The 55913-nt window shown below is 54.0% G+C and carries 59 protein-coding genes and 1 tRNA gene (1 of these 60 running past the window's edge); 42 read left to right on the top strand and 18 right to left on the bottom strand.

Annotated features, from left to right (window positions below; genetic code table 11):
- Window positions 1-1192, top strand: partial view of a glutamine--fructose-6-phosphate transaminase (isomerizing) gene (glmS, locus tag ACTG3Z_RS01145; RefSeq protein ID WP_439140822.1) — the 3' portion only. It extends 629 nt beyond the left edge of the window; only the last 1192 of its 1821 coding nucleotides appear in the window; its start codon lies off the left edge, out of view; its stop codon occupies window positions 1190-1192.
- The gene (locus tag ACTG3Z_RS01140; RefSeq protein WP_439140821.1) at window positions 1189-1878 is read left to right on the top strand and encodes a DNA alkylation repair protein; all 690 of its coding nucleotides are present in this window, start codon (window positions 1189-1191) and stop codon (window positions 1876-1878) included. Before glmS ends, ACTG3Z_RS01140 begins: the two co-directional genes overlap by 4 nt.
- Before the next feature lie 6 nt (window positions 1879-1884).
- On the opposite strand, the gene ACTG3Z_RS01135 is transcribed toward ACTG3Z_RS01140, so the two are convergent.
- Window positions 1885-2382 (bottom strand): hypothetical protein, encoded by a 498-nt coding sequence (locus ACTG3Z_RS01135; protein WP_439140820.1) that lies wholly within the window; start codon window positions 2380-2382, stop codon window positions 1885-1887.
- Window positions 2383-2482: 100 nt separating this feature from the next.
- Between ACTG3Z_RS01135 and moaA the strand changes: the two genes are divergently transcribed.
- Window positions 2483-3490, top strand: coding sequence for a GTP 3',8-cyclase MoaA (gene moaA / locus ACTG3Z_RS01130; protein WP_439140819.1), 1008 nt, complete (start codon window positions 2483-2485; stop codon window positions 3488-3490).
- 143 nt (window positions 3491-3633) lie between these two features.
- Window positions 3634-4545: a pirin family protein gene (locus ACTG3Z_RS01125; protein ID WP_439140818.1), complete on the top strand. Its 912-nt coding sequence runs from the start codon at window positions 3634-3636 to the stop codon at window positions 4543-4545.
- A gap of 5 nt (window positions 4546-4550) precedes the next feature.
- On the opposite strand, the gene ACTG3Z_RS01120 is transcribed toward ACTG3Z_RS01125, so the two are convergent.
- Window positions 4551-5147, bottom strand: a complete 597-nt coding sequence (locus ACTG3Z_RS01120; RefSeq protein WP_439140817.1) for a TetR/AcrR family transcriptional regulator — start codon at window positions 5145-5147, stop codon at window positions 4551-4553.
- A gap of 113 nt (window positions 5148-5260) precedes the next feature.
- Here ACTG3Z_RS01120 and ACTG3Z_RS01115 point away from each other — a divergent pair, with 113 nt between their 5' ends.
- The 5 genes from ACTG3Z_RS01115 (at window position 5261) to ACTG3Z_RS01095 (ending at window position 10120) form a co-directional block, all read left to right on the top strand.
- Window positions 5261-5683, top strand: a complete 423-nt coding sequence (locus ACTG3Z_RS01115; RefSeq protein ID WP_439140816.1) for a hypothetical protein — start codon at window positions 5261-5263, stop codon at window positions 5681-5683.
- Between the two features lie 99 nt (window positions 5684-5782).
- Window positions 5783-7075, top strand: a complete 1293-nt coding sequence (locus ACTG3Z_RS01110) for a homoserine dehydrogenase (RefSeq protein WP_439140815.1) — start codon at window positions 5783-5785, stop codon at window positions 7073-7075.
- Window positions 7076-7239: 164 nt separating this feature from the next.
- Window positions 7240-8208 carry a class II fructose-bisphosphatase gene (gene glpX, locus ACTG3Z_RS01105; RefSeq protein ID WP_439140814.1) on the top strand — a complete coding sequence of 323 codons (969 nt, stop codon included), beginning with the start codon at window positions 7240-7242 and terminating at the stop codon, window positions 8206-8208.
- A 3-nt stretch (window positions 8209-8211) separates the two neighbouring features.
- Window positions 8212-9954, top strand: coding sequence for a single-stranded-DNA-specific exonuclease RecJ (gene recJ, locus ACTG3Z_RS01100; RefSeq protein WP_439140813.1), 1743 nt, complete (start codon window positions 8212-8214; stop codon window positions 9952-9954).
- 91 nt (window positions 9955-10045) lie between these two features.
- Window positions 10046-10120: transfer RNA gene (locus tag ACTG3Z_RS01095), tRNA-Glu, on the top strand.
- A gap of 21 nt (window positions 10121-10141) precedes the next feature.
- On the opposite strand, the gene ACTG3Z_RS01090 is transcribed toward ACTG3Z_RS01095, so the two are convergent.
- The gene (locus ACTG3Z_RS01090) at window positions 10142-11260 is read right to left on the bottom strand and encodes an acyltransferase family protein (RefSeq protein ID WP_439140812.1); all 1119 of its coding nucleotides are present in this window, start codon (window positions 11258-11260) and stop codon (window positions 10142-10144) included.
- Window positions 11257-12255 (bottom strand): sterol desaturase family protein, encoded by a 999-nt coding sequence (locus ACTG3Z_RS01085; RefSeq protein WP_439140811.1) that lies wholly within the window; start codon window positions 12253-12255, stop codon window positions 11257-11259. Before ACTG3Z_RS01085 ends, ACTG3Z_RS01090 begins: the two co-directional genes overlap by 4 nt.
- 282 nt (window positions 12256-12537) lie before the next feature.
- Here ACTG3Z_RS01085 and ACTG3Z_RS01080 point away from each other — a divergent pair, with 282 nt between their 5' ends.
- Both ACTG3Z_RS01080 and ACTG3Z_RS01075 read left to right on the top strand, forming a co-directional pair.
- Window positions 12538-13722 carry a cytochrome P450 gene (locus ACTG3Z_RS01080; RefSeq protein WP_439140810.1) on the top strand — a complete coding sequence of 395 codons (1185 nt, stop codon included), beginning with the start codon at window positions 12538-12540 and terminating at the stop codon, window positions 13720-13722.
- A gap of 67 nt (window positions 13723-13789) precedes the next feature.
- Window positions 13790-14290 (top strand): hypothetical protein, encoded by a 501-nt coding sequence (locus ACTG3Z_RS01075; protein ID WP_439140809.1) that lies wholly within the window; start codon window positions 13790-13792, stop codon window positions 14288-14290.
- Between the two features lie 83 nt (window positions 14291-14373).
- On the opposite strand, the gene ACTG3Z_RS01070 is transcribed toward ACTG3Z_RS01075, so the two are convergent.
- The gene (locus ACTG3Z_RS01070; RefSeq protein WP_375267166.1) at window positions 14374-14835 is read right to left on the bottom strand and encodes an Lrp/AsnC family transcriptional regulator; all 462 of its coding nucleotides are present in this window, start codon (window positions 14833-14835) and stop codon (window positions 14374-14376) included.
- Window positions 14836-14978: 143 nt separating this feature from the next.
- On the opposite strand from ACTG3Z_RS01070, the gene cysG reads away from it, so the two are divergent.
- The 6 genes from cysG (at window position 14979) to ACTG3Z_RS01040 (ending at window position 20341) form a co-directional block, all read left to right on the top strand.
- Complete coding sequence (gene cysG / locus ACTG3Z_RS01065; protein ID WP_439140808.1) at window positions 14979-16358, top strand: siroheme synthase CysG; 1380 nt, start codon at window positions 14979-14981, stop codon at window positions 16356-16358.
- Window positions 16358-16657 (top strand): DUF2849 domain-containing protein, encoded by a 300-nt coding sequence (locus tag ACTG3Z_RS01060; RefSeq protein ID WP_439140807.1) that lies wholly within the window; start codon window positions 16358-16360, stop codon window positions 16655-16657. Before cysG ends, ACTG3Z_RS01060 begins: the two co-directional genes overlap by 1 nt.
- Window positions 16657-18327: a nitrite/sulfite reductase gene (locus ACTG3Z_RS01055; RefSeq protein ID WP_439140806.1), complete on the top strand. Its 1671-nt coding sequence runs from the start codon at window positions 16657-16659 to the stop codon at window positions 18325-18327. Before ACTG3Z_RS01060 ends, ACTG3Z_RS01055 begins: the two co-directional genes overlap by 1 nt.
- A complete protein-coding gene (locus ACTG3Z_RS01050) occupies window positions 18317-19042 on the top strand; it encodes a phosphoadenylyl-sulfate reductase (RefSeq protein WP_439140805.1) in 726 nt (241 codons plus the stop codon). The genes ACTG3Z_RS01055 and ACTG3Z_RS01050 overlap by 11 nt, the downstream gene beginning before the upstream one ends.
- Window positions 19039-19419 (top strand): DUF934 domain-containing protein, encoded by a 381-nt coding sequence (locus ACTG3Z_RS01045; RefSeq protein WP_439140804.1) that lies wholly within the window; start codon window positions 19039-19041, stop codon window positions 19417-19419. The genes ACTG3Z_RS01050 and ACTG3Z_RS01045 overlap by 4 nt, the downstream gene beginning before the upstream one ends.
- Before the next feature lie 73 nt (window positions 19420-19492).
- Window positions 19493-20341 (top strand): ferredoxin--NADP reductase, encoded by an 849-nt coding sequence (locus ACTG3Z_RS01040; protein WP_439140803.1) that lies wholly within the window; start codon window positions 19493-19495, stop codon window positions 20339-20341.
- Window positions 20342-20418: 77 nt separating this feature from the next.
- On the opposite strand, the gene ACTG3Z_RS01035 is transcribed toward ACTG3Z_RS01040, so the two are convergent.
- Entirely contained in the window at window positions 20419-21240 is an 822-nt protein-coding gene (locus ACTG3Z_RS01035) for a TauD/TfdA dioxygenase family protein (protein ID WP_439140802.1), read from the bottom strand.
- Between the two features lie 108 nt (window positions 21241-21348).
- Window positions 21349-22254: a hypothetical protein gene (locus ACTG3Z_RS01030; RefSeq protein ID WP_439140801.1), complete on the bottom strand. Its 906-nt coding sequence runs from the start codon at window positions 22252-22254 to the stop codon at window positions 21349-21351.
- Window positions 22255-22445: 191 nt separating this feature from the next.
- Between ACTG3Z_RS01030 and infC the strand changes: the two genes are divergently transcribed.
- Window positions 22446-23000, top strand: coding sequence for a translation initiation factor IF-3 (infC, locus tag ACTG3Z_RS01025; protein ID WP_439140872.1), 555 nt, complete (start codon window positions 22446-22448; stop codon window positions 22998-23000).
- A gap of 116 nt (window positions 23001-23116) precedes the next feature.
- Here the strand turns inward: infC and ACTG3Z_RS01020 are convergent, their stop codons facing one another.
- On the bottom strand, window positions 23117-24118 hold the full coding sequence (locus ACTG3Z_RS01020; protein ID WP_439140800.1) for a molybdopterin-binding protein: 1002 nt from the start codon (window positions 24116-24118) through the stop codon (window positions 23117-23119).
- Window positions 24115-25092 carry an XdhC family protein gene (locus ACTG3Z_RS01015; protein WP_439140799.1) on the bottom strand — a complete coding sequence of 326 codons (978 nt, stop codon included), beginning with the start codon at window positions 25090-25092 and terminating at the stop codon, window positions 24115-24117. Before ACTG3Z_RS01015 ends, ACTG3Z_RS01020 begins: the two co-directional genes overlap by 4 nt.
- Window positions 25093-25279: 187 nt before the next feature.
- Here ACTG3Z_RS01015 and ACTG3Z_RS01010 point away from each other — a divergent pair, with 187 nt between their 5' ends.
- Window positions 25280-26254, top strand: a complete 975-nt coding sequence (locus tag ACTG3Z_RS01010; protein WP_439140798.1) for a phosphoadenosine phosphosulfate reductase — start codon at window positions 25280-25282, stop codon at window positions 26252-26254.
- On the opposite strand, the gene ACTG3Z_RS01005 is transcribed toward ACTG3Z_RS01010, so the two are convergent.
- Entirely contained in the window at window positions 26224-26664 is a 441-nt protein-coding gene (locus ACTG3Z_RS01005; protein WP_439140797.1) for a hypothetical protein, read from the bottom strand. The two genes, ACTG3Z_RS01010 and ACTG3Z_RS01005, sit on opposite strands and share 31 nt — an antisense overlap.
- The gene (locus ACTG3Z_RS01000) at window positions 26665-26931 is read right to left on the bottom strand and encodes a hypothetical protein (protein ID WP_439140796.1); all 267 of its coding nucleotides are present in this window, start codon (window positions 26929-26931) and stop codon (window positions 26665-26667) included.
- A 97-nt stretch (window positions 26932-27028) separates the two neighbouring features.
- Between ACTG3Z_RS01000 and pyrC the strand changes: the two genes are divergently transcribed.
- From pyrC to ACTG3Z_RS00910, 18 genes are all read left to right on the top strand, one after another.
- The gene (pyrC, locus tag ACTG3Z_RS00995; RefSeq protein WP_439140795.1) at window positions 27029-28066 is read left to right on the top strand and encodes a dihydroorotase; all 1038 of its coding nucleotides are present in this window, start codon (window positions 27029-27031) and stop codon (window positions 28064-28066) included.
- A 72-nt stretch (window positions 28067-28138) separates the two neighbouring features.
- Window positions 28139-28819, top strand: a complete 681-nt coding sequence (locus ACTG3Z_RS00990) for an orotate phosphoribosyltransferase (protein ID WP_439140794.1) — start codon at window positions 28139-28141, stop codon at window positions 28817-28819.
- Between the two features lie 191 nt (window positions 28820-29010).
- Entirely contained in the window at window positions 29011-30501 is a 1491-nt protein-coding gene (locus ACTG3Z_RS00985; protein ID WP_375265018.1) for a replicative DNA helicase, read from the top strand.
- The gene (locus ACTG3Z_RS00980; RefSeq protein WP_439140793.1) at window positions 30485-30967 is read left to right on the top strand and encodes a hypothetical protein; all 483 of its coding nucleotides are present in this window, start codon (window positions 30485-30487) and stop codon (window positions 30965-30967) included. Before ACTG3Z_RS00985 ends, ACTG3Z_RS00980 begins: the two co-directional genes overlap by 17 nt.
- Window positions 30964-31878 carry an isopenicillin N synthase family dioxygenase gene (locus tag ACTG3Z_RS00975; protein WP_439140792.1) on the top strand — a complete coding sequence of 305 codons (915 nt, stop codon included), beginning with the start codon at window positions 30964-30966 and terminating at the stop codon, window positions 31876-31878. The genes ACTG3Z_RS00980 and ACTG3Z_RS00975 overlap by 4 nt, the downstream gene beginning before the upstream one ends.
- A gap of 72 nt (window positions 31879-31950) precedes the next feature.
- Window positions 31951-32985 (top strand): alanine racemase, encoded by a 1035-nt coding sequence (alr, locus tag ACTG3Z_RS00970; RefSeq protein ID WP_439140871.1) that lies wholly within the window; start codon window positions 31951-31953, stop codon window positions 32983-32985.
- A complete protein-coding gene (locus tag ACTG3Z_RS00965) occupies window positions 32982-33767 on the top strand; it encodes an MlaE family ABC transporter permease (protein ID WP_439140791.1) in 786 nt (261 codons plus the stop codon). The genes alr and ACTG3Z_RS00965 overlap by 4 nt, the downstream gene beginning before the upstream one ends.
- The gene (locus tag ACTG3Z_RS00960) at window positions 33764-34510 is read left to right on the top strand and encodes an ABC transporter ATP-binding protein (RefSeq protein ID WP_439140790.1); all 747 of its coding nucleotides are present in this window, start codon (window positions 33764-33766) and stop codon (window positions 34508-34510) included. Before ACTG3Z_RS00965 ends, ACTG3Z_RS00960 begins: the two co-directional genes overlap by 4 nt.
- Window positions 34511-34591: 81 nt before the next feature.
- Window positions 34592-35008 (top strand): hypothetical protein, encoded by a 417-nt coding sequence (locus ACTG3Z_RS00955; RefSeq protein WP_439140789.1) that lies wholly within the window; start codon window positions 34592-34594, stop codon window positions 35006-35008.
- Window positions 35005-35469 (top strand): paraquat-inducible protein A, encoded by a 465-nt coding sequence (locus ACTG3Z_RS00950; protein WP_439140788.1) that lies wholly within the window; start codon window positions 35005-35007, stop codon window positions 35467-35469. Before ACTG3Z_RS00955 ends, ACTG3Z_RS00950 begins: the two co-directional genes overlap by 4 nt.
- 84 nt (window positions 35470-35553) lie before the next feature.
- Window positions 35554-36315, top strand: coding sequence for a DNA repair protein (locus ACTG3Z_RS00945; RefSeq protein ID WP_439140787.1), 762 nt, complete (start codon window positions 35554-35556; stop codon window positions 36313-36315).
- 50 nt (window positions 36316-36365) lie between these two features.
- Window positions 36366-37733: a DNA repair protein RadA gene (gene radA, locus ACTG3Z_RS00940; protein WP_439140786.1), complete on the top strand. Its 1368-nt coding sequence runs from the start codon at window positions 36366-36368 to the stop codon at window positions 37731-37733.
- A 33-nt stretch (window positions 37734-37766) separates the two neighbouring features.
- The gene (locus ACTG3Z_RS00935) at window positions 37767-38327 is read left to right on the top strand and encodes a CvpA family protein (RefSeq protein ID WP_439140785.1); all 561 of its coding nucleotides are present in this window, start codon (window positions 37767-37769) and stop codon (window positions 38325-38327) included.
- Window positions 38328-38446: 119 nt separating this feature from the next.
- The gene (gene purF / locus ACTG3Z_RS00930) at window positions 38447-39904 is read left to right on the top strand and encodes an amidophosphoribosyltransferase (RefSeq protein WP_439140870.1); all 1458 of its coding nucleotides are present in this window, start codon (window positions 38447-38449) and stop codon (window positions 39902-39904) included.
- Window positions 39905-40004: 100 nt separating this feature from the next.
- On the top strand, window positions 40005-40649 hold the full coding sequence (locus tag ACTG3Z_RS00925; RefSeq protein WP_439140784.1) for an SDR family NAD(P)-dependent oxidoreductase: 645 nt from the start codon (window positions 40005-40007) through the stop codon (window positions 40647-40649).
- 60 nt (window positions 40650-40709) lie between these two features.
- The gene (gene surE, locus ACTG3Z_RS00920) at window positions 40710-41492 is read left to right on the top strand and encodes a 5'/3'-nucleotidase SurE (protein ID WP_439140783.1); all 783 of its coding nucleotides are present in this window, start codon (window positions 40710-40712) and stop codon (window positions 41490-41492) included.
- Entirely contained in the window at window positions 41489-42130 is a 642-nt protein-coding gene (locus tag ACTG3Z_RS00915; protein ID WP_375265007.1) for a protein-L-isoaspartate(D-aspartate) O-methyltransferase, read from the top strand. Before surE ends, ACTG3Z_RS00915 begins: the two co-directional genes overlap by 4 nt.
- Window positions 42131-42194: 64 nt before the next feature.
- Window positions 42195-43364 (top strand): peptidoglycan DD-metalloendopeptidase family protein, encoded by a 1170-nt coding sequence (locus tag ACTG3Z_RS00910; protein ID WP_439140782.1) that lies wholly within the window; start codon window positions 42195-42197, stop codon window positions 43362-43364.
- A 28-nt stretch (window positions 43365-43392) separates the two neighbouring features.
- On the opposite strand, the gene ACTG3Z_RS00905 is transcribed toward ACTG3Z_RS00910, so the two are convergent.
- The 6 genes from ACTG3Z_RS00905 to ACTG3Z_RS00880 form a co-directional block, all read right to left on the bottom strand.
- Window positions 43393-44229: an ATP-binding protein gene (locus tag ACTG3Z_RS00905; RefSeq protein ID WP_439140781.1), complete on the bottom strand. Its 837-nt coding sequence runs from the start codon at window positions 44227-44229 to the stop codon at window positions 43393-43395.
- Window positions 44226-45200 carry a twin-arginine translocase subunit TatC gene (gene tatC, locus ACTG3Z_RS00900; protein WP_439140780.1) on the bottom strand — a complete coding sequence of 325 codons (975 nt, stop codon included), beginning with the start codon at window positions 45198-45200 and terminating at the stop codon, window positions 44226-44228. The genes ACTG3Z_RS00905 and tatC overlap by 4 nt, the downstream gene beginning before the upstream one ends.
- On the bottom strand, window positions 45197-45781 hold the full coding sequence (gene tatB / locus ACTG3Z_RS00895) for a Sec-independent protein translocase protein TatB (protein ID WP_439140779.1): 585 nt from the start codon (window positions 45779-45781) through the stop codon (window positions 45197-45199). The genes tatC and tatB overlap by 4 nt, the downstream gene beginning before the upstream one ends.
- Before the next feature lie 6 nt (window positions 45782-45787).
- Complete coding sequence (locus tag ACTG3Z_RS00890; RefSeq protein ID WP_439140778.1) at window positions 45788-46000, bottom strand: twin-arginine translocase TatA/TatE family subunit; 213 nt, start codon at window positions 45998-46000, stop codon at window positions 45788-45790.
- A gap of 151 nt (window positions 46001-46151) precedes the next feature.
- Window positions 46152-47228, bottom strand: a complete 1077-nt coding sequence (locus ACTG3Z_RS00885; protein WP_439140777.1) for an ABC transporter ATP-binding protein — start codon at window positions 47226-47228, stop codon at window positions 46152-46154.
- A gap of 74 nt (window positions 47229-47302) precedes the next feature.
- Complete coding sequence (locus ACTG3Z_RS00880) at window positions 47303-48682, bottom strand: sodium:proline symporter (protein WP_439140776.1); 1380 nt, start codon at window positions 48680-48682, stop codon at window positions 47303-47305.
- Between the two features lie 205 nt (window positions 48683-48887).
- Here ACTG3Z_RS00880 and ACTG3Z_RS00875 point away from each other — a divergent pair, with 205 nt between their 5' ends.
- Window positions 48888-49556 carry a hypothetical protein gene (locus ACTG3Z_RS00875; protein WP_439140775.1) on the top strand — a complete coding sequence of 223 codons (669 nt, stop codon included), beginning with the start codon at window positions 48888-48890 and terminating at the stop codon, window positions 49554-49556.
- Here the strand turns inward: ACTG3Z_RS00875 and ACTG3Z_RS00870 are convergent.
- Window positions 49553-50332, bottom strand: a complete 780-nt coding sequence (locus ACTG3Z_RS00870) for an SDR family oxidoreductase (protein WP_439140774.1) — start codon at window positions 50330-50332, stop codon at window positions 49553-49555. The genes ACTG3Z_RS00875 and ACTG3Z_RS00870 overlap by 4 nt on opposite strands.
- A gap of 126 nt (window positions 50333-50458) precedes the next feature.
- Here ACTG3Z_RS00870 and ACTG3Z_RS00865 point away from each other — a divergent pair, with 126 nt between their 5' ends.
- The 4 genes from ACTG3Z_RS00865 to ACTG3Z_RS00850 all read left to right on the top strand — a co-directional run bounded on the left by ACTG3Z_RS00865 (window position 50459) and on the right by ACTG3Z_RS00850 (window position 55856).
- On the top strand, window positions 50459-51478 hold the full coding sequence (locus ACTG3Z_RS00865; RefSeq protein WP_439140773.1) for a Hint domain-containing protein: 1020 nt from the start codon (window positions 50459-50461) through the stop codon (window positions 51476-51478).
- 66 nt (window positions 51479-51544) lie between these two features.
- Window positions 51545-53155, top strand: a complete 1611-nt coding sequence (locus ACTG3Z_RS00860) for a peptide chain release factor 3 (protein ID WP_439140772.1) — start codon at window positions 51545-51547, stop codon at window positions 53153-53155.
- 39 nt (window positions 53156-53194) lie between these two features.
- Window positions 53195-54919 (top strand): glycosyltransferase family 2 protein, encoded by a 1725-nt coding sequence (locus tag ACTG3Z_RS00855; protein ID WP_439140771.1) that lies wholly within the window; start codon window positions 53195-53197, stop codon window positions 54917-54919.
- Window positions 54912-55856, top strand: a complete 945-nt coding sequence (locus tag ACTG3Z_RS00850) for a glycosyltransferase family 2 protein (protein WP_439140770.1) — start codon at window positions 54912-54914, stop codon at window positions 55854-55856. The genes ACTG3Z_RS00855 and ACTG3Z_RS00850 overlap by 8 nt, the downstream gene beginning before the upstream one ends.
- The last annotated feature ends 57 nt before the right edge of the window (window positions 55857-55913 follow it).

Raw genomic sequence — 55913 nt, 5'->3', positions numbered from 1 at the left:
TCGTGCCGTTCTGACACGTAACAGCCTACACATTTGGGATGTTGACGGTCATCAGGTTGGCCGTGAAATGCGCGTGATCGAGATTGATACAGCCAAAGTCGATAAGGCTGGGTTTGATCACTACATGGCGAAAGAAATTGCCGAGCAGCCCGGCGTCGTTGGCGCGGCTGTGAACAGCTATCTGCCAGCTGGCGGGGATGCAGTTGAACTCCCCGGTGGCAATATCGATTTCACTAAGATCGAGCGCCTCACGATGGTCGCTTGCGGAACTGCGTTTTATGCGTGCCTCACTGCGAAATACTGGTTCGAAAAACTCGCGCGCATTCCCGTTGAGGTCGATGTAGCGTCTGAGTTCCGCTATCGTGAGCCTCCTATTCCTGCGCAAACAGCGGCCCTTTTCGTGAGCCAATCCGGCGAGACTGCAGACACGCTCGCAGCATTGCGCTATTGCTCTGGCAAAGCGGACAAAATCCTGTCTGTAACGAACGTCGCTGAAAGCTCCATCGCGCGTGAGAGCGATCAGACGTACCCGATTTTCGCAGGTGTCGAGATTGGAGTTGCTTCAACCAAAGCCTTCACATGCCAGCTTACTGTCTTGCTCTCGTTAGCGCTTAAAGCAGCCCGAGATCGTGGCACAATGTCCGCAGACGAGTTAAGCAAAGCAGCGGCCGCTATGCGCTCCGTCCCGGGTTTGCTTAACGTAGCTTTGGAGCAAAGCGATGCGATCAAGGCCCATGCGCGCAAGCTCGCAGAAACGCGAGACATTCTCTTTCTCGGCCGCGGACTTATGTATCCCCTCGCCCATGAGGGCGCTCTTAAGTTAAAAGAAATCAGCTACATACATGCCGAAGCTTATGCATCAGGTGAACTAAAGCACGGCCCGATTGCGCTTATCGACAAAAAGGTTCCGGTTGTTGTTTTGGCACCTTCTGATGGTCTGTATGACAAGTCGATTTCCAACATGCAGGAGGTCGTGGCGCGCTCTGGCAAGGTATTGCTGATTTCTGATCGCAAAGGTCTGGATCATGCGGGGGACGTCTGGGGCCAAATCGCAATGCCCGAATGTCACCCGCTTGTCAGTCCAATCATCTACTCAATCCCTGCCCAGCTTCTTGCCTATCACACGGCTGTCGCAAAGGGCACGGATGTGGATCAGCCGCGTAACCTTGCGAAGTCTGTTACTGTAGAATGAAGCTCGATGACGCAATGGACGCTCTGCGCGAACGGATTGAACCCGGGCGCGCAGAGGGCATGGCGACATATCATAACGCACCACGTGAATATCTTGGGATCGCCAATCCGGTTCTAAACGATCTGACCAAAGCGTGGCGCACTGAATTGGATGTTGATACGCGTGTTCGTCTGGCGTCCGATCTCTGGGACACAGACATTTTTGAAGCGCGTTTGGCAGCAACCAAACTCCTCACCCAAGCGCGCCTTCGACCTGATGATACCGCATGGGAGTTGATCAAGAGCTGGGCTCCTGATTTTGACAGCTGGGCGATTGCAGATCATGCCTGTATGGCCGGTCAGAAACGCCTCATTGCTGATCCGTCCCGCCTCGGTGACATAGAAGCTTGGACCACCTCTGATCACATGTGGACCCGCCGTGCAGCATTGGTGATCACCCTGCCTTGGACAAAGCAAAATAACCCTAAACCAGCAGAGCTAGAAGCGCGCGATAGAGTATTGGGCTGGGCCGCCTCTTACGTGCATGACCCGCAGTGGTTTATTCAGAAATCAGTCTCGTGGTGGCTGCGCGATCTGAGCAAACATGACGCGCCCCGGGTCCGCAAATTTCTGGCTGAACATGGCGAAGTGATGAAACCATTTGCGCGCAAAGATGCCGCGCGTAAATTACCGCCGCTTGAAAGTTAAGCGATATTAGCCACCAGAGAAGACTTCAACTTCAGGAAGCTCTGTCAAAGGCGCTTCGATGATCCGAAACGCCGCAAGCGACAGACGGCTGCCGGCGGATGCCTCCCCCTCAATCGGGATCAGATCGACCTGAACAGATTTGCCACTTCCGGGATAAACGACGCGGCCTTTTCCCTCAGACTTTACCAATGGTGTTTTGATCCAGAAGCCTGCTTGCGTCGGATCACCTAGCGAAGCAATTGTTTGCCCTAGCTTTTGTTCGACCGCAGCCGCAGGCACGGCTGTAGCTTCTTTACGCTCTTCAGCCGTCGTGACGTCAAATTCTTCTACCGTACGCGCAGCTTTGGGAACAACACGCCCAAGTCCTGCGGGACGCACTTTAGGACGCACAAGGTCCGGATTGACAGCATTTGCGGCATCCACTGGCGCGTCTTGAGGCGTTTGCGACGTCTGAGCACAAGCAGAAAGCGCCAAAAGCGCAACGATAAGGGATATACGAGTCATGGAGCCATGATTAAGGCCTGACGCACGGAACGCAACATCGTGTTCACCCTTGCGCGAAAGTCCTCTTGCAGGCGACCCTTCTGCGCACTAATTCTACAGCATGAACGCACCTTTGATTGACCCATTCGCCCGCGCGATCACATATTTACGAGTCTCTGTGACGGACCGCTGCGATTTTCGTTGCGTCTATTGCATGAGCGAAAATATGCAATTTCTTCCAAAGAAAGAACTACTTACGCTCGAAGAGCTGGATCGCATGTGTTCGACCTTCGTAGATTTGGGTGTCAAAAAACTACGGATTACAGGCGGTGAGCCGCTCGTGCGTCGCGACATCATGACGTTCTTTCAAAGCATGGGCCGTCATTTAGACAGTGGCGCACTGGAAGAATTGACGCTTACCACAAACGGCAGTCAGCTAGCGCGATTTGCGCAGCCCCTATATGATGCTGGCGTGCGTCGTGTAAACATATCGCTGGATACGCTTGATGAGGAAAAATTTGCCCGAGTAACCCGTTGGGGCCGTTTGGCGCAGGTTCTCAAAGGGATCGATGCCGCGCAAGCCGCTGGTTTGAAAGTGAAAATCAACGCCGTTGCTTTGAAAGACTTTAACGAAGATGAACTGATCACGATGACGCAGTGGTGCGCGAGCCGCGATATTGCGCTGACGTGGATTGAAGTGATGCCAATGGGCGACCTCGGCAATGAGGACCGCGTGGGGCAGTATTGGTCGCTGAATGATTTACGCCATCAACTGTCACAGCACTACACGCTTACAGAGCTAAGTGAGCGCACAGGTGGCCCTGCGCGCTATGTACGCCTGGAAGAAACCGGGCAAAAAATCGGCTTCATCACGCCACTGACCCATAATTTCTGCGAAAGCTGCAATCGTGTGCGATTGACCTGCACGGGCGAGCTGTATTTGTGCTTAGGGCAAGAGGACATGGCCGATTTACGCGCGCCTTTGCGCAACAACCCCAAGGATGACGCGCCTTTGAAGGAGGCTATTCGCCAAGCGATTGGCCTCAAACCCAAAGGGCACGATTTTGATTACTCGCGCCAAAAAGCCGATGGACAAGTGACACGACACATGAGCCACACTGGCGGCTAAAGCGTCGGTAGCACTGCCTTAGACAAGCGCGGTATCACGCGCATCAAATGAGCAGTTGCGCACAATAGCTGCCCGTTTGTGCACAATTGCACGATGCTCACATCCGCCCTATTTCCCTTTCAAAGCAACGACAGGAGTAGACAATGTCCGTCAGTTCAAAATTTGAAACCTCAACCGCCACGCCAACACTTGAGGGTGCAGGCGTGCATTTGCACCGCGCTTTCGGCTTTCAGGACCCGACAGAGCTTGATCCTTTCCTGCTCTTTGATGATTTTCGTGGCGACAGCCCCGATAAATTTGAAAAAGGATTTCCTTGGCATCCCCATCGCGGCATCGAAACAATTACATACGTGTTGAATGGCACAGTTGATCACGGCGATAGCCTTGGCAACACCGGCTCCCTTGGCGCGGGCGATGTGCAATGGATGACAGCCGGATCAGGCATCATGCATCAGGAAATGCCCCATGGAAACGCAAAGGGTCAGATGCATGGCTTCCAGCTCTGGGCGAACTTGCCATCCTCTTTGAAAATGACTGCCCCGCGCTACCAAGATGTTGAAGCGAAAGAGATTCCTGAGATCATTGATGATGACGGAACGCAGGTCAAAGTCATCGTCGGCTCCTTTTGGGGCAAGACAGGACCAGTTGATGGCATTGCTGCTGATCCGCAATATTTGGATGTTCACGTCCCAGCTGGGGTGAAGAAGACCTTCAAGCTCAGCCATCATCGCCGTGCATTTGCCTATGTTTTTGAAGGCAGTGCCACTTTTGCCGATGCCTCCGCACCGACTGGGGTTCTTTTGGAAAAAGAAGTTGGCGGTGAAGAGGTCAATATCCGCGACTTATCCGGCAACCGCACACTTGTGCGCTTTGGCGCATCTGAAGAGGTCACCGTTCAAGCAGGTGAAGACGGCGTGCGCTTTTTGTTGATCTCAGGGCAGCCGTTACAAGAACCTGTCGCATGGCATGGTCCAATCGTGATGAACACGCGTGAAGAGCTCATGCAGGCCGTCAAAGAGCTGCGCAATGGGACCTTTATCAAGCCTGCGCAATAAAACACTTAACGGGCGACAGACTTTCGCACCATGTGCCAATAAACATCCTCAACTTCGGCGCGGCTTAATGCGCCGGAGTCGTTGTACCATGTCGTCACCCCTGTGAGCATTGCAATCACCGCGCGCGTCGCCACACCTAAATCAGTAATCACAAAATCCCCAGCCTTCACCCCAGCGCTTAAAATGTCTTTAAGCTCTTGCTCATAGGCACGGCGCAACGTCTCTATCTGCTCGAAATGCGGCTCCGTCAGGTTGCGCAACTCCATATAGGCGATGAATACGGCGTCAGGACGGTCTAAGTGAAATCGAATATGAAAACGCGCAAATCTCTCTAAAGCGTGCGACGCACCTTCATCTACGACACCCATCGCCTCAGCCCGTCGCGCGCCCAAAAGCTCTTCCATATGTTGTCGCATCAAATCGAACAGAAGGGCCTGTTTGTCCGGCGTGTAATTATAAAGCGCCCCCGCCTGAACCCCCACCTGAGCCGCAATCTGGCGCATAGACACCGCCGCAAAGCCATGTTGGGCAAACAACGATTGCGCCGCCGCGCGAATCTTGGGGCCAGTAGAACTGGAATGGGAACCTTGGGTACGTGCCATACGCATGACGTTAACTGAACAATTGTTCAGAAAAAACCAGAAATTCGGTTTCCCTTGCCTCACCCTGCGCACTGGGCCACAAGTGTCAAAAGATATAGGACCACACGTGCCACATGAGTTTTTTAGATACATCAAAGCGGCTTGCGATCATTGCGTTTTGCTCGGCCCTAGCGGCGTGTTCTGATCTGCCAGAGCTTGAAGTGTCAGAGGCAGAATTTGATAGCAAAACGCCCTATCCCGAGTTTGTTCCGCTTGATGTACTGCTCAAAGAACCTGAAGCGACGATCACCGACGACACACAAAACGCGCTTGATACCCGCCGTGAGGATTTGCTCGGCACACCCGTTGCACAAGCCGAACCCAACGAAGACGCGCTGCAAAAGCGCATCGATGCCTTGCGTAAGCGCCAACAAGAGTTGAGCGCATCTACCCCCTCGCGCACGCCGGAAGTTGAGACAAGCAGCGAACAAAGCATCGAAGACCGACTGCGTGATCGCTTGGAAAATGGGATTCGCCCGCCTACACCAAACGAATAATGCGCAAATATGCCTGCCTTGCATGAAAGCCCGATTGCACAGCCGCGCCTGCACCAGTAAGCAAAAGCCGAACAGATTGACGCCTAAGGAGCCCTGATCATGAGCGAAAACACTCCCCTCCGTCTAGGAATTGCAGGTTTGGGCACGGTTGGCACAGGCGTCGTCAAAATTGTGCGCCAACAAGCGGATTTGCTTAGCGCACGCGCAGGGCGCGACGTTGTCATCACCGCCGTAAGCGCACGTGATCAATCGCGTGATCGTGGCGTGTCTCTGTCGGGATACGCTTGGGAAACTGACGCCGTTGCCTTGGCGAAACGCGATGATGTGGATGTGTTTGTCGAATTGATCGGTGGCGATACCGGCGTTGCAAAAGACGCCGTTGAAGCCGCTCTAAGCCTTGGCAAAGATGTGGTCACCGCGAACAAAGCTTTGCTCGCACATCACGGTCAAGCCCTTGCAGAACAGGCCGAAAATAATGACAGCGTCATCCGCTATGAAGCCGCTGTTGCGGGCGGCATACCCGTCATCAAATCCTTGCTCGAAGGATTGGCAGGCAATGAAATCACGCGGGTGATGGGCGTGATGAACGGCACCTGTAACTACATCCTGACAAACATGGAAAAATCAGGGCGCGGCTACAATGCACTCTTTGATGAATGCGCCGAGCTTGGCTACCTTGAAGCCGATCCTAACCTTGACGTGGGCGGCATTGATGCAGGTCACAAACTCTCTTTGCTCGCTGCGATCGCCTTTGGCACGCAGGTCGATTTCGATGCCGTCGAGCTAGAAGGTATTCAGCGCATCGAACTGCAAGACATCAACCACGCAGCTGACATGGGCTTTCGCATCAAGCTATTGGGCGTCACGCAAATGACCGGTCGCGGCCTTGAACAGCGTATGACGCCTTGCCTTGTCCCTGTCGATTCGCCCCTCGGCCAGCTCGAGGGCGGCACAAATATGGTAGTGATCGAAGGCAATCATGTGGAACAAGTCGTTCTGCGCGGTCCCGGTGCGGGCATGGGCCCAACAGCCAGCGCTGTCATGGGCGACGTGATGGATATTGCACGCGGCATTCGCATCCCGACCTTCGGCGTACCCGCTGCCAAGCTCACAAAAGCAGCGGCAGCCAAAGCCGCGACACCTGCACCTTTCTATCTGCGCGTCGGGCTAAAGGATAAACCAGGGGCCATGGCAAAAATCGCCACCATTCTCGGAGAGGCTGGCATCTCAATCGACCGCATGCGCCAGCTTGGCCACATGGATGACACCGCTCCAGTGCTTATCGTGACACACAAATGCATGCGCCAAACACTCGATCAAGCACTCGAGGCAATAACAAAAATTGACGTTGTCGCCACCGCGCCTGTCGCTTTGCGTATCGAAAACCTCTGAGTTTCCTCTTTCCATAAATATCCCGGGGGAGCGCGAGGGGGCTGGCCCTCTCGCCCCCAGCGACACGTGAGCGCAAACATGTGCTCTGCACCGCTGCGCCCTCTTGCCTTGCAAGACACCCCCCGCTAGGCCACAGTCATTATTATACCAAAGGACTTTAGCGCATGACTCAGCCCGTTGATTTTAACGATCGTATGCTCTCTCTCGGCCTCGCTCGCGTTGCTGAACAAGCCGCCATTGCTTCCGCAAGCCTGATCGGCCGCGGCGATGAAAAAGCCGCGGATCAAGCGGCCGTCAATGCAATGCGCGAACAGCTCAATCTGCTTGATATCGCTGGCACCGTGGTCATCGGTGAAGGCGAACGTGATGAAGCGCCAATGCTCTATATTGGCGAAGAGGTCGGTACAGGATCAGGTCCCGCAGTCGACATCGCGCTTGATCCGCTTGAAGGAACAACGCTGACAGCGAAAGACATGCCAAACGCGCTTACCGTCATTGCGATGGGGCCGCGTGGCTCGATGCTGCACGCACCCGATGTTTATATGGACAAGCTTGCGATTGGACCGGGCTTTTCCGAAGGTATCGTTACGCTGGACATGCCTTATGCCACGCGGGTTTCAGCCCTAGCGTCAGAAAAAGGCTGTGCACCACGCGATATAACCGTCTGCATGCTCGAACGTCCCCGCCATGAAGAAATGATCGCGGCAGTCCGCTCCACAGGGGCGTCTATTCGTCTTATCACTGATGGCGATGTTGCAGGTGTCATGCATTGCGCAGAGCCTGATTTGACGGGAATTGATATGTACATGGGCACAGGCGGCGCGCCTGAGGGTGTGCTCGCAGCCTCTGCATTGAAATGCATGGGCGGACAAATAGTCGGACGCCTCTTATTTCGAAACGACGATGAACGCCGCCGCGCAAGCACCGCAGGAATCGAGGATCTTGATCGCATTTACACCCGTGATGAGATGGTCACCCAAGATGTGATCTTTGCCGCAACAGGCGTCACCGGCGGCACGCTTCTGCCTGCCATCAAACGCGAAATTGGCTACATCACGACAGAAACGATTCTGATGCGGTCAAAAACCGGCTCTGTGCGGCGCATGACCTACCGCCTTCCTGTAAAGGACTAAGACATGGGGGCGTTCCTTACTGTGGAACGTTCTTTGACAGGGCGGCGTTGGGTCGGCCCTGATCCCGAAGTTGCGCGTCAGGCAGAGGCAATGGCGCAAAGCACAGGCTTTCCCGCCTCCATCTGTTCTGTCCTCGCAAGAAGAGCAGTCAGTCCCGAAGAAGCAGCTGATTTTCTCGCACCGACTTTAAAAAACCTACTGCCTGACCCGCGATCCCTACGTGATATGGAAAAAGCAACCAAGCGTATCCTTGCTGCTGTCAAAGCCCGTCAGAAAATAGCAGTATTTGCAGATTACGACGTTGACGGTGGCACATCCGCCGCGCTGATCATCGACTGGCTACGTCATTTTGATCAGACCGCCACGCTCTATATCCCAGATCGTATTGATGAGGGGTATGGCCCCAATGATGAGGCGATGGAAATGCTCGCGCGCGCCCATGATCTGATCATTTGCGTGGATTGCGGCACATTGAGCCACGGCCCCATTGCAGCGGCCAAAGATGCGGATGTGGTTGTTCTGGATCACCACTTGGGCGGCGAAACTCTGCCACCTGCTTATGCCGTTGTGAACCCCAACCGCGCCGATGAAACAGGCGATCTTGCGCATCTTTGCGCCGCTGGCGTCGTTTTCTTGATGCTTGTGGAAGCAGGTCGTCAGCTACGAATCGACAACGCAACGGGCCCTAACCTTTTGAATATGCTTGATCTTGTGGCCCTTGGCACTGTCGCAGACGTTGCCCCGCTGATCGGTGTGAACCGCGCGCTGGTGCGCCAAGGGCTCACAGTGATGACGCGGCGTGAACGGGTCGGCATCACCGCACTCGCCGATGTCTCGCGCATGGATACCGCCCCCTCGTCCTATCATCTGGGCTTTCTGCTTGGCCCGCGCGTGAACGCGGGCGGGCGCATCGGCAAAGCGGATCTGGGCGCACGCTTGCTTGCCACACGCGACCCCCATGAAGCCAAAGCCATGGCGGAACGCCTTGATATGCTCAACACGGAGCGACGCGAAATTGAAAACAATGTGCGTGCAGCAGCCCTTGAACAAGCAGAAGAGCGCGGCTTTGACGCGCCGCTGGTTTGGGCCGCGGGTGAAGGCTGGCACGCAGGCGTCGTTGGCATTGTTGCAAGCCGCCTTAAGGATTCAGCGCACCGTCCAGCAATTGTCATTGGCTTTGACGGTGACGCGGGTAAGGGATCAGGGCGGTCAATCAGTGGTGTGGATCTCGGCGCGTCGATCCAAAAGCTTGCCCATGAAGGACTTATTGAAAAAGGCGGCGGCCATAAAATGGCGGCAGGTCTGTCCCTCAGCCGTGCGCAGCTAGAACCGGCCATGGCGCGATTGTCGGAACTTATGGCGAAACAGGGCGCTGACAATGCTGGCCCATCTGATTTGCGTCTCGACGGTATGCTTATGCCTGGTGCCGCGCAGATCGAGCTTATCGAACAGCTTGAACAGGCCGGCCCTTTTGGCGCTGGTGCCCCTGCCCCGCGCTTTGCCTTTCCCGATGTGGAAATCAAATTTGCCAAACGTGTTGGCGAAACCCATCTGAAGATCAGCTTCACGGATGGCCTCGGCACGCGCATCGATGCGATTTGCTTTGGCGCAATGGACACGCCGCTTGGCCCTGCATTAGAGAATCACGGCGGCAAACGCTTCCACTTGGCGGGGCGTTTGGAAGTCAATTCATGGGGCGGCCGTCAAAGCCCACAACTGCGCTTGGAAGACGCAGCACCTGCGTAAAAAGCCGCATGAAAACTTCTCAAGAAAAACCTGATTTTTGCACTTGCGCGGCTGCGCGTCTTTGCCTAGAAGTCGCCTCACGCCACAGTGCGTCCCGTTCGTCTATCGGTTAGGACGTCAGGTTTTCAACCTGAAAAGAGGGGTTCGATTCCCCTACGGGATGCCAGTGGCGTCTTTCGTTTCACAGCTATGAATTTGGATGCGCCACAGGCTGACGCACGTTGTCGCTTACTTTCAAAAGGTTACGGCGCAAACTTGCGATTGGTCGCTCAAACACATGTGCAAACAACACCCCAACCAAAAGTGAGCCCAAAACCAAAAGCCCATCGCGCGCAAGCGTTTCGGCTGGGAACACCGCATCAATCAAATGCAGCGCTGGGTAGTGCGTCACATAGATCGAAAAGCTTGCCCCTGCCCACCAGCGAATACGTGGATGCTGGCCATCATAGCTACGTAGCAGGCGCGCCATACCTATGATATGCATGCTTGTTAGGACACCAATAAGAGCGTTCCAAATAAACTCATCCGAAAAAGCAAGAACCATGCGGTAATGTTGTGGCTCAAACGCAGCCGCTGTTTGCGCTGCCAAGATACGCGGCACATCGAAATACTGCATCGCGCAATAGATCAATGGGCCACCCCAAGCGCACAAACGCGCAGTGCGATCGCTCACGCGATCTACACCGCCCGCTGCAAACCAGTTCCAAAGCCATACGCCCATAAGCCAAACGGGCATCAACAACAAAATGCGCGGCCCAATCAGCCAAGCACCGACACACAGCAACGCAAGTCGCCGCGCGCCAGACATGAAAAATGCAATCGCAAAAAGCACATAAAACGCGGCCTCATAACTCAGTGACCACAAAGGACCGTTGGTTCCAAGACGCATCCGCTCGAACGCGCACCACTCGTTTGACATGGTAAGACCGCGTAAAAGGAACTCACCCAAAGGCATGGGGTTGTAAAAACTCGTATAAGCCTCAGGACCGATGCGCTGACCCCATTGATCAAACACATAGGTCAGCAAAAGTGCTGGCAAAAGAACGGACAAGAGCCGCGTGAGACGATTGAACGCGTAGCTTGAAAGCGTTCCATCGCGCGACGCGGCATATGCAATAACGAACCCCGAGATCACAAAGAAAACAACAACACTGTCACTGCCTAGGTTCAACTCGCGCATGAAAATATAGTCGCCACGTGTGAACCGTGGATAGGCCACATGCGACAGCACGACAACAATCGTCGCCCAAACGCGCAACGCGTCCAGCCAAATCGAAAGACCCGGTGTAAGCGCGCTCGTCTTCACGATGCTGCCCTCTCTTGCCGCTTTTGCAGCTTAGGGTCACGCGATGTGCCCTTCCACAAAGCTTTCCAACTATCCGCGAACGGGTGCAACAAAGCTGAGCGCAAGGTCGGATAAGGTTGCTCGACCCGCTCACCTTTTAGATTGGACAGGCCAAACTCCAGTTTTTCATGCTCGCGCAACACATACAGCGTGCCAAACATCAAATCCCAGATGGCAAAGACTTCGCCATAGTTCTTGTTGAAGTGCTTGCGCTCGATTGAGTGATGCACATGGTGCTGCGCGGGCGAGATGAAAACATGTTCTAAAACAGGACCATAGCTAAGCCAGACATGGCTATGACGCAGGTTTGAGCCAAAGGCATTAAAAATGAAATAGGCGGCGTTCACACTTCCAATGGTCAAAATCTCGATTTTGCCCATCAACAAAAACAACATCAGCGCTTGAACGGTGCCCACAACAACTGTGTTGAGCAATGCCCGCAACACAAGGAAGACAGGATGGTTCCTGCTGGCCGTGAGCGGTGTCATAATTTCAGCGGAATGATGCAATGCATGAAACGGCCAAAGGATCATCGTTTCATGGTGCAAGCGGTGCGCCCAATATTTGCAGAAATCGAGCGTTAAGATCATGATCAAGGTCGCAGCTGCAAGCTTGCTCAGCGTCATTTCAACAGGTGCCAACGAGCCACCCGTCGCAGTCAACAACATGTTCAACACACCAGACGTCATCAACGGCGTCATTGTCACCAGCGCGAATAGTCCAAGCACCGAGAGCAAGCTGTTAAACAAGAATATCTTGATATCCACCAGATTGGATTTGTGCAGGTACACATCCTTGGGCAACAGATAGGCAATAAAGCTGCCGGGACGTCCGCGCACCATCCACAGAACGGCGACAATCAAAACCGTTATGCAAAGGTAAAAAACAGCCAAACGCGAGTTCAGATCGGTAAAACTCGTATAAACCGATTGATAAATTTGAAGCAGGATGTCCATGGCAATCTCCGAAAAGGTTCTTGCAGGGTCCTGCAGCAATGCGGCTGTATTGAGGCTATTAGGCACCAAAATTGTAACAATTGGCCCAAAAGCAGGCTTGCGATGGCGGGTTTGACGCGTTTTGCGCACGGTCTCATCGACGCAGACCACTGGGACAAAGCATGGGGCTAAACAGCGGGCGGTTAAGCGACGCCCGCAAAACAAGCCTGAGACTTGCCCCATCCCTAACCCTTTACGTGCAAGCACTTGCAAACAGCCAACAGAGTCTTCAATTCTGAGCGCATGAAAACATGGCACCAACTCCCGACTGATCCTGCTTTTGTACAAAACCCCTACCCTGCATACCGCACCGCGCGCGCGGCCGCGGCTGTGCAAGCGTGGCCGGATTACAAAATGACTGCTGTGTTCAACTATGCGCTAGTCTCGCAAATCCTAAAGGATCGCCGATTTGGCCGCGAACCCCTAGATCCGATAAAATTTGCACCCCACCTCGCGCCCTTTGTCGCCATCGAAGCCCATTCGATGTTAGAGCTCGAACCTCCGCGCCATACGCGATTGCGCTCTTTGGTCTTGCGCGCCTTCACCTCCCGTCGGATCAAAGAACTTGCGCCAGAAATTGATGCGCTCTGTGATGATCTGCTCGACACAATTCCTCTCGATCAGCCCTTCGATCTGATCAAACACTACGCCACCCCAATCCCGGTTATTATCATTTGTCGTCTGCTCGGGGTCCCGGAAACCATGGCCACTCAATTGCTGAGTTGGTCCAATGATATGGTTGCGATGTATCAAGCCCGTCGTGACCGCATGATTGAAGAACGCGCCGCGCACGCGTCCACAGAATTTGCAGATTTCATTCGACGCTTCGCAGAAGAAAAGCGCCTAAAACCTGCTGACGATCTGATCACCCAACTCCTGAACGCTGAGGAAAACGGCGACAAACTCAGTATGGATGAGCTTATCACGACCTGTATTTTGCTTTTGAACGCAGGTCATGAAGCGACGGTGCACACGATTGGCAATGGGGTGAAAACGCTGCTTGAAACGCACACACCCCGTGATGCGCTCGCAGATGGTGCCATTGATCAAACCGTTGAAGAAATCCTGCGTTTTGATCCCCCGCTTCATGTCTTCACGCGCTATTGCTACGAAGATCTCGAAATCGAAGGGCACAGCTTTGAACGCGGTGATGAAGTCGCTCTCATGCTTGCGGCGGCCAATCGTGATCCAGATCATTGGCCTTATCCTGATCACTTCGATCCGACGCGCAAAATCCAAACCAACACCAGCTTTGGTGGCGGATTGCACTTTTGTGTCGGTGCCCCCCTGGCGCGCCTAGAGCTTCGCGTCGCTTTGCCAAAATTGCTCAATCGTCTCCCTCGATTGCACATCGTGGAACCTCCCAAATACGCAAATTTGTATCATTTTCACGGGTTAGAACGCCTAATGCTGGCGACGCACGGCTAGACCACATGGCTTGACAGACGCGACAGAGCGCGGCTCCTATAGCCCTTTATCTATGGGAATTATCGCCATGCGCTTTTCATCAATCGCTTTATTTTGCTGCCTCGCACTGCCTGTACAAGGCCAAGAACGCGCCCTAACCCCTGAAAGAGCCAAAGGTTATCAAAGCGTCATCACCCAATGTGTTAGCTTCACGCGCGCATCCTTTGCCAACGCCGCCTGTGATGATCTGCTCACACGCATCGACCCGTTGATCCGCGCCGAAGGTCTGACGCATGTCGCGCTGGGTCGCACCGAATGGGGTTTTGGAAGCGACGTCTATCTAACGCCCAGCACAACACCACAAGACGCCGTACATCTTACGCTCTATCTACGTGGCGCAGACAGTCCACCTGCAATGTCGCTTACGCTTTCACTTTACAAACAAACACCCAATGGCCGACTTGTTCTATGGGAGGACTCTGGCTTGGGCTCAGGCGAAAAAGCGTTCATTGCCAATGGCCTATCCCAAGGTCTCGCACAAAAACTTGTGCCGATTATTGAAACGCTTGGTCAAAACAAAAAGCCCTAAACCCTTCCTCTTTCCCAAATATCCTGGGGAGCGCGAGGGGCTAGCCCCTCGCACGGGTCAGATTGCGACAGAAATCAGAAACACTAAAGCGGTAGCGCCGATGTGCTCTTGATTTCTTCCATAGACAAAAGCGCTGTCACATTGTGCACCTTCACTTCCGAAATAAGCGCTTGATAAAATACATCATAGGCTCGCGCATTCTGGACACGCACCTTTAAAATGTAGTCAATATCACCTGCCAAACGATGCGCTTCTTGTACTTCAGCGCGGTCCAACAGCGCTTTCAAAAATGCAGCCTGCCAATTTGCATCATGCTCGGACGTACGGATCAAAACGAAAAAACACGCCTCAAAACCAAGCGCGTCTGCATCCAGCTTCACAGTTTGCGCACCAATGATCCCGGCCTCGCGCATTTTTCGAATCCGATTCCATACCGGCGTCTTGCTAGAGCCTACTTCACGCGCAATTTCATCAAGCGAGCGGTCCGCATCCACTTGCAACGCGCGTAAGATTTTTCGATCCGTCTCATCAATTCGAACAGACATTCGCACCACTCCATCGTTTCGGAACACTTAATCCGAAAAATAAACCCAATACAAAACATTATTCTTATCAACCCGCAGTATCTAGCATTAGATCAGAACATTTTCCTATATTGAGCTCGAAAATTAAGTACCGGAGCCAAATCATGGATCATTTCCCAATCTTTGTCGCCCTTGCGGGACGCCGTGTGATCCTGTCCGGCGGTGGTGAGGCCGCAATCGCCAAACTCAGGCTCCTTTTGAAAACCACGGCGCATATCACAGTGTTCAGCCCAAAAGCAGCGCCCGAAATCCAAGCGTGGCACACAGCGGGCAAGCTGTGCCATGTCGCTCGCCAGATGGAACCGGGCGATGCCTTGTGTGCGGTGTTGGCCTATGCGGCGGATGAAGACGACGCTTTGGATGCACGTACTTCGAATATAGCGCGCGCCGACGGTGCATTGGTCAACATTGTCGACAGTCTTGAGGACAGCCAATTCATCACTCCTGCAATCGTGGACCGCGACCCTGTGACAATCGCTATCGGCACAGAGGGCGCAGCGCCCGTTTTGGCCCGCGCGATCAAAGCAGATCTGGAAGAGCGCTTGCCACAAAAGCTTGGCACCCTTGCACGCATCGGCAAGACGTTTCGCAAAGCCGCAGACGTGCTTCCCATGGGCCGCGCGCGTCGGGACTTCTGGCGCGATTACTATTTCAACAGCGGCCCCAAAGCATCAAACCATGCACAGATCCACGCCACGCTGGAAGCAACCCTCAACAAACATGTCGCCACCAAAGCCCGCGAAGCACATATCGCTTTCGTTGGCGCTGGCCCGGGTGATCCCGAGTTGCTGACCCTCAAAGCGCGCAAAGCAATTGATGAAGCGGATGTGATCATTCACGACCGTCTTGTCACTGGCGAAATCCTCGAACTTGCGCGCCGCGAAGCGTTGATTGTCGATGCGGGTAAAGAAGGCTTTGGCCCCTCCATGAGCCAAGAGCACATCAACGGGCTAATCGCAGAGCACACGCAAAAAGGCGCGCAGGTTGTGCGGTTGAAATCCGGCGATCCAACCATTTTCGGTCGTCTCGATGAGGAAATCGAAACCTGCCAAGCTCATGATATTGCTTACTCAATCATCCCAGGCATCACCGCGGCCTCAGCGGCTGTGGCTTCAATCGGGCAAAGCTTCACGCGTCGTGGGCGCAATGGTTCGGTTCGTTTGCTGACAGGTCACGATATGAAAGGCTTCGCTGATCACGATTGGGCTTCGCTCGCCAAACCCGACGCTGTCGCTGCCATCTATATGGGCAAGAAAGCGGCGCGCTTTGTGCAAGGGCGTTTGCTGATGCATGGCGCGGACCGCCTCACCCCTGTGACGCTGATCGAGAACGCTTCACGCGCTGATCAACGCGTCATCCCGGCAACGCTTGAAACGCTTGCCGATGTCACCGCTGTCGCTGGTCCAGCCGTTATTTTCCTTGGCCTTGCCCCGCGCGAAGCCGCCCAATCACTCGCTGATCTCCCACAAGAGGAATTCGCATAATGCCCCATTCTTTCACACCCAAAGTCATCACCGCAAATGCCCTATTGGAAGGCGATGTTGTCTATCTCACCAATACCGACACATGGACACGCAACTTGAGCGATGCAGTTCTGCTCACCGACGAGGCCGACGCAGAGCTGCGTCTGCTGCAAGCGGCAGCTCAAACAGGCGTCGTCGTCGGTGCCTACCTTGCAGACATGCAGAACGGTCCAGATGGGCCAGAGCCTACTCATTTTCGCGAAGCCTTTCGCCGCAAAGGTCCGTCCAATTATGCCCACGGCAAACAGGAGCAATTCTGATGTACAGCTACTCTGATTTCGACAAAAGCTTCCTCGCCTCGCGCAACGCACAGTTTCGCGCCCAAGTCGAGCGCCGCATCGCGGGTCACTTAACCGAAGATGAGTTCAAGCCTTTGCGCCTGATGAACGGCGTCTACCTCCAACTGCACGCCTACATGCTGCGCGTCGCCATTCCCTATGGCACGCTGAACAGCGGTGAGATGAACATGCTCGCGCATCTCGCGGACAAGTATGACAAGGGCTATGGCCACTTCACTACGCGTCAGAACATCCAGTATAACTGGCCTGAACTACGTGATATTCCCGATATGCTTGACGATCTGGGTACGGTCGAAATGCACGCGATCCAGACATCCGGCAACACCATTCGCAACGTGACAGCGGACCATTTCGCAGGGGCTGCAGCAGATGAAATCGCTGATCCGCGCCCTGTGGCTGAACTGATCCGCCAGTGGTCTACGGACCATCCAGAGTTCCAGTTCCTGCCGCGTAAATTTAAGGTTGCCGTGACAGGGTCTGAAACTGATCGTGCAGTGACCCGCGCGCATGACATCGGGTTGCGCATGGTTGAGCGTAACGGTGTCGCTGGCTTTGAAGTCATCGTTGGCGGTGGTTTGGGCCGCACACCGATGCTCGGCAAAGTCATCGCGGAGTTCCTGCCGCGCGAGGACTTGTTGCCCTACCTAGAAGCGATTGTGAGCGTCTATAACCTCTTGGGACGCCGCGATAATAAGTACAAAGCGCGCATCAAGATCACCGTGCATGAGAACGGCCTCGAGAAAATCCGCGACCTCGTGAACGAACGTTTTGTTGAAATTAAAGCGCGTTTCAACGGGATCGATCAGGAATTGCTCAAAACCATCCAAGCGCAATTCGCGCCACCTTCTTTCAAAGAAGGTGATACCGCGATTTTCGAAAAATCGCGCGCCAGTGATCCAGTGTTTCGCGCATGGTCAGACACCAACCTGCACGCACACAAAGCCGATGGATATGCTATCGTCACTGTCTCAATCAAAAAGCACGGTGCAACGCCGGGCGACGCGACAGCGGATCAAATGCGGGTTCTCGCGGACATCGCTGCGCGCTTTGGCCATGACGAATTGCGTATCTCACATGAGCAAAATGTGATCCTGCCCCACGTGCACAAATCCGATTTGCCTGAGGTACATAGCATTCTGAAGGCCAATGGCCTTGGAACGGCCAATATCGGCCTGATCTCTGACATCATCGCCTGCCCCGGCATGGATTACTGCGCGCTTGCGACCGCGAGGTCCATCCCCATTGCCCAGCAAATCGCGACCCGTTTTGACGAGCTGAAACTCGAACATGAGATCGGCGACTTAAAGATCAAAATTTCAGGCTGCATTAATGCCTGCGGACATCATCACTTGGCCCATATCGGCATTCTTGGCCTCGATCGTGCGGGTGTTGAGAGCTATCAAATCACGTTGGGTGGCGATCACACCGAAACCGCAGCCATCGGTGAACGCGCAGGCCCTGGCTTTAGCTCAGACGACATCATTCCTGCGATCGAGCGGTTGATTACCGCCTACTTAGAGCTGCGCGAAACGCAGGACGAGACATTTATCGAAACCTATCGCCGCCTTGGCCTAACCCCGTTCAAGGCTGCGCTATATCCTGAAAGCGCGGAGCAGTCTCATGCCGCTTGATGCGCTGATTTCATCGATGAGTTTGCGCCATCGCATCACAGAGGCACAGACCGCAATCAAAATTGCGCACACTGAGCCGAAGCTTGGCCAAATTGCTTTGGTCTCGTCCTTTGGCGCGGAGGCCGCTGTGTTGTTGCATTTGGTCGCGCAATCAGAACCGGATATGCCAGTTCTTTTTCTAGAAACCGGCAAACACTTTGCTGAAACATTGACCTATCAACGCCAACTCGCACGTGACTTAGGTCTGCGCGATCTGAGGTTGATCCGGCCTGATCCGGAAGCGCTGAGTACGCAAGATCCCTATGGCGCGCTTCACAGCTTTGACGCCAAGGCCTGTTGCGCATTGCGCAAAGTCGCACCGCTTCAAAGTGCGCTGCAAGGCTTTGACGGCTGGATCACAGGTCGCAAACGCTATCAGGGCGGCAGTCGCAAGACCCTTGGCGTATTTGAAGGGGATGAAGCAACCGGAAAGCTCAAGATCAATCCTTTGGCATATTGGAGCTTCGAAGAAATGCGCACTTATGCACAAAGCCATGCGCTACCGCCACATCCACTGTTGGAACAAGGGTATCTGTCCATAGGCTGCGCCCCATGCACGCAGCGCCCGCAAAGTAAGGATGATCCACGCTCTGGCCGATGGTCGGGACAAGATCAAAGCGAATGTGGGATTCACATATCCCGTTCAAACGATAACAACAAAGGTAACGCGCTATGAATACGCTGATCACAGACACAGGGTTTACACCAGATGATTGGGACTTTGAGGGTGCCGATGACAAAACACTCGATCTCGCATCAGACGATGATCCTATGACAGTCACTTTTGATAGCACCGAAATGATCCGCGTTGATTTCCCTAGTATCGCAGATGGACGCGGTTTTACAATCGCTCGTCAATTGCGCTTGCGCGGCTACACAGGACGTTTGCGCGCCAAAGGTCATGTCATTGCAGATCAATACGCTATGGCACGGCGCTCTGGCTTTGATGAGGTTGAGATTGACGCAGCTCTTGCACAGCGCCAGCCCGAAGCTGATTGGCGCGCACGCACGGATTGGCAAGCGAACGATTATCAAGCGCGACTGCGCGGATAAGCACACTGCTCTTCCCAAAATCAAGAAACCATATTAGACACGGGGACGGAGCCAAAATTCCGTTTGTACACATATGAATGAGATGACGTCTGTGAGCCAAGAAACATCCGCTAAAACGCCCGCCCTTCCTGATGCGCAGACGGTCACTGACGTCAAACATTGGACCGATCGCTTGTTCTCGTTTCGCATGACACGGCCCGCATCAATGCGCTTCCGCTCTGGCGAGTTTGTCATGATTGGTCTCATGGGGGAGGTGAACGAAAAAACGGGAAAAGCAAAGCCTTTGCTGCGCGCCTATTCTATTGCATCTCCGTCTTGGGATGAAGAGCTGGAGTTTTATTCAATCAAGGTACAAGATGGCCCCCTGACCTCGCGCTTGCAACACATCAAGGTTGGCGATGAGGTGATCATGCGTCCGAAGCCTGTTGGCACTTTGGTTCATGACGCCCTACTACCAGGCAAGCGGATTTGGTTTTTTGCCACTGGCACAGGTTTTGCGCCATTCGCCTCGCTCTTGCGGGAACCCCAGACTTATGAGGACTACGACGAAATTATCATCACCCACACATGCCGAGAGGCGGGTGAATTAACCTATGGACGCGAATTGATCGAGGGCCTGCAACAAGACGAATTGTTGAACGAAGTGATCGGTGACGGGTTTTGGAAAAAGATCAAATATTATCCCACCACCACACGTGAACAGAGCCCGAAAATGGGACGTATCACAGATTTGATGCGCTCTGGTGAGGCGTTTGACGAGCTGGGCGTCGAGCCTTTGAACCCCGAAAGTGACCGCGCAATGATTTGCGGCAACCTCGCGTTCAATCTGGAGCTTAAAGAGATGTTTGAAGAATATGGCCTTGAAGAAGGGGCCAATTCCAAACCTGCGCATTATGTGGTTGAGAAAGCCTTCCTAGACTAAACTCGTAGGGTGCGTGATATCACGCACCCACCTTTATGTTTCGCGCGCGAAACACTTTAATGCTTATTATCAAAAGGTTAACTTGGAGCACGGTAGGAAGGAAGCCGCTCCCCTTCCACTGTAATCCTGTGCATCAAGCGCGCGTGCCCTGCATAATCTGCGCAGGCAAAATGCTGTACCAAGCGATTGTCCCAAATCGCAACACTCCCCGGTCTCCAAGCGATACGGCAGGTATATTCTGGCCGCGTCGCATGGGCGTAGAGCATCGCCAACAATGGCGCGCTTTCCTCAGGTGTCCACCCCTGAAACTTTGTCGTAAAATCACCGTTCACATAAAGGCAAGGCGCACCAGTCGCAGGATGCGCGATGACGACTGGATGCACTGTCGGCGCGCGAAAGGCTGTATCATCAGCATCGATACCAACGTTGCTTTGCGCAAAACTGCTATCAGAGTGCACGGCTTTAAGGCTCTTCAGAGTTTCTTTGAAACCCTCGCTCAGCCCCTCATAAGCCACCGTCATCGACGCAAAAAGCGTATCACCGCCGTAAGGCGGTAAGACACGTGCTGCAAGGATGGAACACATTGCGGGCGCAGGATCATAAGAATGATCCGTGTGCCAGGTGCCGCCAATGACGCGTTTCATATCTGGCGCTGTGCGCACTTCCGCTATGTTAGGATGGCTGGCGACAGGCGTGAAAAAGCGATTGATGTCGATGGTGCCAAAATGCTCTGCCAGAGCGATATGCGCGTCCGGCGTGAGAGATTGATCGCGGATCGCTAAGACACCGTGCTCAAAAAGCGCATCGCGCAAAGACGTAAAGCCATCAGACGTGAGAATGTTTAAATCGGTCTGGGTGATCTCAGCGCCAAGCGCACCGGAGAGTTTGGTGAGTTTCATATCTGCTCCTTCGTTGTGACGATGGAGCCTGCTTGGATGCGACTTGGCAAGAAAAAACCCCGCACCGAAATGCGGGGTTTGTATTTTCAAGCTAAGCGAAGCTTTGAGTTACATGCCAAGTGCGCTTTTGATCTGCGCAAGAACGTCGGACAAAAGCTCTGGGTTGTCCTGAGCGCTGCTGAGCGCCGTTTTCAGGCCAGTCTTCTGAAGCATACCCAATTCTGAGCCGTCGATCATCTCAGCGACCTTGTCGAGGTTGAACCCCTCTGGCGTCAGTAAATCAGCCAAACCACCTGCCGCTTCTTCTGTTGCAGCAGTTGCTTCTTCAGCGACGGCCGTGGCTGTTTCTGTGGCCTCTGTTGCGGCGGTTTCAGCAGCCTCTGCAGCGGCGGCAGCGGCTTCTTCCACTTTCGCAGCTTCGGCGGCAGCAGCTTCCTCAGCAGCGGCAGCGGCGGCTTCAGCTTCAGCCTTCGCGGCAGCAGCGGCCTCTTCAGCAGGGGCAGCAGCACTTGCGGCCTCTTCTTCTGCAGCAGCCGCGGCGGCAGCGGCAGCTTCTTCAACCTTCGCAGCTTCAGCGGCGGCAGCTTCCTCGGCTGCAGCAGCAGCGGCGGCCGCTTCTTCTTCAAGCTTTGCGGCAGCAGCAGCGGCTTCTTCTTGCGCTTGCGCTGCAGCGGCAGCTGCGGCTTCCTCAGCGGCTTTCGCTTCGGCCTCAAGCTGTGCAGCAGCGGCGGCGGCGGCTTCTTCAGCGGCTTTTGCTTCTTCTTCTAACTTGGCGGCAGCGGCGGCCGCCGCCTCTTCTGCAGCAGCAGCTTCTTCTTCAAGCTTTGCAGCCGCAGCGGCAGCCTCTTCAGCAGCCTTTGCAGCTGCGGCTTCTTCTGCTGCAGCGGCGGCAGCGGCGGCTTTGTCAGCCTCAGCTTGTGCCATCGCCGCTTTTTCAGCGACGTTGTTTGAATAAAGCGTATATCCGCCACCAAGGACCAGCGCCGCGACAACGACCCAAATCAAGTTTTTCATGGAATAATCCCCCAGAGATAATCAAGTGCACTCGACGCCTAATGCCCGAATGCTGCAAGCGCGAAATGCGCCCTTAACCCGCTAAGTGCAAGGGGAAAACACCTGTATTTGGTGCAAAATGCGCGAATTGGCGCTTGAAGAACAGCGCATGCAAGGATACCGTGCACGCCTAGTTACATAGCTATCAAAGGATAAATCCCATAGCCCGCAGACCTCACAATGCGCCGCCACAGCGCGACACCGGACCTCGTGTAAATGACAAAATCCGCTCTCCGGAGATTCGCCTAATTGGCGCAGAGGGTGAAAACGTTGGTGTTATTCACCCCGCAAAAGCTTTGGTGATGGCAGAAGACGCCGGTCTTGATCTGGTAGAGATTTCGCCAAACGCCAATCCACCAGTTTGCAAAATCATGGATTTCGGTAAGTTCAAGTACGAAACCCAGAAGCGTGAAGCTGAAGCGCGTAAGAAACAGAAAATCATCGAGATTAAAGAGGTCAAGTTCCGTCCGAATACGGACACGAATGACTACGAAGTCAAGATGCGGAATGTTTATAAGTTCTTGGAAAACGGCGATAAAGTTAAGGTCACTTTGCGCTTCCGTGGACGTGAAATGGCGCACTTGAACTTGGGTCGTGAACTGCTTGAGCGTGTCGCTGCCGACACGAAAGAGCACGGTCGCGTAGAGAACTTTCCAAAGATGGAGGGTCGCCAGATGGTGATGCTGATCGGTCCGTTGCCGAAGTAACATCGGCCACAATACATTGATAAAAAGTCCGGCCTTTGCGCCGGACTTTTTGCGTTAAGCGCTTATGCGATGGCTGTTATGTGTTCACAAAAGCCAATGTTGAAAATTTCATTGCTTTAGATGGGATCATTGGAAGGTTGCCGTGGCCTTGGGCGGGTTGGTATTTCCTTAAGCAATCCACCGACCCCCATACCTGCGATATCAGCACTGCTGACAGGCACGCCACAAAGCACACGACTAAGCACTTTATCAGCCCCGTTCAAAGCAGGGGAGCGTGCGCAACCAGGAAGCCCAATCACAGGCTTATTCGCGATATCGCCTAAAAACAGTAGGTTACCGGGGTCGACGGGCATGCCAAAGCGTGTCAAACGACCGCCCGCAAGGCTTAGCGCAGCAGGTGCAATATCCAAAGGATCAGAGGTGGCGGAGCCTGTCAGTATCAAGATCACCTCGCCTTTTGCAGCTGTGATGGCGTCAACCAATGGATCAATTCGGTGCGCGCACGTGAGGGTCTCGATAAGAGGGCTCTCAAGCGCTGCTAAACGGTTTGAGATTGCAGCGATGCCTTTGCTTTCGTCACTGCCTTCGCGGATTTGCGTGATGATCAAGGTCACTGTTTTTCGCTCTGGATGGGCCAGAGAGATAGCGCCACGTGCAAAGCTGCAAGCCTTTGCAAGATCATCTTCCGGCACCGCATAAGATATCATTTTCACTGTCCCAAGCAGTGCAGAACCGTGCATTTGATGATACGGTGGCACTGTTGCAAAACTGATCATCGGATTGATATCATTGAGTTTTGTCAGACTTTCTTCATTCAGGACGGCAACCCCGGCACGATCCGAAATGATGTTGACACGACCCGTCGCTGCAATGCTGGCACTAAGGCCTGTGGTGCGTTCAAGCAATGCCGCGCCTAGGCGACGTGCGGCTTCATTTTCCTCGATGTCGTCAGGTTCCAGCGTTGCCACCGTAATGTTGGGGATATGCGCTGCCGCAAGAAGAGCTATATGGCTGTCATCAAGCAAAACACCCTTGCGCAAGCGGGTGCCATTTGCATCCACAGAATGCGCAAGAATGCTGCCAAAGCAATCTTTCAACGGACGCTGGCCAAACTTCACGGCGTGCCCTTGCGCAGCATTTGCACCATTTGCGCGATGATCGATATCGCGATTTCCGCCGGGTTGCTTGCCCCCAGATCAAGCCCGATCGGCCCTTGGATCCGTGCGCACTCTTCTGCCGTGAATCCTGCGGCGATCAAGCGCTCTAGGCGCTTTGCGTGGGTTCGTTTCGAACCGAGTGCACCAATGTAGGCGACACGACTTTTCAACGCGAGTTCTAATACCGGATCGTCCAGCTTTGGATCATGGGTTAACAGCACCAAAGCGGTGCGTTCGTCCAAACCAAACGCGTCTGCCGCATCCAGCGGCCATTCATGAGACAGCTCTACATCGGGAAAGCGCAACGTACTTGCAAAACTCTCCCTTGGGTCCACGACAAGTGGATCGTACCCCGCCATTTTTGCCATTGGAACAAGGGCTTGTGTTATATGAACTGCACCGACGACAAACAAACGCAAGGGCGGATTGTGGATTGCAACGAATGTTGTGCCGTCCTCTTCAAAGCCTGAGCGGTCCATCGCAAAGCGCTGCTCATGTCCTTGCGTGGTCAGACTGCGCGCGCCTGATGCAGTGTTGATGACATACGCAACCGGTTTGCGTGCGGCACGCGCTGCGACCAAATCTGCTAACATCTCTTCGCCCAGCGCGCCGCCAACGGGTTCAAGCAAGATGCGGATGGTGCCCCCACAGGCCAACCCAACCGCGAAAGCATCACCGTCTGAAACGCCAAACTCCAACTCACGCGCATCGCCTTTCGCAATGGCGTCCATCGCGTCGACAATCACCGCCCCCTCGACACAACCGCCTGACACTGACCCAACAATGTCGCCCTGCCCGCTGATCGCCAGCTGGCTGCCAACGCGCCTAGGTGCGCTGCCCCATGTCTCGATCACAGTGGCCAAAGCCGCCCCCTGCCCAGCGCGATGCCATGCCAGCGCTTGTTCAGGGATATTGTCAAAATCAGTGTTACTCATCACGCACGGCTCCTTGTGTGGATGTTTCACATTGCTCGGCTGAACCTGCGCGAAAACATCCGCTGGTGCAACGCATCGATGTCCAAAGATGAACTTATGTTTTTCCTAATCCTGCCCCATTTATACGCCATCACCGCACCAAAGGGCCACGACAGACGGGTCCGCTTGAGACGTGCAGGAGCAAGATATGCAAGATTTAGCCCATCTGTTGGAAGAAACCCTTGCAGGACAATCCGGACAAGCTTGGCTTGGCGCGCTCGAAGAATTGGCCGATGAAGTTGGATATTTCCAGCCGCTTAGTGCAAAACATAATGCAGCCTTTGTTGATGCTGGCAAAACACTGCTCGTCAGCTTTGAAACCCTGCAATCGGTGCAAACGATAAACGACAAAGCCCATCCCATCGGGTTTGAAATGGTGCGCAAAGAAGGCTGGTCATTGCTGAGCTTTTTCAGCGACGGGGACACGTGGTTTCGCGACCCATCCATATATCGCTACTTTGACCGCTTAATCGATGACGGTTTTTTTGAAGATTTTGACCAAGTCATCTTTTACGGTGCTGGATCTTGTGGATATGCCGCAAGCGCGTTTTCAGTCGCTGCGCCAAGTGCGCAAGTCCTAGCGCTGAGCCCCCAAGCAACCCTTGATCCACGCGTTACAGAATGGGACGATCGGTTCCGCCGTATGCGCCGCACAAGCTTTAGTGACCGATACGGATATGCGCCTGACATGCTCGATGCCGCTCAGCGCGCAACAATTATCTATGATCCCAAAGTGGAATTAGACGCGATTCACGCCGCTTTGTTCACCCGCCCGAACGTTAACAAACTGCGCATGGCGTATTTCGGCTCGACGCTTGATCTTCAAATGATGCGCTTGGGCATTTTCTATCCTTTGCTGAGCGCAATCGGGGCAAGTGATCTGATCCCGTCCACGTTCCACATGCTTCACCGCGAACGTCGTAAAGATCGCAACTATTTACGTGCGGTTCTCGGAGACACCGAAGACGCGAAACGCTGGGGCTTTGCGAAAGCCATTTGCATGCATGCTGCCGAAACACTGAACGCGCCCCGCTTTAAGAAACGCGCGGATCAAATCGACGCCCTTCTTGAGAGAGAGCGTGCGCAAGCATCTCAAGCCGAGGGGCGCGATAACATCAATTGACGCGGTTTGTGCCGGCGCTTGTACATGTAGCGCGCCCAAGCCGCGATCAGGGATGTACGCCAACCGGCTTCTATTTCGATAACATCGATTAACTCGGCACCTCGCGCATGAGGCACAACGCGCAAGCTATGCTGCCAATGCCGCACGCCCATTCCGACCTCATTCGACGTAAAGCACATGTTGTCTTCACTGAAGGCAATCACTTCCATACGGTATGGCTGGGCCGGCAAAAGGCCAAACAGCGACACCTTCACATCGATAACCTGCCCTTCTTTGATCGCCCCACGGGGCAATCCCTCAAAAGCAAGAAGCCCCCGCACGGCATCTTGTAAGCAATCAAGATCAGTCGCGACGCGCCAGACGTCGCGGGGTCCGTGGTCATAAAGATGGCTCAAACGAATCGTTTTCATTTAAGCGTCGCGCGATGTGATACGTTCGAGAAGCGGCTTACGTGCGACACCGATGGCAGCGCCTAAGCACATAAGGACGGGATAGCTCTGCACCCCTATCAAGTTCAGCAAAAGTGCCGCCGCCGCGAGACATAGCGCGAAACTGAAAAGGCTCATCTGGGTATCTGCTAGCTTGACGCTGGCACGCTTTAGCAGACTGACGATAAATGGGTGCGCACGCGTGTAAAAGACGCCAACAACAAATCCGGTGATCATCGTGAAAATCATAATAGCATTCCTATAAATTTAAGTCTTGGCTTAGCGCTGTTCCAATCCGCACGCAAACCACTAGCCCTTTCGCATGCTTCGGTGTATGCGCATTTGCATGACAGATAGCTATACCCTCCGCCGCCCCGATGATTGGCATTTGCACCTGCGCGATGGCGATATGCTGCGCGCCGTGCTGCCTGAAACCGCCCGCCATTTTGCACGCGCAATCATCATGCCCAATCTGGTGCCGCCTGTGGTGACAGGGGCGGATGCGCTGGCCTACCAAACGCGTATCCTTGAAGCTCTACCAGAGGGCATGACGTTTGAGCCTTTGATGACGCTCTATCTCACTGAGGACACTGATCCAGAGGACATGCGCGCGGCACACGCGTCTGGCTTGATCAAAGCGGTCAAGCTTTATCCAGCGGGTGCGACAACCAACTCAGCCAGCGGCGTGCGCGACTTTGCGCGCGTACAGCCTGTGCTCGACGTTATGGCTGAAATTGGCCTGCCACTATGTTTGCACGGCGAAGTCACCGATGCAGAGGTCGATATCTTTGACCGTGAGGCCGTGTTTATCGACAATGTGCTCGATCCTTTGCGTCGCGCGACACCCGGCCTAAAAGTCACGATGGAACATATCACCACCAAAGACGCAGTAGAGTATGCGCGCGCGCAAGACGACAGCCTTGGCGCAACGATCACAACCCATCACTTGGTGATCAATCGCAACCATATCCTCGTGGGGGGCATCAAACCCCATTACTATTGCCTCCCGGTCGCCAAACGCGAACTGCACCGCGAAGCCCTTGTCGACGCGGCCACCTCTGGCGAAGCGCGCTTCTTCCTTGGCACCGATAGCGCTCCACATACAGATGTCTTGAAAGAAAACGCATGTGGCTGCGCGGGCTGCTTTACAGCGACAAACACAATGTCGATTTTGGCAGATGTTTTTGAAAAACAGGGCGCGCTCGACAAGCTCGAAAGCTTTGCCTCGCTTAACGGCCCTCAACACTACGGGCTCGCACCAAATGATGAGACGATAACCTTGACCAAAACACCGCCAAACTACCCCGAGAAGATCATCACGGGCGTAGGCGAAGTCACTCTCTTTGATCCGGGCTTCCCACTCAGTTGGTCTGTCACCGCCTAATCTTCATTTTCCAAATAAACTCCCGCCGGAGGCACCTGCCCCAACCGGCTCAGCCGCCAAACGAGACGACACATGATCCCATCCAGCTATCCCACTGCCGAAGAAATCGCCTGCCTTACAGCGCGTATGTTGCTCGAAATCAAAGCGGTGCATTTCAACGCGAAAGACCCGTTCATCCTCGCTTCTGGCCTGCCCAGCCCGACCTATATCGATTGCCGCAAACCCAATTCGTACCCGCGCATCCGCTCGACCATGATGGATTTCATGACAATCACCGTGATGCGCAATGCGGGCTTTGAAGCCTTTGACAATATCGCAGGCGGCGAGACCGCAGGCATTTCTTTCGCGGCCCTTGTTGCCGAGCGCATGGCGCTTCCGATGACCTATGTGCGCAAAAAGCCCAAGGGCTATGGACGTGGCGCGCGGATCGAGGGCGACATGCACGAGGGCCAACGCGTGCTTCTTGTCGAAGATCTCACAACCGATGGCGGATCAAAGCTCAGCTTCGTAGACGCGATTCGCGAAACCGGGGCAACTTGTGCACACACAGCTGTGATATTCTATTACGACATTTTCCCCGAAACCGAAAAAACGCTCGGGGATCATGGGGTTACCTTACACCATTTGTGCACATGGTGGGACGTGCTCGCCGAGGCCAAAGCGCAAGGCACTTTTGATGCTGAAACTTTAGCAGGCGTCGAAGCCTTCCTGAACGATCCACGCGCATGGCAAGAGGCCAACAAAAAGAGCTAAGCTGTCTAAAAATCAATCTAATCCAACGTCATCTTAGCACTTTCTTAACCGCAAGAACTAAGCATTTGACGGCGCTAAGCCACAACATATTGTGGATTTTAGCGTCGATTCAGGTTATCCACAAAAACATACAATTTGCACTTCTCCCGTTTGATTTTGTATCAATGCCAAAAGGCATGTGAAGGACCGACATGAACGAAATCGCATCTATCAATCAAACGCAGGTCGATGTGGCATCGGCTGAATCCATGCCAAATTCGATCGAGGCAGAGCAGCAACTTCTTGGGGCTATTCTGACCAATAATGATATTTATGACCGTGTTGCCTCGATCATTCAGCCGCGTCATTTCTTTGATCCTGTACACCAGCGCATTTACGAAGTGGCGGCGGCACGGATTGCGAAAAACAACCTTGCGTCCCCTGTTACACTCAAAGCGTTTCTTGAGGATGATGAAGGCCTCAAAGAACTCGGCGGTCCAGCCTACCTGGCCCGTCTCGCGGGGGCTGCTGTCTCCGCATTCGCCGCGCGGGATTATGCGCAGATTATCTACGACCTGGCGATCCGCCGTGAATTGATGGGCCTTGGCCGCGATATTGCCGCCAAAGCCGCGCGCGTTGATGTCGCGTCAGAACCAGCCGAGCAAATCGTTGAGGCCGAGCAAGAGCTGTATAAGCTCGCCGAAAAAGGCAGCTCTGACAGTGGCTTCCAGTCCTTCTTGCGCGCGATTACTGAAGCGGTGAACGTCGCCAACGCAGCCTATGAGCGCGGTGGCGGCATGGCTGGTGTGTCCACCGGTCTGGCCGATATGGACAAGATGCTTGGGGGGTTGCACAAATCCGACCTTCTCATTCTTGCCGGTCGCCCGTCTATGGGAAAGACATCGCTTGCCACAAACATCGCCTTCAACATCGCTAAAGCCTATCGTCAAGGCAAGCTTGCGGATGGAACTGACGGCGCGGTTGATGGCGGCGTCGTCGGGTTCTTTTCGCTCGAAATGAGCGCAGAGCAGCTTGCGGGGCGTATCCTTTCCGAAGCGTCAGAGATTTCGAGCCACAAGATTCGCCAAGGTGACATGGAAGAATTCGAGTTCCGCCGTTTCGTCGAAGCGGCCAAAGAACTCGAAGCCTGTCCACTTTATATTGACGACACTGCCGCGATTCCGATTGCACAACTCTCGGCGCGTGCGCGTCGCTTAAAGCGGACACATGGTCTGGATGTATTGATCATTGACTATCTCCAGCTGGTGCGCGGCACGTCAGAAAACCGCGTGCAGGAGATTGGCGAAATTTCGATGGGCCTTAAGGCGATTGCGAAAGAACTGCAGATCCCTGTAATCGCGCTATCGCAGCTCTCACGACAGGTTGAAAACCGCGAAGACAAGCGCCCACAACTTTCCGATTTGCGTGAATCAGGTTCGATCGAGCAAGACGCAGATGTGGTGATGTTCGTGTATCGTGGCGAATACTACAAAGAGCGTGAAAAACCCGATGATGATAACCTAGAAGCAATGGCCGCGTGGCAGGATGACATGGCGCGCTTGCATGGCAAGGCCGAAGTCATCATCGGCAAGCAGCGACACGGCCCCATTGGCACGGTCGAGCTGAGCTTTGAAGCGCAATTCACGCGTTTCGGCAACTTGGCGAAATCTTGGCAGGTCGGGAGCGATGACGCCAGCTTCTAACACATCGGACGCCGAATTTTCCCTTTGGGGCGCGTTGCGTGAAAAAGCGCGCCCATTAAGATTTCGCGCAGCGCTTATGGGAACAGCGCTTGGTGGATTTGTAGTCGCATTCGAAGATCTGACCCGTGAACCGCCTAGCTTGGGGCTTCCAGCAGGTGTCAATTTCAGCCTTATCGCGATTGCCGCCTTTGGTGGCTTGGTTGGGGGTTGGTTCAGTGCAGGTTGGGTCGGACGCAAAGGGTTTGGTGGCTTTATACTCAGCTTAGCGGGTTGTTTGTTCGCCAGTGCGCTCGGGGGCGCGGTCGCCGGTACATTGATCATTCCGTTACTGGGCACACTTGTTGGCACCGTTTGGGGTGTGCTGCTTGCGTTTCAAGCGCCGCTCGTCGCATTTGTTTGGCTGACCTGCGCTGTTGTTTTGCATTTTTGGATTGGTGCGGCGCGCAGAGCGAAAGGTTCAAGATGACATCCATCCCTGTCCTAGACCTGAATGCGTCTGATATCGCCCAGCAATTTCGACTGGCCTACAGTGAGGTCGGTTTTGCATATCTTATCAATCACGGTGTCCCTGACAATTTGCGCGATGCAGTGTTTGCCGCGTCCAAGCAATTTCATGCCTTGCCCGAAAATTTGAAACGCGTGATCGAAGTTGATGCCACCCATCGTGGTTACATTCCAATGGCCGCATCGACCGATGTGAACTCTGATTTCGCGGACATCACAAAGCCAAACCAGTCGAGCAGCTTTATGATGATGCGAGAGGATGAAGTGGCCTTGCCTGACGTCTACCTTTCAGGCCCGAACAAATGGCCCACGCTCGAAGGCTTTCGCACAACGCTTGAAGACTACAATAAAGAGATGTGCGGCCTTGGTGCGCGTGTCATGCGCATTGCGCTGCACTCAATTGGCGCGGATGACGCAGCGATAGATATGTTTGCACCAGCGACCACATGGTTGCGTTTGCTGCACTATCCCCCTGCCCCGGCACAGCGACCAGACGATCTTTATGGCTCTGCCCCTCATACGGATTTTGGCGCTTTAACCTTTCTCGCGACCGATGATGTTGGTGGTTTACAAGTGCTTGCGACTGATGGCTCTTGGATCGATGTGCCGCCACGCGCGGATGCGTTTGTTGTCAATGTGGGGGACATGTTGCACCGCATGTCGGGTGGGCTGCTACGTTCGACGCCCCACCGTGTTATCAATGAGACCGGACGCGAACGTTATTCCTGTCCGTTCTTTTATGACCCCCATGTCAGCGCGCAGATCAAGCCTTTGGTCGGTCATTTAGGCGCGTTTGAGCCGCTCAATTTTGGCGCATTCTTACGAAGTGAGCTCGAAGCGAGCTACGACGCACATAAGGTTGACGCGTCTTAGACGTGCACCGCGGACCCATGCAAACGGCTTTTACCCTTGACGTGAGCGCGCGCCATGGCAAACACGTCTGTTATGGGAACTGGAACACTTACAATCGACTTGGCCGCGATGGCCAACAACTGGCGTGCGCTGGATAATATGAGCGGATGCGAGACGGGTGCAGTCGTCAAAGCTGACGGCTACGGCACAGGTATCGGACGCGCAGCACGACGTTTAGCGCAAACCGGTGCGCGCAAATTCTTTGTCGCCGTCGCTGAGGAAGCCGCAGACATCCGGCAAGCCCTTGGGCCTGACCCCGAGATCTACATTCTTTCGGGCCATATGTCAGGCGATACAGATATGATTGCGGATCTGAATCTGATCCCTTTGCTCAGTTCTATTGATCAGATGTTGCGCCATTTTGAAGCCCTGCCCGGCGCGCCTTTTGGCATTCAGCTTGATACGGGCATGAACCGTTTGGGCATGGAAGCTGGCGAGTGGACAGCCGTGCGCGCGCTTGTCATTGCCCAAGGCCCCCGTTTGATCATGTCGCACCTTGCTTGTGCTGATGAGCCGGAGCATCCGATGAATGCGCAGCAACTCGCCGCGTTCGTGCAAATGACCGATGGCATTGACGCCCCCCGCTCGCTTGCGGCGACAGGTGGCATTTTGTTGGGGCCAGAATATCATTTTGACGTCACGCGCCCCGGCATTGGCCTTTATGGCGGATTGCCGTTTGTGGATGCAGCCCCTGTGGTGTCACTTGCGCTGCCGATCATTCAAGTGCGCGACGTGGTCAAAGGCGAGAGCGTCGGATACGGCAATACTTGGATCGCGGAACGAGACAGTCAGATTGCCACGGTTTCCAGCGGCTATGCCGACGGCATTTTGCGTGTGATGGGACCGAAAACCAAGCTATTTGCAAATGGCCAATCCGTTCCTGTTGCAGGTCGTATTTCAATGGACAGCATTGGTGTTGATGTCACGGGGATCAGCGATTTGCCCAATGCGTTGGACTTGCTCGGCTCACATCAATCAATTGAAACGCTAGCGACAAATGCTGGTACGATTGGTTATGAAATTCTCACGTCTTTAGGTGCGCGCTATACACGGCGCTACACAGGATGAACTTTGTTTTGAGCCCTTTGGCCGCTTTAGGCGCTGCATTCCTCAATATGCTCGCCGCTTTGGGCCGTATCTCAATCTATGCCTTCAGCACCCTGCGCCACATGTTTAAGCGCCCGTTTTATCTGCGCGAACTTGGCACCGCAATTTTGAATGTTGGTTGGCTGTCTTTGCCCGTTGTCGGCTTGACGGCAGTGTTCACAGGCGGCGCCCTTGCTTTGCAAATCTATGCAGGTGGTGCCCGCTTCAATGCGGAAGCCGTCGTGCCCCAGATCGTGGCTATCGGCATGGTGCGCGAACTTGGTCCTGTGCTTGTCGGTTTGATGATCGCTGCTCGTGTCACTTCTTCAATCGCTGCTGAAATTGCGACCATGAAAGTGACGGAACAGATTGATGCGCTTGTCACGTTGTCGACGCATCCCATGCAATACTTGACCGTGCCCCGCGTGTTGGCGGGTTTGATCTGCGTTCCCGTGCTTGTCGGCGTGGGCGATGTCATTGGTATCTTGGGCGGCTATCTGGTGGCGACGGGCACGCTGGGGTTCAATTCATCAACGTATCTGATCAATACCTTTGACTTCCTAGAAGCGCGCGATGTGTTTTCATCCCTTGCCAAAGGCGCGGTATTTGGTGGAATCGCAACGCTAATGGGCTGCTATTACGGCATGAACTCCGGTCGCGGCGCACAAGGTGTTGGCGCGGCAACCAAAGGGTCCGTCGAGGCGGCGGCGATCTTGATCCTTGCGGCGAATTTCGTTCTGACGGGGGTGTTTTTCTCGCTATGATCAAACTCTCTCAAGTTAAAAAATCATTTGGAAACAATCACGTACTGCAAGGCGTCGATTTAGAGATCGCGCGCGGCACGTCCATGGTGATTATTGGCGGCTCTGGCACAGGTAAATCAGTTGCGTTGAAATCCGTGCTTGGACTGGTGACGCCCGATAGCGGGACAATCACTGTGGACGGACAAGATGCAGCCACCGCAGAGCGTGACGCGTTTCTTGCACGCTTCGGAATGCTGTTCCAAGGCGGTGCTTTGTTTGATTCCCTTCCTGTGTGGCAGAATGTGGCTTTCCGTCTGATGCGCGGCGCACTTAAGCGCCCCAAAGATGAGGCGCGCGAGATTGCGATTGAGAAACTGCGCCGCGTCGGGCTGAAGCCCGATGTTGCAGACCGCCTGCCGGCTGAACTGTCTGGGGGGATGCAAAAACGTGTCGGTCTTGCCCGCGCGATTGCTGCAGAGCCTGAAATCATCTTTTTTGATGAGCCAACAACTGGCCTTGATCCAATCATGTCGGGTGTCATCAACGATTTGATCCGCGAAATCGTCGTTGAGATGGGCGCAACCGCGATGACGATCACCCATGACATGACATCCGTACGTGCGATTGCTGACAATGTGGCAATGCTGCACGACGGCGTCATTCAATGGACCGGAGCGGTCGCTGATATGGACACGGCAGGTGACCCCTATTTGGATCAATTCATCCATGGGCGTGCAGATGGACCAATTGAAGCGGTCCGCTAACGTCGTCGCGCGAGAGCAGTCCCGAAAATTCAATGGTGTGCGCCACTTGCATCGCAGCGCTCAAAACGCCACGTTGAGAGTGTGAATAATTTCAGTACCCTTTTCGAGCCGAACTACACGATCCTCACATTTTTGATGATCAAGACGTTCTTTTACATCGAAACTATCGGTGCCTTCGCGCTGATCCGTACGTTCGTCGCAACTGGCCCCTCTCGGTTGATAGCCTGCGCTGCGTTTTTGGTGGCGCTAATCGGTGTGGCAGCGAAGTATATTCCGCCTTTGGCAGGTCTGAGCGGTGAGATGCCGGGGCGCATAGCTTCGCAGATCGTCAACCAAGGGATCATCACGGCCGGCTCAGGCATGGCGTTGCCATTTGCAGTATCAATCCTTTTCGCTCTGTCTTGGCGTATGCGAGGGCATCGTTGGTGGGCGCTTGATGCATTGCACTTGCTCTGCGCGCTCGGATTTTTTGGTCTGTGGCTCTACACGCTGTCATGACGACCTTTGCCAAATACGTAAATCTGGCGCTTATAATCGCCTTTCCGATTGCCTGGTTTGCGCCGCTTATGCGTGCTGGTCTTTTGCCGTTGTTTGGCCTGAGTGAGATCAGCGTTATTTCAGGACTACAAAGCCTTTGGCAGAGCGATGTGGCACTTGCTTTGCTGGTGACGTTCTTTGCGCTGTTTGCGCCCTACGTCAAAACCCTGGGTCTAGCGCTAGTGCATTTCGACCTACTTAGCACTCGAGTCAAACCCGCACTCAGCTTGCTTGGCAAACTGGCGATGGCGGATATCTTTTTGATTGCTGTCTACATCACTGTAGCAAAAGGAATCGGTGTCGGACGGATAGAGACCGCTTGGGGGCTGTATTTGTTTACCGGATGCATCCTAATCCAGTTATTTTTGGGGTTATTGTCGCCACGCACCGAGAAAACCGCGACTGATTTGCCTCAAAATTAAGATTTGCAACGAAACAAAGCTCTTTCCCCCTAACCAGTGGACCTTCGTCGGCTAAGATCCGCTTATGACCTTGGGGGGTTAGTTATGTCTGCGTTTGCCAATGTTTGGCACGTCGCATCTTGGTTGATGCAACGCCTTACTTTCTTTTTGTTGATCGCACTTGCGGTCGCAGCTGTTGCCTACACCATCGCTTGCGCGTTTGGGCTAGCAAGCTGGATCAACTGGCCGTTGATGCTTGGGGACACTTTGTATCCTTGGGCAGGAACCGTCGCGCAAAGCGCTGTGAGCGTTTTGTTGGTTGGACTTTGTTTCTTTTTGCCATCGCACCAGCGCATCACCAAGCTTGAAACATCGCACCGCTCATTTCAAATCGGGATGGAAGATGTCGCGAAAGCCTATGCAATCGCCCATGCGCAGGACCGTTCCGGAGTGTTCAAGCTCTCTGGTGAGTTTGATGCTGTGCGCGAACGCCTTGGCTTTTTGCGTGATCACCCTGATCTGGCTCAGCTGGAGCCATCCATGCTCGAAGCCGCATCTCAGATGAGCCATATCTCTGCAGAACTGGCCGCCATCTATTCTGACCGCAAGGTTGAGCGCGCGCGCACTGTATTGAAAGAGCGTCAGCATGAGATCGGTGAATTCAATCAGCGTTTGGAGGAGGCGAAAATCGTCTCGACCGAACTGAAAGGTTGGTTAGGTCAAGTCGAGATGGATGAAAGCGTCGCACGCGCACAGATTGACCGTTTGGTGGATGATCTGGCTGATGTGCTGCCCGCCCTTGGTCTTGAAGTCGTAGAACGCAATGCTGAAGACACGGTTGTCGCCCTGCCTCATGCTGCTGAATAAACGACTGCGCTGGTAATTGACGCGCATCCCCGCATTCGTCACAAGGGCGCATGGCTAAAAAACCCTCTTTCGCATGTAATGACTGCGGCAATATCACCTCTAAATGGTCCGGGCGCTGCGAAGCCTGTGGCGCATGGAACTCCATCGCGGAGGACGCTGGATTAAGCAGTTCCGGCCCAGCAAAAGCGGGGCTTGGCACTGTGCGCGGACGCGCAGTGCAACTCACGGATCTCAGCACAGAAGAAGCCCCGCCCCCGCGCACAAACTCTGGCCTAGACGAGTTAGATCGCGTTTTGGGCGGCGGTCTGGTTCCTGCGTCTGCGACGTTGGTGGGCGGCGATCCTGGCATTGGTAAATCAACGCTTTTGCTGCAAGCGGCCGCAGAGTTCGCAAAAGCAGGTCTTAAGACGATTTATGTGAGCGGTGAAGAAGCCAGCGCGCAAGTGCGCATGCGTGCGCAGCGATTGGGATTGACTGACGCGCCTGTGCAGCTCGCAGCAGAAACAAACTTGCGCGACATTCTTACGACCTTAGAGATTGAAAAACCTCAGCTGGCGATCATCGATTCCATTCAAACCATGTGGTCTGATTCAGTCGGAAGCGCACCTGGCTCCGTCGCGCAGGTCCGTGCAGCAGCCCACGAGCTGACCAGCTTTGCAAAGCGGCAAGGCATGGCAGTGATTTTGGTGGGCCATGTCACCAAAGACGGCCAAATCGCAGGTCCGCGTGTGGTCGAACATATGGTCGACACGGTGCTATATTTTGAAGGCGAGCGCGGCCATCAATTCCGTATCTTGCGCGCCGTTAAGAACCGCTTTGGCCCGTCTGACGAAATTGGCGTGTTTGAAATGACTGGCATGGGCTTGTCACAAGTCACCAACCCGTCTGCCCTATTCCTAAGCGAGCGCGGCACGCCCTCGCCCGGATCCGTGGTGTTTGCTGGTGTCGAAGGCACACGCCCTGTTCTTGTGGAGCTGCAAGCGCTTGTCGCGCCTTCCCCGCACTCGCAACCGCGCCGTACCGTTGTCGGCTGGGATGGTGGGCGTTTGGCGATGATTCTTGCAGTCCTTGAGGCGCGTGTTGGCATCCCATTCACTGGACTTGATGTCTATCTCAATGTCGCTGGTGGGATGAAAATCACAGAACCTGCCGCTGACCTCGCCGTTGCTGCTGCACTTTTAAGTGCGCGTGAAGACGCAGCTTTACCCGCTGAAACTGTGGTGTTTGGCGAAATCAGCCTCTCAGGTGCGCTGAGACCCGCTCCTCAGACCGAAAACAGGTTGAAGGAAGCGCAAAAACTTGGTTTTACGGGCGCACTCGCTCCTGCGGGTGGTAAGGGTGTTACCGTCAAGGGAATCGCGCTCAATCAGATGAGCGATTTGACGGCCTTTGTTGGTGACGTATTCGGCGCGGGTTAGCGTACGAGCAAAGAGAAGAAAGCGAGCAGACCTATGGAAGGTTTTACAATTATTGACGGCGTTGTTGCGGTCATTATCGTTCTTTCCGCCTTGCTGGCTTATTCGCGCGGCTTCGTGCGCGAAGCACTGGCGATTGCAGGCTGGTTCGCCGCAGCAATCTTGGCCACTATGTTCGCACCACAAGTGGAACCTTTGGTTAAGGAAATTCCGGTCATCGGCGAATTCTTGGCCGATAGCTGTGAATTGGCAATTATCGCAGCCTTTGCCATTGTCTTTGCGATTGCTTTGATCGTTACATCGCTGTTCACGCCGTTGTTTTCGTCACTTGTGCAACGCTCTGCGCTTGGTGGCATCGATCAGGGCTTCGGATTTCTTTTTGGTGTCTTGCGCGGTATTCTTTTGGTGGCAGTGGCCTTTTTCGTATATGAAACCGTTGCCACACAACAAAACATCACGATGGTTGATGAAAGCCGGTCTGCCAAAGTCTTTGCGCGCATGACTGGCCAGATCGAGGATCGTAACCCCGAACAGGCGCTTGGCTGGATCACAACCCAGTACGAGCAACTTGTCGGTACATGCGGCGCACCTGAATAAGGCGCGCTGAATATCTTTTCGTTATCCGCGATGAGCGGGTGACACATTGGGCAGTTCGGTCTATGAAGCTTGCAACTGCCATGACCTCGGATACGGAGCTGCTCGCCTTGTCCCATATTATGCCGCCTGCCCACCCTTTCGATGATGATAAATTAAAAGAGGAATGTGGCGTGTTTGGCGTTGTCGGTGTCACAGATGCTGCCAACTTTGTCGCCCTTGGTCTTCACGCGTTGCAACACCGTGGTCAGGAAGCGGGCGGGATCGTCAGTCATGATCCTGATCAAGGGTTTAACTCTGCCCGTCGTTTTGGCTATGTGCGCGATAACTTTACCAAGGCGTCCTTGATGGAAACGCTCCCTGGTCCTTTGGCGATTGGCCATGTGCGCTATTCTACAGCAGGGTCGAAAGGGGCAGTGATCCGTGATGTTCAGCCCTTCTTTGGCGAATTCTCCATGGGTGGTGCCGCCATCGCGCATAACGGCAATATCACCAACGCAGACGCGTTGCGCAAAGAGCTGATTGAACGCGGTTCGATCTTTCAAAGCTCTTCTGATTCTGAGTGCATCATCCACCTGATGGCGCGATCTTTGCAGCGCACTATTCCTGAGCGCATGGAAGATGCTTTGCGCCGCGTAGAAGGCGCTTTTTCCATCGTAGCGATGACGCGTACAAAGCTGATCGGTGTACGTGATCCGCTAGGTGTGCGGCCTTTGGTGCTGGGCAAGCTTGAGGGTGAAGGCTGGGTTTTGAGCTCTGAGACCTGCGCGCTTGATATTATCGGCGCTGAATATGTGCGCGAGATTGAACCGGGTGAAATGGTTGTCGTGACCGCTGAAAAAGGCGTGGAAAGCCATTTTCCATTCCGTCGGCAATCTTCGCGTTTCTGCATCTTCGAACATGTTTACTTTTCACGTCCTGACAGCATTATCGGCGGTCGCTCTGTTTATGAGACGCGTCGTCAAATTGGTGTAGAGCTGGCGAAGGAAAGCTCTGTTGAGGCGGATCTAGTCTGCCCTGTTCCTGACAGCGGAACACCTGCGGCGATTGGCTTTTCACAAGAAAGCGGCATCCCCTACGCGATGGGCATCATCCGCAATCAATATATGGGCCGTACGTTTATCGAACCTACGGAGCAAATCCGCAACATGGGCGTGCGTTTGAAGTTGAACGTGAACCGTGCGTTGATCAAAGGTAAACGTGTTATTCTTGTCGATGACAGTGTTGTGCGCGGCACGACATCCCGCAAAATCAAAGAAATGATTTTAGATGCAGGTGCTGCAGAGGTGCATTTCCGCATTGCCTCCCCACCAACGGCATGGCCTTGTTTTTATGGTGTGGACACTCCGCAGCGTGACAAACTTCTGGCAGCGACCATGTCCGAAGAAGAGATGCGTGATCATTTGACAGTGGACAGTTTGAAGTTCATCTCGCTCGATGGCCTTTACCGCGCGGTGGGCGAAGCTGAAGGGCGTAACGCAAAATGTCCGCAGTATTGCGATGCGTGTTTCTCTGGAGAATATCCCGTAAGCCCGTCTGATCAAATCACAAAAGGGTTTGAATTGAAGGCGGCAGAATAAGTAGGCGCGCATTCTTTGTTGATCGATTGACGTGCAAATTTTATAAAAAATTTGTAGCCTTCGGCGAGAGTTTATTTAGAAAAATGAAGGCAGTGTTTTCATGAGCAAAGTTGCATTGGTCACAGGCGCTTCGCGCGGATTAGGTTTCGCTGTGGCGCAAGCCCTGTCAAGCAGTCATCACGTGGTTGCTGTGGCGCGCACAACTGGCGCTTTGGAAGATCTTGACGACCGCATTCAAGAAGCCGGAGGGCAAGCCACCCTTGCGCCAATGGATATCACCAATGAAGGGGCCATGGCCCAACTCTGCCGCTCTATTTATGATCGTTGGGGGCAGATTGATCTTTGGGTTCATGCAGCTGTCCATGCAGCGCCGCTGACGCCAGCCGCGCATATGGATGCGAAGGATTGGACCAAATCCATGTCGATCAACGCCACAAGTATGGGCACTTTGGTCCCCTATATCGCGCCTTTATTGGGCGATAAGGGCACTGCCGTGTTTTTTGATGATCAGACAATTGGTGAGAAGTTTCACGGATCCTACGCGGCCTCTAAAGCCGCACAGATTGCATTGGTGCGATCATGGGCCTTTGAGACGCAATCAAGTGGCCCCAAGGTTTTGATCGAGACCCCACCAGCTATGGCAACTGCGACACGTGCGCGTTTTCATCCCGGAGAGGATCGTGACGCACTGGCGCATCCTCGTGATGTGGCTGCAAAGCTCGTTGAGAAGCTGCAGAGCGCCTAAAGGCTTTACGCATCCTATCCCCTCCACTAAGGGTTTTGCTATGTAAGCAAAGGGGTAAATATGCGTATTCTCATCACCAATGACGACGGCATCAATGCACCCGGTTTGGCCGTTCTGGAAAAGATCGCAAACGAGCTGGCCGGAGCAGACGGTGAAGTTTGGGTTGTCGCCCCTGCTTTTGAGCAATCCGGTGTTGGGCACTGCATCAGCTATACGCACCCTATGTTGCTCTCGAAAATGGGTGAACGCCGCTATGCCACGGAGGGATCGCCTGCGGACTGTGTTCTTGTCGGGTTGCATGACGTGATGAAGGACAATCCTCCAGATCTCATCTTGTCAGGTGTGAACCGTGGCAACAATTCTGCTGAAAACACGCTTTACTCTGGCACGATCGGCGCCGCGATTGAGGGGGCATTGCAAGGCATCACGTCGATCGCGTTGTCGCAGTATTACGGGGTCGAAAACCTCTCTCTAGAGGATCCGTTTGAAGCAGCCGGAACGCATGGTGCAGATGCGGTGCGCCGTATCTTGGCGCAAGTGGGCGAGCAGACGAGTGAGTACAAGCTGTTGTTTAACGTCAACTTTCCCCCTGTTCCTGCAGCCGCCGTTAAAGGCGTGAAAGTGGCCCGCCAAGGACGCCGCAAAGATGTTTACTTTGGTGTTGAGCCGCATCTGTCCCCATCAGGCAAGCGTTTTTTGTGGATCAAAGGTGGCGATCAGCGCGTTCGCCCGAGCGAAGGAAGTGACGCGGCTGTAAACCTAGATGGTTATATTTCTGTGACGCCCATGCGTGCCGACTTAACGGCGGATGATGTTATGGATCGCTTTGAAGCAAACCTATGACTGACGCCTCAACACTAATGCAATTTCTATTTGCGTTGCGCTCCAAGGGTGTGACCGATGCTCGGGTTTTGACGGCGATGGAAAAGGTAGACCGCGCCGCGTTTATACGCGGACTTTTCGCCGAACGTGCTTATGAAGATATGCCGCTTCCTATTCCATGTGGTCAAACGATCAGTCAGCCGTCAGTCGTTGGCTTGATGACACAAGCGCTGCGGGCGGGTCCGCGTGATACGGTGCTCGAAGTTGGGACAGGGTCCGGCTATCAGGCCGCTGTTCTGAGCCATGTGGCGCGGCGCGTCTACACAGTTGATCGTCACAAGCGTTTGGTGAATGAAGCGCGCGAGGTGTTTGATCAACTTGGCCTCACGAATATTACCGCATTTACAGCGGACGGAAGTCATGGCTTGCCAGACCAAGCGCCGTTTGATCGTATTTTGGTCACCGCAGCAGCGGAAGACCCCCCTGGCCCGCTTCTTGCGCAGCTCAAAGTGGGCGGCGTGATGGTGCTGCCGGTCGGGCAATCAGACGCTGTCCAAAGTTTGATCAGGGTCACACGCGATGAACGTGGGTTTGAATACGACGAATTGCGCCCTGTTCGCTTTGTTCCACTCATCGAAGGGCTGGGACGCGACGGATAAATCTGTTATAAGATTCTTAATTTCAGGACGCAGCGGCCAACGCAGCGCATGTGAGGAATTCGAGATGACGATTTTTGCAAGCAAAACATCTGTGCGCGCAATGCTGTGTGGCACGACACTTTTGGCTCTAAGTGCTTGTGCAGACGGGTTTGATTTAGATTTGCGTGGCTCTACGGGCAACAAGTTTGACACCACCACAGCCGCTATCAATGCTACCCAAGATCGCCCCCGCCCTGATGAGCGCGGCGTGATTACCTATCCGAATTATCAGGTAGCTGTTGCACAGCGCGGCGACACAGTTGCGAGCATTGCTCAGCGGATTGGTGCCGATCCGATAGATCTCGCGCGGTACAACGGTTTGTCACCAGACACCGCATTGAGACAAGATGAAGTGCTCGCGCTTCGCAATCCTGTGTCTAACCTACCCTCAACCGTTCCGGGAAGCGCAGCAGCGCCTGGTGCTGTGGACATCACAGCGCTTGCACAGGGCGCGATTGACAGTTCCCCCGTGAGCACAAGCGCCTTGCCCGCAGCAGCACCTGTGGGTCCAGAACCTGTACGTCACCGCGTGGCACGCGGCGAAACCGCCTTCACGATTGCGCGTTTGTATAATGTGTCCGTGCGCTCGCTTGCGGATTGGAACGGGTTGGGCAAAGAACTGTCTGTGCGCGAGGGGCAATATTTGCTGATCCCTGTGGCACAAAACAACACTGAAACAGCAGCCGCCCCGCTGGCGGCCACCACCAATCCAGGCGCAGGCTCACCGACACCGACGCCGCCCTCTGCAGTGAAGCCATTGCCACAGGAAACGCCTGTGGTGGCAGCAGCGCCTGTTGTAACGCCGCCTGCCCCTGTTTTGGAGAAACCAACGCAAGTGGCAAGCCAAGGCCGCATGGCGTTCCCTGTTCAAGGACCGATCATTCGCGAATATTCCAAGGGCAAAAATGACGGCATTGGCATTGGGGCAAGTGCGGGAACTTCCGTCAAGTCAGCCGCCGCAGGCACAGTGGCCGCAATTACAGAGAACACGGATAACCTGCCGATTATTGTTGTAAAACATCCCGATAACCTGCTGACGGTCTATGCAAATGTGGATAATCTCAAGGTGAAGAAGGGCGATACCGTCTCTCGCGGTCAACAGCTTGCATCAGTACGTTCGGGAAGCTCTGACTTCTTGCATTTTGAAGTGCGCGAAGGTTTTGATAGCGTCGATCCACTGCCCTACTTGCAATAGATCGGCTGTTTGGCGCGAAACGGTGCGCTTAGATTGCGTGACCGTGACGCCCTGCAAGATCACAGAAGAACTGCCAAGCGACACGTCCAGAGCGTGAGCCGCGCGTCGCTTGCCACTCAATCGCTTCGGCGCGCAAAACATCAGGATCAACGCTAAGTCCCGCCGCGGCGCAATAGCCATCAATCATTGCAAGGTAGTCATCCTGATCGCATGGATGAAAGCCCAGCCAAAGACCAAAGCGGTCAGACAGCGAAACCTTTTCTTCTACCGCCTCGCCCGGATTGATCGCGTTTGAGCGTTCATTCTCGATCATATCGCGTGGCATCAAGTGGCGGCGATTAGACGTTGCGTACAGTAAGACGTTTTCAGGGCGGCCTTCAATACCGCCATCAAGCACCGCTTTGAGCGATTTGTAGTGCTGATCATCATGGCTGAACGAAAGGTCGTCACAATAAAGCAAGAAGCGTTCTGGTGCATCTCTCAGCAAAGCCAACAAGCGTCCAACGCTGGGAAGATCTTCGCGCTGCAACTCAACAATCTTGAGTGAAGCACCTTCGCGCAACAGCTCTGCATGGATCGCTTTGACAAGGGATGATTTACCCATCCCCCGCGAGCCCCACAGCAAAGCATTGTTTGCGGCAAACCCGTTCGCAAACTGGCGTGTGTTCAGCAAAAGCGTATCACGCGCGCGGTTGATGCCCACAAGCAAATCGAGCGCGATATAATTGACTTTTTCCACAGGCATTAAGGCATCGGGTCCAGTTTGCCACACAAAGGCGTCTGCTGTCGTAAAGTCAGGGGCTGCAAGTGGCGCTGGGGCGAGACGCTCCAGCGCAGCGGCGATCCGTTCTAACGGCTCGCTCATTTCTTGTCCTCAGCATCTGCTTCATCGGCGTCAGCCTCGTCGAATTCTTTGACAAGTTCGTCATCGAATTCTTCTTCCTCGTCGTCATAATACCCGTCTTCACGCAGTTTGGCTTCGCGTTTGCCCTCTACACGGCGCACAAGGAAAATCGAAACTTCGTAAAGACCATAAACGACAGTGAACAAGATCAACTGTGTGATTACGTCTGGCGGTGTCACGAGCGCCGCGAGCAGCAAAATACCAACCATCGCGTATTTACGCACGGCTCCAAGGCCATCTGCGCTGACCAAACCCGCTTTGCCCATCAGTGTTAAAAGCACAGGCAATTGGAAACACATTCCAAACGCGATGATGAATTTCAGCGTAATATCAAGGCTTTCATTCACTTTACCAAAGAAAGTGATGCGCACACCGTCGCTGTCCACAGGCGGCTCTGTAAGCAACCCACCCGTAGGCGGCAAACCATCGCTTGGTACATTCGCAACTGTGGCGAGTAAGCCGGTAAAGATCGAGCTCACATCCGCAAAGCCCAAGAAGAAGTTCATCGCGAGCGGTGTCACCACGAACTGCGCAAATCCTGCGCCAAGAAAGAACATGACAGGCGACGCGATCAAGAACGGCAAAAATGCGTTTTGCTCTTTCTTATAGAGACCCGGCGCGACGAAGCGCCAAAGCTGAAATGCAATGACAGGGAACGCAAGTATGAAGCCGAACACCATAGAAATACGGAACAACGTGAACAGATATTCTTGTGGTGAGGTATATTGCAGCGTCGGGTTTGGGTCACCCAAATCGCGTAGTGTATTTTCAATGGGCGCAAGCAAGAACTCAAGGATCGGCTCAGCCACCATAAATGCGAGAACGATGCCGATGATAAACGCAATCACCGCACGGATCAGCCGTGTGCGCAGCTCAGCGAGGTGTTCAATCAGCGGGGCTGAACTGTCTTCGACATTGTCTGCGTTGCTCATGCACTATCCTTGTCCGCTTTAGCAGCGGTCTTCTTTGCAGCGGGTTTCTTCGCTGTTGTCTTCTTAGCTGGCGCTTTTTTAGCAGCAGGCTTTTTTGCAGCAGGCTTTTTGGCCGCCGTTTTCTTTGCAGCAGCAGGCTTCTTCGCTGGGGCTTTGACAACGGTTTCACCCGCCTCTTCCGCTTTCGCGGCAGCCGCGCGTTCTGCTTGCTTGGCCAGACGTTCCTCAGCTTTACGCGCGGACATCTCATGGATCTTGCGTGCATCTTCAGCACGTTCAGCCGAAAGCTTGCCTGTCTCTGTTTCGAGATCGAATTTTTTGAACTCTTTGGTGGCGTCGTTCAAATCATCCAGTCCCAAGTTTTTGGAACTGGTCATGTCCTTAAAGCTCGACGTTGCCTCTTTCATACCGCTTTCATCAGCGGCCTGATCCATTGCCCGAGAAAACTCGCGCGCCATGCCCTTCGCTTTGCCGACAAACTGTCCGACTTTGCGGAACAGCATTGGCAAATCTTTTGGCCCAATGACAATCAGCGCAACAACGCCGATTACCAGAAGCTCCGTCCAGCCAAGATCCAACATAGGTGCTTAGACCTTGTCTTTCTCTTCGGGTGTGACGTCTTTTGCCGCCTCTGCCGCGTTTTCTTCTAGCTCTGCTGTGCCCTCGTTTACGCCCTTCTTAAAGGAAGTGATGCCTTTACCGACTTCGCCCATGAGCGAGCTGATTTTGCCACGACCAAAGAGGACCAAAACGACCACGGCGATAAGAAGAAGGCCAGGAAGGCCGATGTTGTTGAGCATGAGAAATCTCCCTTAAAACTTGCTGTGTCCACAGCTCTTGTGTTCACGTTCCCACTGTATCTATTGCCTTGCGCCCTTCGATAAAAGGGACAAACGCGCATTTGGCGGTCAAAACTTTGAAGTTGTGAAAGAATTTTGGCCGTTTTTACGTCTACGCGGGGAAGACAAAGCAGCGATCACGCCGAATTGTCAGCCAAAGCGGCGTCCCCGGCTTTGGCAGAAATACATTTGGCACGGTTGCATGAATGACGCTTTGGTCGTCCATTTCAAACTCCACAAGACTTTCAGCCCCCATGAACCGCGCGCGCACGACCACGCCGCGCGCAGCTGTGCCATCGCGCGCGGTCGGCAGCGGGCCTTTGCCACCGCGATCGAAATCGATACCAACGTGTTGCGGGCGAAAGACGATATCCACCTCGGCCCCATCGGCAACACCGGGTGCAAGGAACTGACCAAAGGGGGTTTCCGCCAAAGCGCCGTTTGAAACTGTGCGTATAACGTTGATATCACTAAAAAAACCGACGGCTTCAAGATCAGCAGGCGAGTTGTAGATGTTATAAGGCGCACCACGCTGCACAATCTTGCCGCCGCGCATGAGGGCAATTTCATCTGCCATGCGCATCGCTTCTTCGGGCTCATGGGTCACAAGCAAAACAGCTGTCCCTTCTTCTTTCAGAAGAGCGAGTGTTTCGTCACGTATGCCGTCACGAAGGCGATTATCGAGGCCAGAGAACGGTTCATCCATGAGCATAATCTTGGGGCGCGGAGCGAGTGCGCGTGCAAGGGCAACGCGCTGCTGTTCACCACCAGAAAGCTGGTGTGGATAAGCATCGATCAAACGCATCAAGCCGACCTTGGCCAAAAGCTCCTCGACGCGCGCGTATTTTTCGCTTTGTGTGCCTTTTAGTCCGAAGGCAACATTATCTGCGACATTCATATGCGGAAACAGCGCGAAATCCTGAAACATCAGTCCGATACCGCGTTGCTCTGCTGGAATGGTGACAGCGCCATCACAGATCAACGTACCATCGACCCAAATCTCACCGCTATTTTGCATATCAACGCCAGCAATCATGCGCAAAGTCGTTGATTTGCCGCAACCGGATGGCCCCAGCAGACACATCACCTGCCCAGATTTGATGCTAAGGCTCACATCATCAACAACGCGCGCGCCTCCAAAGAGGCGCGTCAGATTGCGAATCTCCAAGCGCGGCGCAGTGCCTTGCATAGTCGGCCTCTAGTTTTGATCACAGGTCGGCATTCTTGATCAAATCAATCAAGAATAGAGATGTCCTAGCAGCCTCAAACCGCTGGTTCAACCCGCCGCGCACCTGCCAAAACCGCGACAAATCCGACAATCAAGACCGCCACACATATCGCCAAGAGCTGCTCATACTTGTGCCCTTCAGGCAAAAGTGCTGCGGCCCATGTCGCAGCGCGCGCAAAATAAAGCACGGCTCCGATCATCGCGGCACTAAAGGCCACCAAATATGACCAACGCGCGATCTGGCGTTGCATCACCAAGCCGACGATCAAAACAGGCGTAAGGAACATCGATGCGGTTCCGCTGACAGCAACAGCGTCAAACAAGGTCGCATTGCCCCAAAGTGTCAACGCCGCCCCTGCAAGCATAAAGAGCACCATAACAACGCGCCCCCCATTCAAGCTGCGTGGTGCAACGCCAAGCTCTTCAACGCAAAGGCGCGATGCGGAGGACAGCGCCGAATCAAGTGTACTCAGTGCCGAGACCAGCAGCGAAATGAGCAACGCGCCAAAAATCCACGCTGGGAACATACCCGCCCATGTACCGATCAATTCGCCCTCATACTCAGCGCCAACAAGGCTCGCTTGGATGCCGAACATACCAAATGCGACGATGCACAAAACAGAGAGCCAGAACGCATGAAGAAACGAGCGTTTTGTTGTTTTTTCATCCGCGAGAAAGCCGCGATCCATCATGACTGGATCGTGCACTGGATAAGAAAACACCTGCAGCGCGGCGACGGCCATCAAGACCCATCCATTATAGCTGCCTGACGTCCCTTCAGCGGTAAGAACAGCGCCCAGGTCAAAGCCTGGGCTGAGCAACATCGCAACAAACGCGACAACGAAAACTACAAGAAAAACAGACATTTGCAACACATCTGTACGCAACGCCGCGCTAAGCCCACCCCACGCAGAGTAAGCGAGCCCCAAAAGCGCAACAAGCACGATTGACAGCTCTTTCGCCAAAGCGATTTCAGGAAGTACCGCTGAAAAAATCAGGCCCACGACGATGAGATTGGCAAACACTTCCGACAGCAGGCGCAAAGCAATGACCAAATTGTAGCAACTAGTGCCTAAGGCTCCGAAACGTGCGCTCAACCAGTCTTGTACCGACCCTGCCCCGCCTGCACGCAATCGCGCGACAACAAAACCACCGGTCAGAAAGGATCCGTAGTAGGCAGCGTAAGCCAACGTACCCGCCATTCCGTAAAAGTACCCAAGGATCGCCGCGTTCATCAAAGAGCGTGCAAAAATCCAAGTGGTCACTTGGCTGAGCACCAATGTCAGCAAACTCGGTGCTTGGCCTGATGCGGTTTGCCCGCCAAAAAACCCCTCAACCGAGACACGACGTGGCGCAACCAGAAGGATCGCAAGGATAATACCCAGGAAGATGGTAACGATAAGACTGGCTGTCATGTTTGGGTTTCCTAACACATAGATTTATCAGCCCAGTGCCAGAAGTGTTGCGGTCTGAAAAGACCTTAGCTGGTGAAGTGACAAGAATGTGAGGGTCATTTGCGAGCGCTACATACGCCAGATCTGCTGCGCGAAGATGTTAACCTAAAGGTAACCTTCATCAGTCAAACCTTAACCCGATTGATAAAAAGGTATCTGCTCGCGTATGCAACGCACCGTTTTCATTTTGGGTGGCCTGCTGGCTCTTTCTACGCTCCTCGCCTGTGACAACAGCCAAGACCAAGAAGAAGACATTCCCTTGATCGATCAAATACAAGGATCCCCAACCCCTGAACAACTGATCATCTTGGAAGCCAACACCACGCTGATTTCAGGAATAGGTACGCCAAATGCGAACGGTACATTTCCAGACTCACTGGCGACAATCTTCAAAGGCAGTTTCAAGAACCCCGAAGGTCATGGCTACGCTTTAGAGCTGGGCCAAGATGACACCGCTTTTAGCGCATATGCAGGCCTTTTGCCGAGCACAGATCCGGGTCCTTTGCCGCTGCAAGGCATCGCCGCGATGCACGGAACTTATAACGTAATAGAGGTTGGAAAATCAGACGGCGATCGTCGAGATTTTGGCGAACCTGAAACGACGACTGGGCGCATCACATTACGCGCAGATTTCAGGTTCAATACGCTACAAGGAAGCGATGACATTCTCACGGTTGATGGGGAATTTAGCGGAAATACAATAACCGGAGAGGTGTTTTTTAACGCGCGCGCCGCAACATTGGAAGGGCGCTTAGGCAGCGATCACGCCGTCGGTGTGTTTCATGGAAACGACGACGTGACCGCATATATCGGGGGCTTCTTGGTAGAACGCTAGAGCGTCGCGTTCACGCCGCCGCCATCGTGCAAAACGTTCTGCCCAACGATGAAGCCCGCATGCGCGGAGCACAAGAATGCGCAAACCGCGCCAAACTCATCCGCTGTGCCGTAGCGTCCCGCAGGAATTGTTTTGCAACGGTCAATCTTGGCCTGCTCGGACGTAATGCCCTGCGCTTTCGCAACACCGCCATCGAGCGCGACAGCGCGATCAGTAGCATGGATACCGGGCAGCAAATTGTTGATGTTCACACCGGAGCCTGCGACCTGACGTGATGTACCCGCGACATAGCCTGTCAACCCAGCACGCGCGGAATTGGACAGACCAAGCACGCCAATCGGTGCTTTCACAGATTGCGAAGTGATGTTGACCACACGCCCCCAACCACGATCCATCATCGACGGTACCAATGCTTTGATCATCGCAATTGGCGTCAGCATGTTGGCATCTAGGGCTTTGATGAAATCTTCGCGCTCCCAGTCGTGCCACATTCCGGGAGGGGGGCCACCCGCATTGTTCACAAGGATATCGACCTCGCCCGCCGCTTCAAGCACCTTCGCGCGCCCCTCATCGGTGGTAATATCAGCAGCAACCGCCACAACATTAACACCGTATGTGCTGCGAATATGCTCTGCTGTCGCCTCCAGCGCTTCTGCACCGCGTGCGTTCAGAACAAGATCACATCCTGCTTCTGCCAACGCTTCAGCGCATCCGCGACCGAGTCCCTTGCTCGACGCACATACAACCGCGCGGCGGCCTTTAATTCCAAGATCCATGGTATTTCCTATCATTTCTATGCGTACTGCAGCGAATTTACGTTCAATGGCCGCAGTAAGGACTGTAAACCGCCGTATTTTCATGACAAGACGACGCTCAGACATTAAGTTAGACGAGTGTTTTGAATGATTGCAAGCCGCAACTCTGGCATCTCCCTTGCTCAAAGCATCCCTGTGTATCGCGCAGAGGATTTCTTGGTCGTGGATGGCGCAAATATTGACGACACCCTGAGCTTTGCCGCTGAGGTGATGCTCGATGATGTCTATGAGCTTAGTGGAAACGCGCAGCGCAAACGCTTATCCCTTCATGCGCGCACCGATGGTACGTATATTATCGCGCAAGACACCGAAACAGGTGTCGCCAGCGCGCGTGTGATCGTCGATAGCTGCTTGACCGTGATGACAGCCGATGGCTCAACTCTGGAAATGCTTTTGTTGGTTGAGCTGGATCCAGAAGATCACGTTGCCACTGTGCATGTTCTTCCGTTGGCACCACTCGTCTCCATTGGCCACTATCGTTTGGTTGGTGTTGAGCTGGAAAACGCTGGTCGCAAGCTTGCCCAAGTGGCCTGTGTCTCCTTCTCTCGTGGCACGAACATCACCATGAGTTCAGGCGCACAGCGCCCGATTGAAGAGCTGCAAGTGGGCGATAAAGTCCTCACCCGCGATGATGGCGGGCAAGTGATCCGCTGGATTGGCCAGCACACCGTGCGCGCTGTGGGCGATTTCGCCCCGATCGTTATCAAAGCGGGCACGCTTAACAACACCAACGACCTTGTGGTCAGTCCGGATCACCGCCTCTTCATCTATCAACGCCGCGATGCTTTGGGCGCGGGACGCTCTGAAGTGCTTGTCAAAGCGCGTCACCTCGTGAATGGCGAGACGGTCACGCAACAAGACGGCGGGTTTATCGATTATTTCCAACTGCTTTTTGATCAACACGAGATCATCTACGCCGAAGGCATCGCCGCAGAAACCTTGCTCGTGGACACACGCACGCGCCCGGCCCTGCAAGACTCGGTCAGCGCGGATGTGTTGCAAGACCTCGGTGGACATTCTGGCTGGCTGCATGAAGAATTTGAAGTCGGCTCCGAACTGCTGGGCCCAGATGCTGCGGATAAACTACGCAAAGCCTCAAAGCGGTGAGATGAATAGTCATTGAAAAATCGTAGCCCCGTTGCATAGCTAAACACCCAAAGCTATAGCACCCTCATGTTAGACACCGCCACAAACCGCCCCGAACTCCCTGCTGAAATTGCACGCCGTCGCACGTTTGCGATCATCTCGCATCCTGATGCGGGCAAGACGACGTTGACGGAGAAATTTCTACTCTTTGGTGGCGCGATTCAAATGGCGGGGCAAGTGCGCGCCAAAGGTGAAGCGCGGCGCACGCGGTCTGACTTTATGCAGATGGAAAAGGATCGCGGCATTTCGGTCTCCGCTTCCGCGATGTCGTTTGATTTCAAGCACTTCCGCTACAATCTTGTGGACACGCCCGGTCACTCAGATTTCTCCGAGGACACGTATCGCACATTGACCGCTGTCGACGCTGCGGTAATGGTGATTGACGGCGCGAAAGGCGTGGAGAGCCAGACACAGAAGCTCTTTGAAGTTTGCCGGATGCGCGACCTGCCGATCCTGACGTTCTGTAACAAGATGGACCGTGAAAGCCGCGACACTTTTGATATCATTGACGAAATCCAAGAAAATCTCGCGATTGATGTGACCCCCGCAAGTTGGCCCATTGGCGTTGGCCCTGATTTTATGGGCTGTTATGACATGCTCAACGACCGTCTCGAACTGATGGACCGCGCGGATCGTAACAAGGTCGCGGATTCCATTGAAATCAACGGCCTAGACGATCCTGCCCTTGCTGAACATGTTCCCGCACATTTGCTTGAAAAGCTGGTTGAAGACGTTGAAATGGCACGCGAATTGCTGCCCACGTTGGACCCGCAATCTGTGCTTGAGGGACATATGACGCCGATCTGGTTCGGCTCTGCGATCAACTCATTTGGCGTGAAAGAGTTGATGGACGGCATCGGCACATATGGGCCAGAGCCGCAGGTTCAGCGCGCCTCCCCGCGTGAAATCTTGCCCGAAGAAAAGAAAGTCGCAGGTTTCGTGTTCAAGGTGCAGGCCAATATGGACCCAAAGCACCGCGATCGCGTGGCTTTTGTGCGGCTTGCCTCTGGGCACTTCAAACGCGGCATGAAACTGACCCATGTGCGCACGAAAAAGCCGATGGCGATCTCAAACCCTGTGTTGTTTCTCGCCTCGGACCGCGAATTGGCGGAAGAGGCGCACGCAGGCGATATCATTGGCATTCCAAACCATGGTCAATTGCGCATTGGCGATACGCTGACTGAGGGCGAAGCGCTGCGGGTCACAGGTATTCCATCGTTCGCGCCAGAGCTTTTGCAAGGCGTACGCGCAGGCGATCCACTGAAGTCAAAGCACCTTGAAAAAGCGCTTATGCAGTTTGCGGAAGAAGGCGCTGCCAAAGTCTTCAAACCCACCTTCGGTTCTGGCTTCATTGTTGGCGTCGTTGGCGCACTTCAGTTCGAAGTGCTCGCCAGCCGGATTGAGCTGGAATATGGCCTACCTGTGCGTTTCGATCAAAGCCAGTTTACGTCTGCGCGTTGGGTCTTGGGCGATAAAAAGGCCGTCGAAACCTTTGCGGAGGCGAACAAGCTTCATATCGCGACCGACAATGATGGCGACGTTGTCTACCTGACGCGCTTGCAATGGGACATCGACCGCGTTGCGCGTGATTACCCCGATGTCACACTGAGCGCGACAAAGGAAATGATGCTCCAATAGCGCTTGCTGCATGCGCGCTCTGGGGGCATCTTAGGTGCTATGAGTGACAGTGAAACAGACACGCAGAACCTGACCTATGAGGGCGGCTTTCAAGCTGTGATCGAGCGTATGCAAGCGCGTCAAAAGCCATTGAGCTTTGCTGCTGGAGAGGCGCTCCCGCCCCTTGATGCTGATCTTGAGACACTCAAAACCAAACTTGTTTATGAGCTTGATCCCAAAGACATCCCACGCGCCAAAGATCAATCAGGTCATACACGTAAGGCACTAGAATTAAAAGAAGAGTTCATTGGTCTTCCCGAGCTTTGCAAACTCCACGGCCTGCTCATCGCGCATTTGCGCAAGTCGGATCAGCCTGATCACACAATGGCGCTTTTCACCCGAATTTGGGCCGAGCACGCGGATTTCATGTTCGAGCATCTTGATCCACGCTGGCTTGTCTCTGCGATCACCACTTTTGGCGATCATGGCAGTACAGAAGTGCAACGTCGTGTCGGACAATCAATGACCGTGCTTTTCGGTGCGATGAAGCTTTATGAAAGTGAGCGGCTCTATTCCGGACTTGGGCCTAAGAGCGAATTTAAACTCAAGCGGCTCGTGCATAGCAAGCTGCCACTGAATATGGACCGGTATGCATTGGTGTCTGGTGGCCTTGATATCAATATGCTCGGGCGACTGTGGGTGGATGCGGCAGACGATCCGGTCATCGCCCCCCTCGCCCATCATTTGCTTAATCTGTTGAACGCGGATCCTGGCACTGTGTTCCGCCGCTTTAAAACCTTGCGCGGGCGCAAATTGCGTCAACGCGCGCAGAAGGAAGCAAGCGGCGACCCTGACCCCGAGCCTGCTGTTGTTGTCGCGCGCGCGAAAACGTTGACGTGGGGCACCGTAAGCACGATCAAAGCGGGCGTTGCGCAGATCAAACCGTTTATCGAGCATCATCTCAGTCTGGGTGCGGCTCAGATGGATATCTTTCTGGATGCGCCTTTACCAGATAGCGACCTTGCAAAGTTGTCCTATCAGAACGTCCGTTTGATCCAATGTGATTCCGCTTATCGGACTGCAACGGGCAAACCCTTGATGGAAAAACATCAACAACGCCAAGCCTTTAATGCGACACATGCGTATCGGAATGCGCGAGTGGATTGGCTTGCGCATATTGACGCCGATGAGTTTCTGCATGGGGGCGATGACGTCAAACTGACATTGGCAGCTGCACCCGACACCATCGATGCGCTGATCATTCCCCCCGCCGAAGAAATCGCGCAAACGGCGGCATCGGACACGCTATTGTTTCGTCGTACGTACTTTGATGCAGGTGTTGAGAAATCGTTAATCGATCAGCTTTACCCTGTTTTTGGGGCCTATCTAAGAGCCGGTTTCATCTCTCACACAGCGGGTAAAACAATTGCACGCACAGGGTTAGACGACGTTCGTTTTGGTGTGCATTTATTGAAGCGTTTCGGTGTAGAAATTGAAAACTCAAAACGTATTCAAACGCTTAATTTGCTCCACCGACATGCCCCCGATTGGGAAAGCTTTGCGGCGCATCTTGAGTTTCGCTTGCAAAAAGGCAGCTACCGTGATCGCGGGCAATCAAAGCTGGGCCTCGGAGATATTGTTGATCTTTTGCGCGAAGAGCATGGTTCAGATGGCCCGCGGCAGCTATTTGATGAAATTTGCGGATACAATGCTGATGTCGCTCAAAAGCTAGAGCAAAACAGCATGTTGATCCGCGCGAAACTAGGCGTGTTGGATCATGTCTGAGTTGAAATGGGGCATTGTCAGCACCGTTAAAGCCGCGAAGCAGGACGTGTTGGGGTTTGTTGCCTATCATCTGCAACGCGGGGCGCATCGGCTTTATATTTACCTTGATGCGCCGGATGACGCGACATTTGCAGCGCTCAAAGCGCATCCAAAAGTGCGCGTGACGCAAACAAATGATGCCTATTGGGCGAAAAAGGGCGGACGCCCCCATAAGCACCAGCCACGCCAAACGCTGAACGCAGCTGACGCCTATTCCAAACGTGTTGAAGTAGATTGGCTGACCCATATCGATCACGATGAATTTTTGGTTTGGGATAGCCCGCTTGAAACGCAACTTGCTGCTCTTAGCCCCGGTTGCGTATGTGCACGTATTCGCCCTGTAGAGGCTTTGGCGTGGGACGGTGCTGAAACGAAGCCGCGCCCGTTCAAGGGGTTTAAGCTGCCAATGCCTGAGCGAAGGCGCATTACAGAAACGCTCTACCCGACCTATGGCGCGCATTTGAATGGCGGTTTTCTAAGTCATGTGGCCGGAAAAATGATCTATCGCACTGGCGTTGACGGCTTGTCAGTCAAAATTCACAACGTGTTCTTAGCGGGCGCGCAAAATCCCGGCCAACAAGAGTTGGATCAAACACGCATATGCCATTTTCATGGGGCGACTTGGGCCGATTGGTTCAAAAGTTACACGTACCGCAAAACCCAAGGAGCGTATCGCGCCGAGTTGAAAGCTCCGTTTGATCAGGGCGCCGGCGGATTGAGCATGCATGATCTGTTGACCCAAATTGAAGCCCATGGCGGTGAAGAAGCGCTACGGGCGTTCTATGTTGAAGTCTGCACCGCAAGACCGGCACTTCTTGAGGGGCTGGAGGCGAATGGTTTATTGCACTGGCACAGTCTGGATCTTGATGCTGCAATTGCTCAACAATTCCCCAAATAGCGCGCATTGTTCAAAATTAAGAAACAATATGCGATATTCTTGCCCCGCTCCGCGTCA

This window comes from Planktotalea sp. (genome assembly GCF_965659345.1).
Classification (GTDB): domain Bacteria; phylum Pseudomonadota; class Alphaproteobacteria; order Rhodobacterales; family Rhodobacteraceae; genus Planktotalea.
Note: the sequence above shows the minus strand (reverse complement) of the source record. Positions and strands in the feature narration are given on the sequence as shown.

Excerpts from the sequence above, each read along its gene's own strand:
- ACTG3Z_RS00960 (WP_439140790.1), top strand. The coding sequence starts at position 33,764 with ATGATCAAACTCTCTCAAGTTAAAAAATCATTTGGAAACAATCACGTA.
- surE (WP_439140783.1), top strand. The coding sequence starts at position 40,710 with ATGCGTATTCTCATCACCAATGACGACGGCATCAATGCACCCGGTTTG.
- ACTG3Z_RS01080 (WP_439140810.1), top strand. The coding sequence starts at position 12,538 with ATGAAAACATGGCACCAACTCCCGACTGATCCTGCTTTTGTACAAAAC.
- ACTG3Z_RS01115 (WP_439140816.1), top strand. The coding sequence starts at position 5,261 with ATGAGTTTTTTAGATACATCAAAGCGGCTTGCGATCATTGCGTTTTGC.
- tatB (WP_439140779.1), bottom strand. The coding sequence starts at position 45,781 with ATGTTGGATCTTGGCTGGACGGAGCTTCTGGTAATCGGCGTTGTTGCG.
- ACTG3Z_RS00975 (WP_439140792.1), top strand. The coding sequence starts at position 30,964 with ATGACATCCATCCCTGTCCTAGACCTGAATGCGTCTGATATCGCCCAG.
- alr (WP_439140871.1), top strand. The coding sequence starts at position 31,951 with ATGGGAACTGGAACACTTACAATCGACTTGGCCGCGATGGCCAACAAC.
- purF (WP_439140870.1), top strand. The coding sequence starts at position 38,447 with ATGCCGCCTGCCCACCCTTTCGATGATGATAAATTAAAAGAGGAATGT.
- ACTG3Z_RS00885 (WP_439140777.1), bottom strand. The coding sequence starts at position 47,228 with ATGCAAGGCACTGCGCCGCGCTTGGAGATTCGCAATCTGACGCGCCTC.
- ACTG3Z_RS00860 (WP_439140772.1), top strand. The coding sequence starts at position 51,545 with ATGTTAGACACCGCCACAAACCGCCCCGAACTCCCTGCTGAAATTGCA.
- ACTG3Z_RS00935 (WP_439140785.1), top strand. The coding sequence starts at position 37,767 with ATGGAAGGTTTTACAATTATTGACGGCGTTGTTGCGGTCATTATCGTT.
- recJ (WP_439140813.1), top strand. The coding sequence starts at position 8,212 with ATGGGGGCGTTCCTTACTGTGGAACGTTCTTTGACAGGGCGGCGTTGG.
- ACTG3Z_RS01055 (WP_439140806.1), top strand. The coding sequence starts at position 16,657 with ATGTACAGCTACTCTGATTTCGACAAAAGCTTCCTCGCCTCGCGCAAC.
- ACTG3Z_RS01040 (WP_439140803.1), top strand. The coding sequence starts at position 19,493 with ATGAATGAGATGACGTCTGTGAGCCAAGAAACATCCGCTAAAACGCCC.
- ACTG3Z_RS00890 (WP_439140778.1), bottom strand. The coding sequence starts at position 46,000 with ATGCTCAACAACATCGGCCTTCCTGGCCTTCTTCTTATCGCCGTGGTC.
- ACTG3Z_RS00945 (WP_439140787.1), top strand. The coding sequence starts at position 35,554 with ATGTCTGCGTTTGCCAATGTTTGGCACGTCGCATCTTGGTTGATGCAA.
- ACTG3Z_RS01070 (WP_375267166.1), bottom strand. The coding sequence starts at position 14,835 with ATGTCTGTTCGAATTGATGAGACGGATCGAAAAATCTTACGCGCGTTG.
- ACTG3Z_RS01035 (WP_439140802.1), bottom strand. The coding sequence starts at position 21,240 with ATGAAACTCACCAAACTCTCCGGTGCGCTTGGCGCTGAGATCACCCAG.
- ACTG3Z_RS00910 (WP_439140782.1), top strand. The coding sequence starts at position 42,195 with ATGACGATTTTTGCAAGCAAAACATCTGTGCGCGCAATGCTGTGTGGC.
- ACTG3Z_RS01140 (WP_439140821.1), top strand. The coding sequence starts at position 1,189 with ATGAAGCTCGATGACGCAATGGACGCTCTGCGCGAACGGATTGAACCC.
- ACTG3Z_RS01120 (WP_439140817.1), bottom strand. The coding sequence starts at position 5,147 with ATGGCACGTACCCAAGGTTCCCATTCCAGTTCTACTGGCCCCAAGATT.
- ACTG3Z_RS01005 (WP_439140797.1), bottom strand. The coding sequence starts at position 26,664 with ATGAAAACGATTCGTTTGAGCCATCTTTATGACCACGGACCCCGCGAC.
- pyrC (WP_439140795.1), top strand. The coding sequence starts at position 27,029 with ATGACAGATAGCTATACCCTCCGCCGCCCCGATGATTGGCATTTGCAC.
- ACTG3Z_RS00980 (WP_439140793.1), top strand. The coding sequence starts at position 30,485 with ATGACGCCAGCTTCTAACACATCGGACGCCGAATTTTCCCTTTGGGGC.
- ACTG3Z_RS01045 (WP_439140804.1), top strand. The coding sequence starts at position 19,039 with ATGAATACGCTGATCACAGACACAGGGTTTACACCAGATGATTGGGAC.
- ACTG3Z_RS01125 (WP_439140818.1), top strand. The coding sequence starts at position 3,634 with ATGTCCGTCAGTTCAAAATTTGAAACCTCAACCGCCACGCCAACACTT.
- cysG (WP_439140808.1), top strand. The coding sequence starts at position 14,979 with ATGGATCATTTCCCAATCTTTGTCGCCCTTGCGGGACGCCGTGTGATC.
- ACTG3Z_RS00985 (WP_375265018.1), top strand. The coding sequence starts at position 29,011 with ATGAACGAAATCGCATCTATCAATCAAACGCAGGTCGATGTGGCATCG.
- ACTG3Z_RS01135 (WP_439140820.1), bottom strand. The coding sequence starts at position 2,382 with ATGACTCGTATATCCCTTATCGTTGCGCTTTTGGCGCTTTCTGCTTGT.
- ACTG3Z_RS00965 (WP_439140791.1), top strand. The coding sequence starts at position 32,982 with ATGAACTTTGTTTTGAGCCCTTTGGCCGCTTTAGGCGCTGCATTCCTC.
- ACTG3Z_RS01050 (WP_439140805.1), top strand. The coding sequence starts at position 18,317 with ATGCCGCTTGATGCGCTGATTTCATCGATGAGTTTGCGCCATCGCATC.
- ACTG3Z_RS00865 (WP_439140773.1), top strand. The coding sequence starts at position 50,459 with ATGATTGCAAGCCGCAACTCTGGCATCTCCCTTGCTCAAAGCATCCCT.
- ACTG3Z_RS00850 (WP_439140770.1), top strand. The coding sequence starts at position 54,912 with ATGTCTGAGTTGAAATGGGGCATTGTCAGCACCGTTAAAGCCGCGAAG.
- ACTG3Z_RS00990 (WP_439140794.1), top strand. The coding sequence starts at position 28,139 with ATGATCCCATCCAGCTATCCCACTGCCGAAGAAATCGCCTGCCTTACA.
- ACTG3Z_RS01075 (WP_439140809.1), top strand. The coding sequence starts at position 13,790 with ATGCGCTTTTCATCAATCGCTTTATTTTGCTGCCTCGCACTGCCTGTA.
- moaA (WP_439140819.1), top strand. The coding sequence starts at position 2,483 with ATGAACGCACCTTTGATTGACCCATTCGCCCGCGCGATCACATATTTA.
- tatC (WP_439140780.1), bottom strand. The coding sequence starts at position 45,200 with ATGAGCAACGCAGACAATGTCGAAGACAGTTCAGCCCCGCTGATTGAA.
- ACTG3Z_RS00905 (WP_439140781.1), bottom strand. The coding sequence starts at position 44,229 with ATGAGCGAGCCGTTAGAACGGATCGCCGCTGCGCTGGAGCGTCTCGCC.
- ACTG3Z_RS00880 (WP_439140776.1), bottom strand. The coding sequence starts at position 48,682 with ATGACAGCCAGTCTTATCGTTACCATCTTCCTGGGTATTATCCTTGCG.
- ACTG3Z_RS01010 (WP_439140798.1), top strand. The coding sequence starts at position 25,280 with ATGCAAGATTTAGCCCATCTGTTGGAAGAAACCCTTGCAGGACAATCC.
- ACTG3Z_RS01030 (WP_439140801.1), bottom strand. The coding sequence starts at position 22,254 with ATGAAAAACTTGATTTGGGTCGTTGTCGCGGCGCTGGTCCTTGGTGGC.
- ACTG3Z_RS01110 (WP_439140815.1), top strand. The coding sequence starts at position 5,783 with ATGAGCGAAAACACTCCCCTCCGTCTAGGAATTGCAGGTTTGGGCACG.
- ACTG3Z_RS00950 (WP_439140788.1), top strand. The coding sequence starts at position 35,005 with ATGACGACCTTTGCCAAATACGTAAATCTGGCGCTTATAATCGCCTTT.
- ACTG3Z_RS00855 (WP_439140771.1), top strand. The coding sequence starts at position 53,195 with ATGAGTGACAGTGAAACAGACACGCAGAACCTGACCTATGAGGGCGGC.
- ACTG3Z_RS00925 (WP_439140784.1), top strand. The coding sequence starts at position 40,005 with ATGAGCAAAGTTGCATTGGTCACAGGCGCTTCGCGCGGATTAGGTTTC.
- ACTG3Z_RS01000 (WP_439140796.1), bottom strand. The coding sequence starts at position 26,931 with ATGATTTTCACGATGATCACCGGATTTGTTGTTGGCGTCTTTTACACG.
- glpX (WP_439140814.1), top strand. The coding sequence starts at position 7,240 with ATGACTCAGCCCGTTGATTTTAACGATCGTATGCTCTCTCTCGGCCTC.
- ACTG3Z_RS01060 (WP_439140807.1), top strand. The coding sequence starts at position 16,358 with ATGCCCCATTCTTTCACACCCAAAGTCATCACCGCAAATGCCCTATTG.
- ACTG3Z_RS00875 (WP_439140775.1), top strand. The coding sequence starts at position 48,888 with ATGCAACGCACCGTTTTCATTTTGGGTGGCCTGCTGGCTCTTTCTACG.
- ACTG3Z_RS01085 (WP_439140811.1), bottom strand. The coding sequence starts at position 12,255 with ATGGACATCCTGCTTCAAATTTATCAATCGGTTTATACGAGTTTTACC.
- ACTG3Z_RS00915 (WP_375265007.1), top strand. The coding sequence starts at position 41,489 with ATGACTGACGCCTCAACACTAATGCAATTTCTATTTGCGTTGCGCTCC.
- ACTG3Z_RS01015 (WP_439140799.1), bottom strand. The coding sequence starts at position 25,092 with ATGAGTAACACTGATTTTGACAATATCCCTGAACAAGCGCTGGCATGG.
- ACTG3Z_RS00870 (WP_439140774.1), bottom strand. The coding sequence starts at position 50,332 with ATGGATCTTGGAATTAAAGGCCGCCGCGCGGTTGTATGTGCGTCGAGC.
- radA (WP_439140786.1), top strand. The coding sequence starts at position 36,366 with ATGGCTAAAAAACCCTCTTTCGCATGTAATGACTGCGGCAATATCACC.